Here is a 55,017-nt window from a genome sequence, read left to right as displayed (position 1 = left end):
ATCGGCGGCGTGGTCAACTCGCTCGCGGTCTCCTTCCTGATCGCCTGGCGCATCCCGACCCCGCCTTTCATGCTGTGGTGCGCCTTCGAGCTGCTCTGCTGCAGCATCCGCCTGGTCGTGCTGATACAGGCCCGCCGCCGGGCCGCGCGCGGCGCCTCGACCCCGACCGATCTCTATCTGCTGCTCGGCGTCGCCTGGGCGGCCGGCATCGGGGCCGGCACCTTCCTCTGCCTGACGAGCGGTGACTGGGTCGCGGCGACGCTGGCCTGCCTCTCGGCCGCCGCGATGGTCGGCGGCATCTGCTTCCGCAACTTCGCCGCGCCGCGCATGGCCGGCGTGATGATCGGGCTGACGCTGGGGCCCTGCGTGCTCGCGACGCCCTTCCTGTCCGAGCCGATGCTGCTGATCACCTTCATGCAGATCCCGCTCTACCTCTTCAGCATGACGGTCGCCGCCTACAAGCTGAACGCCATGCTGATCTCGACGATGCGGGCCGAGCGCGAGAATGCCTTTCACGCCCGGCATGACATGCTCACCGGCCTGTCGAACCGCACGGGCCTCGCCACGGCCTTCGCCACCCGCTTCGAGAACGAGGCCGCGCCGCGCGGTGTGGCGCTGGTCTATCTCGATCTCGACGGCTTCAAGGCGGTCAACGACAATTACGGGCATATGGCCGGCGATGCCCTGCTCCAGCTCGTCGCCGAACGCTTGCGCGGCCTCGTCCGCAGCACCGATATCGCGGCGCGCATCGGCGGAGACGAGTTCGTCGTCCTCTCCGAGCAGACCGAGCGGGTGCAGCTCCAGCGCTTCGGTGAGCGCATCGTCCGCGAGATCTCTGAGCCCTACGAACTCGACAGCGGCCACCAGCTCAATATCGGCGCCTCCGTCGGGATCGCGTTGGCGCCAGAGCATGGCCGCGACATGACCAGCCTGATGGCCGCAGCCGATGCGGCGCTCTATCAGGCGAAGTCGCGCGGCAAGTCGCTCTGCGTCATCGCCGGCCAGCGTTCCGTGCTGGACGCGCGTGCCGCCGGCGGGCGCCACCCGCGATTGCAGTAAGACCTACTCGATCTCGCAAGGCTCCGTGGCAGGCATCAGCCGCCAGAGCCCGTCATCGGGCTTGGCGGGGATCTTCACTGCGTTGTCGGCGATCTCCTCGGCGTCATAGGGGTTGGGATTGGCGGTGATCCCGCCATTGCGGATATCGAGCGCGCCTTGCGGCCCGCTCTCCAATCGCCAGTTGCCGGCATCCCATTCCGGCACACAACGCAGGCCCTTGCCCTGCGGCTTGCAAAAACCGCTGAGCTGGTAGTCGAAGCGGCCGGTGGTCGTGCGCTGGCGCAGGTTGAAATAAACAGCGACATAGAGCGCCGCATGCGGCTCGGCCTGCCAGTTTCCGGGCTTGTGGACGAGGCGGATCTTGGTGACCTTCTGCTGCGGATGCGCCTTGAGATGGGCCTCGTCGTAAGCGCGCTCCCAGCAGGCATCCCGCTTCGGGGGCAACTCGCTTTCGAGCGGGCGGGCCATGACGGGAGCGGCGAAAATCAGGGCGGAAACGACGGCAGCGCGGTGCATTCTGGTAGCCTCCGGCTTCGGAACATCAGATCAGCGCAGTTTCGCCCGCGCCGCAACGGCTTCGTTCCGTGCTTGACCACAGGTGCGCGCTAGGGCTTGGCTGTCGCGCCGGGACGGAACAGCCGGGGCGGGAAGCGTGACGGATATCGGGCGGCTGGTCCGCGACATCACCGACGAGATGCGCGGCGCGCAGGAGCGCGGCGAGGTCGCGACCTATATTCCGCCGCTCGCCCGCATCGATCCTCGCCAGTTCGGACTCTGCGTCGTGATGGCCGATGGCGAGATCCATGCCTCCGGCGACAGCGAGGAGCCCTTCTCGATCCAGAGCGTCTCGAAGGTGTTTGCGCTGACGCAGGCGCTCGGCAAGGTCGGCGACACGCTCTGGCGCCGGGTCGGGCGCGAGCCTTCGGGCACGCCCTTCAACTCGATCGTCCAGCTCGAGCGCGAGCAGGGCGTGCCGCGCAATCCCTTCATCAATGCCGGCGCCCTCGTTGTCGCCGATATCAACCTCGCCGGCCATGAGCCGCGCGTCGCCATCGGTGAGTTGCTGCGCTTCATGCGCTATCTCGCCGATGACGATACGATCATCATCGACGAAGCGGTGGCGCGGGCCGAGCAGGTGACCGGCTTCCGCAACATCGCGCTCGCGAACTACATGAAGGCCTTCGGCAACATCACCCATGCGCCCGAACTGACGCTCGGCGTCTATTTCCATCAATGCGCCATCGCGATGACCTGTCGCCAGCTCGCCATGGCCGGGCGCTTCCTGATGCATGGCGGCTATTACGAGCCCGGCGGGCCGCGCGTCGTCTCAGGTCAGCGGGCGCGGCGCATCAACGCGCTGATGCTGACCTGCGGCCATTACGATGCTTCGGGCGATTTCGCCTTCCGCGTCGGCCTGCCCGGCAAGTCCGGCGTCGGCGGCGGCATTTTGGCGATCGCGCCGGGCAAGGCCGCGATTGCGGTCTGGTCGCCCGGCCTCAACGCCAACGGCAATTCCCTGCTCGGCACGCTGGCGCTGGAACGTTTGACCGAAGCGACGGGCTGGTCGGTCTTCGCACGGTAGAGGGAGGGCTCGTCATGCTCGGGCTTGACCCGAGCATCTCGTGCCGAGAAGGGCGCCTCTTCCTGCCGAAGATTCTCGGGTCTGCGCTTCGCTTCGCCCGAGAATGACGGGGAGGTTTAGCTGCGCAATCCCGGCGCTTCCTGCCCGGTGCGGGCGACATACTCGGTATAGCCGCCGCCATAGGCATGGACGCCGTCCGGTGTCAGCTCCAGCAGGCGGTTCGACAACGCGGCGAGGAAATGCCGGTCGTGGCTGACGAAGAGCATCGTGCCCTCGTAGTTCGAGAGCGCGGTGATCAGCATTTCCTTGGTGGCGATGTCGAGATGGTTGGTCGGCTCGTCCAGCACCAGGAAATTCGGCGGGTCGTAGAGCATCATCGCCATGACCAGCCGTGCCTTCTCGCCGCCCGAGAGCACGCGGCAACGCTTCTCGACATCGTCGCCCGAGAAGCCGAAGCAGCCCGCCAGCGACCGGAGCGAACCCTGCCCGGCCTGCGGAAAGCGATCTTCCAGCGCCTCGAACACGGTGCGCTCGCCGTCGAGCACCTCCATGGCGTGCTGGGCGAAATAGCCGAGCTTGACGCTGGCGCCGATATTGACCGTGCCGGTATCCGGCTCGGTCGTGCCGGTGACGAGCTTCAGCAGCGTCGATTTGCCGGCGCCGTTGACGCCGAGCACGCACCAGCGCTCCTTGCGCTGGATCTGGAAATTCAGCCCGTCATAGATGCTGCGGCTGCCATAGGCCTTGTTCACGTTCTTGATGCTGACGACGTCGTCGCCGGAGCGCGGCGCCGGCTGGAACTCGAAGGCGACGCTCTGGCGCCGCCGCGGCGGCTCGACGCGGTCGATCTTCTCCAGCTTCTTCACACGGCTCTGCACCTGCGCGGCATGCGAGGCGCGCGCCTTGAAGCGCTCGATGAAGGCGATCTCCTTGGCGAGCATCGCCTGCTGACGCTCGAACTGCGCCTGCATCTGCTTCTCGGCCAGCGCGCGCTGCTGCTGGTAGAACTCGTAATCGCCGGAATAGCTCGTCAGCGCGCCGCCATCGATCTCGATGATCTTGCCGACGATGCGGTTCATGAACTCGCGGTCATGCGAGGTCATCAGCACGGCGCCGTCATAGTTCTTCAGGAAGGATTCCAGCCAGATCAGGCTTTCGAGATCGAGATGGTTCGACGGCTCGTCGAGCAGCATCGCATCCGGGCGCATCAGGAGGATGCGGGCGAGCGCGACGCGCATCTTCCAGCCGCCGGAGAGACCGCCGACATCGCCCTCCATCATCTCCTCGCTGAAGCCGAGCCCTGCGAGCACCTCCCGCGCCCGGCCGTCGAGCGCATAGCCGTCGAGTTCCTCGAACCGGCCCTGCACCTCGCCATAGCGGGTGATGATCGCCTCCATCTCGTCGGCCCTGTCGGGATCGACCATGGCGGCTTCGAGTTCGGCAAGCTCGGCCGCGACCGTGCTGACGGGGCCGGCCCCGTCCATCACCTCGGCAACGGCGCTGCGCCCGGCCATCTCGCCGACATCCTGGCTGAAATAGCCGATGGTGATGCCGCGATCGGTCGAGACCACGCCTTCGTCGGGCGCTTCCTCGCCGGTGATCATCCGGAACAAGGTGGTCTTGCCGGCGCCGTTCGGCCCGACAAGCCCGACCTTCTCGCCCTTCAGAAGCCCGGCCGAGGCCTCGATGAAGACGATCTGCTTTCCGTTCTGCTTGCTGATGTTCTCGAGGCGGATCATGGAAATGGGGAACCTTGGCAGGAGCGGCGCCTATTGCCGCCGTGGGGCGGCGATTGGCGGAACCGCGCCGTCATCCCGGGCTTGTCCCGGGATCCATCGAAGGGCGCCGGAGCTCTACGATGGATCCCGGATCGGCGCCGCTTCGCGGCTTGTCCGGGATGACGGGGGTGGATGAATTGATTGGAGAGCGCTCTACGCGATGAAGGCGGTCAGGGGAAGGCTATTGGCCGCTATCAGGCCGAGATGACGGCGCTGCGGGCATTGGCTGCGCTCAGGAGATCGGCGGGGGCGAGCGCGATCTGCAGGCCGCGCTGACCGCCATTGACATAGACCAGCACCTCGGCAGAGGCCGGTTCGTCCACGATCGTCGGCAATTTGCGCTTCTGGCCGAAGGGGCTGACCCCGCCGACCTTGTAGCCGGTCAGGCGCTCGGCATCGGGCACCGGCATCATTGCCGCAGCCTTCCCGCCGAAGGCCGCCGCGACCTTCTTCATGCTGGCCTCGCGGTCGGAGGCGAGCACGATGCAGACCGGCTTGCCGTCGACCTGCGCGATCAATGTCTTGAGCACGCGGTGGGGCGGCTCGCCCAGCGCCTCCGCCGCCTGCAACCCGACGCGCTCGGCATTCGGGTCATAGGCATAGCTGTGCAGCTCGAAACGGATTCCGAGCTGCTTCAGCGCCAGCGTGGCGGGGGTCGTCTGGGCCATCGTCGCGTCTTGGTGGCGATCAGATATCGACCGTCGCGTTCAGCGCGTTGGTCTGGATGAACTCGCGCCGCGGCTCGACGACATCGCCCATCAGCTTGACGAAGAGATCGTCGGCCTCGTCGTTCTGGTCGTTCTTCACGCGCAGCAGCGAGCGCACGTCGCGGTCGAGTGTCGTCTCCCAGAGCTGGTCTGGGTTCATCTCGCCCAGGCCTTTGTAGCGCTGCAGCGAGACGCCCTTCTTGCCGATGGTCGAGACCGCGTCGAACAGGTCGCTCGGGCCGTTGACGGTGAAGGTATCGCCCTTGCGGCTGAGCACGCCCGGCTTGGCATAGGCTTCCTGCAGCGAGGTCGCGGCCGCGTCGAGTTTGCGGGCTTCGGCGCTGGCCAGCAGTCCCGCATCGATCGTCGCTGCCTGCTTCACGCCACGGATCATCCGCGAGAAGACGAAGCCGCCCTCGCTGACCTTGCCTTCCCAGCCGCGCTCCAGCTCGTCCGAGATCGCATCGAGCCGGCGCGCGACATAGGCCGCGGCTTCGTTCGCCTTGGCCTCGTCGTCTTCGCTGACCGGATGCAGCACGCCGGCGATCGCCATCTGCTCGACGACCCGGCGGTCATAGCGCGAATGCAGTTGCGCCAGCGCGTTGCGGACGTTGCGGGCTTCCTCGATCAGGACGCGCAGGTCCTCGCCGCCGCGCTCGACACCCTCGCTGGTGCGGAAGGTCGCGCCGTCGAGCGTCGAGTCGACCAGATACTGCTCCAGAGCCCGCTCGTCCTTGAGATAGACATGGCTCTTGCCGCGCGCCGCCTTGTAGAGCGGCGGCTGGGCGATGAAGAGATGGCCGGCATCGATCAGCTCCGGCATCTGCCGGTAGAAGAAGGTCAGCAGCAAGGTGCGGATATGGGCGCCGTCGACGTCGGCGTCGGTCATGATGATGATCTTGTGGTAGCGCAGCTTCGCCAGGTTGAAGCCGCCCTGGTCGGCCTCGGCGCGACCGATGCCGGCGCCGAGCGCCGTGATCAGCGTGCCGACCTGATCGGACGAGAGCATCTTGTCGAAGCGCGCCCGCTCGACGTTCAGGATCTTGCCGCGCAGCGGCAGCACGGCCTGGTATTCGCGGGCACGGCCCTGCTTGGCGGAGCCGCCGGCCGAGTCACCCTCGACGATGAAGAGTTCGGACTTGGCGGGATCGCGCTCCTGGCAATCCGCGAGCTTGCCGGGAAGCGAGGCGATATCGAGCGCGCCCTTGCGGCGGGTGAGGTCGCGCGCCTTGCGGGCGGCCTCGCGGGCGGCGGCGGCTTCCGCCACCTTGCCGACGATGGTCTTGGCCTCGCCAGGATGCTCCTCCAGCCATTCCGACAGCGCCTGGTTGACGACGTTCTCGACGACCGGGCGGACTTCGGACGAAACCAGCTTGTCCTTGGTCTGCGAGGAGAATTTCGGGTCGGGAACCTTGACCGAGACGATCGCGGTCAGGCCTTCGCGGCAATCGTCGCCGGTGAGCGAGACCTTCTCCTTCTTGGAGATGCCGGAGCTTTCGGCATAGCCGGTGATCTGGCGCGTCAGCGCGGCGCGGAAGCCGGCGAGATGGGTGCCGCCGTCGCGCTGCGGGATGTTGTTGGTGAAGCAGAGCACGTTCTCGTGGTAGCTGTCGTTCCACCACAGCGCGACATCGACGGTGATGCCGTCCTTCTCCGAGGTCAGCATGATCGGCTTGTCGATCACTGAGGACTTGGCGCGGTCGAGATAGCGCACGAAGGCCTCGACGCCGCCGTCGTACATCAGCTCCTCGCGGACGACTTCGGCATGGCGCGCATCGGTCAGGACGATGCGCACGCCCGAGTTCAGGAAGGCGAGCTCGCGCAGGCGGTGCTCCAGCGTCTTGTAGTCGAACTCCACCATGGTGAAGGTCTCCTGCGAGGGCAGGAAGGTCACCTCGGTGCCGCGCCTGTCGCCCTGCGGGCCGACGACCGCGAGCGGGGCGACGGCGTCGCCATGGCGGAATTCCATGTAGTGCTCGTTACCGCCGCGCCAGATGCGCAGCTTGAGCGAAACCGAGAGCGCATTGACGACGGAGACGCCGACGCCGTGCAGGCCGCCCGAGACCTTGTAGGAGTTCTGGTCGAATTTACCGCCGGCATGGAGCTGGGTCATGATGACCTCGGCCGCCGAGATGCCTTCCTCGCTGTGGATATCGGTCGGGATGCCGCGCCCGTTATCGCTGACGGTGACCGATCCGTCGGCATTCAGCGTCACCGTGACGAGGTCGGCATGGCCGGCGAGCGCCTCGTCGATCGCGTTGTCGACGACCTCGTAGACCATGTGATGCAGGCCGGAGCCGTCATCGGTATCGCCGATATACATGCCGGGCCGCTTGCGCACCGCGTCCAGGCCCTTGAGAACCTTGATGGAATCGGCGCCGTAGTCGTCGGGCTGGGCGCTGAGGGCGGCATCGGTCATGAAGTGGTTCCTGAGCGGGCGAGCACGCGCCCGCGATGATCCTGATTCGAAACGACAATATAGGCTGAGACGATGGCTTTTTCACGCGCCTACGCGTGCGTGCGCGTGGAGGCGCGTTTTCGTTGACGCCAGGGCCAAGCCGTCATGCACGGGCTTGACCCGAGCATCTCATGCCGATGGAGGCTCCAGAGTCCTTTCCGGAAAGAGATTCTCGGGTCTGCGCTTCGCTCCGCCCGAGAATGACGGCTGCAGCGGACGGAGGGCCTACCCTCGAAACTCCGAGATCGCTTCGACGAAGGCCTCGCCATACTGCGCGAGCTTGCGCTCGCCGACGCCCTCGATCGCCCGCATCTCGTCGAGGCCGAGCGGCCGTTCGCGGGCCATGGCGATCAATGTCCGGTCGGTGAAGATGATATAGGCCGCGACGCCCTCCTCGCGGGCGATCTGGAGCCTGAGCTTGCGCAGGTGCTCGAACAGGCCGGCCGTGCCCTCGTCGAGCCCGTCGGCCCGCGCCGCATCGCGCTCAGAACGGCGGGAGCGCCGCTCCGTGAAGGGATCGGCCCGCAGCGCGATGCTTTCGCGGCCGAACAGGATGTCCTCGCCCTTCGGCGTCAGGCAGAAGCCGCCATGCTCGACGCTGGCCTCGGCGAGCGCACCGGCGGCGAAGAGCTTGCGCGTCAGCCCCATCCAGGCGGCCTTGGGCTTGTCCGAGCCGACGCCGAAGGTCTTCAGGCCATCGTGGTTCTGGCGGCGGACGACCTCGGTCGTCGTTCCCGTCAGGATATCGGCGAGATGGCCGGCGCCGAAGCGTTCGCCGGAACGGATAACCGCCGAGAGCAATTTGCGGGCGTCGAGCGTCGCGTCCTGCAGGGCCGGCGCCTCCGCGCCGCAGAGATCGCAGCGGAACGGCGCATTGCCATGCCGGCAGGGCGGCGTCTCCTCGCCGAAATAGGCCAGCAAGGCGCTGCGCCGGCAGAGCGCGTTCTCGCAGAGGTCGATCATCGCGTTGAGGCGCTTGTGCTCGATGCGTCGGCGCTCGTCGTCGATCTGTTTCTCGTCGATCTGGCGGCGCCTCAGCGACATGTCATCGACGCCGTAGAGCGTCAGCGTATCCGCCGGCAGGCCATCGCGACCGGCGCGGCCGATCTCCTGGTAATAGCCCTCGATCGAGCCCGGCATATCCGCATGGACGACGAAGCGGACATCGGGCTTGTTGATGCCCATGCCGAAGGCGATGGTCGCGCAGACGACGACGCCGTCCTCCTGCAGGAAGATATCCTGGTTGCGGTTGCGCTGCGTCTGCTCCAGCCCGGCATGATAGGGCAGGGCGTTCCAGCCCTTCTCACTGAGCGCCGTGGCGAGGCGCTCGGTCTTGCTGCGCGAGGAGCAATAGACGATGCCGGAGCCGTTGCGGTGCCGGCGCAGGAAATCGTCGATCTGGCGGCGCGGCTGCTCCTTCGGCGCGAAGGCGAGCTTCAGGTTCGGCCGGTCGAAGGAATGCACCACCATGTGCGGCGGCTGCGGAAACAATTGCTGGGCGATATCGGCCTGGGTCTGCCGGTCGGCGGTCGCGGTCAGCGCCGTCACCGGCACGCCGCCCAAAGCCTCGCGCGTCTTGGCGAGCAGGCGGTACTCTGGGCGGAAATCATGCCCCCATTGCGAGACGCAATGCGCCTCGTCGATGGCGAGCCGGTTCACGCCGAGTCGTTTCAGGCGCGAAACCAGTCCCTCGCCGGCCAGTCGCTCGGGCGAGACGAAGAGCAGCCTAAGATCGCCGGAGTTCAGCCTGTCCCAGGCCTGCGCCGCCTCGTCCTCCGTATTCATCGAGTTGAGCGAGGCGGCCGATACGCCGGCCCGGACGAGCTGTCCGACCTGATCGCGCATCAGCGCGATCAGCGGCGAGACGACCAGCGTCAGCCCGCCTGCGACCAGTGCCGGGAGCTGGTAGCACATCGACTTGCCGGAGCCGGTCGGCATCACCGCGAAGACATCCTCGCCGGCAAGGGCGGCTGCGATCACCTCCCACTGGCCGGGGCGGAAATCATCGTAGCCCCACACCGATTTGAGGATCGCGCGGGCGTCTGATTCGCGGGATGGCGACATGAAGAAGGGATGTGCCGCAGCCGGGCACGCTTGGCCAGCCTTTCGGCCTCCAAAGCTGTGTCGATCATGCGCGGAACCACACCGTCATCCCGGGCTTGCCCCGGGATCCATCGAAAGGCGCTGTGCTCTACGATGGATCCCGGATCTCCGCTTCGCTCCGTCCGGGATGACGCGTGGAGGTTGGCGAGCTTCAGATTTTGATGGCCAGCAAATGGATCACGACCGCTAGGGCGAAAACCGCCGTGATCAGCTTCGAGGGCCAGGGCTTGAGGTCGAACCAGATGAATTGCAGCGTGAGCCGCAGGCCCCAGAAGGCGGCGCCCACCAGCGGCAGCACGGGATGCACGCTGCCTTGCCCGGATAGCCAGATCAAGGCCGCGCCATAAGCCAGGAAGACGAAGATCAGCATCGCGTTGAGCGTCTGCGTGATCGCGGTGTTCAGGCTGCCGGAAGGCGCGAGCCGTTCCGGCCAGCCGAACAGACGCCGAAACGCGGCGTGGAACAGCGCGAAGCCGAGATCGAGCAGGCCCGCCGCCAAAGCCAAGGCCATTCAGCTCCGCGTCGCGATCGCGGCAGCAGCGCCCGCCATCACGCCGCCGGTCGTCCGGTTGATCCAGCGCATCGCGCGCGGGCTGGCGACGAGCCGCCGCGCCCGGTCGGCGGCATAGGCATAGGCCATCAGCGTTCCCGTGATGATCGGGGCGATCAAGGCGGCGACCTCGACGAAGGCGAGCGTCGTCATCGCGTTGAGATCGATGACCAGCGGCAGGATCGACAGGAAGAAGACCATGACCTTGGGGTTGCCGAGCGTCAGCGCGATGCCCCCGAGGAACAGACGGGCGCCCTCGCCGCGCGCGGCGGCGGAGGGCTTCGGCGCTTCGGCAGGGGCCGTCCAAGCCTTGTAGGCGAGATAGAGCAGATAGGCGCAGCCGGCATATTTGATCGCGACGAAGATGCCGTGGAAGCTCTGCATGAGCACACTCAAACCCAGCGCGGTGAGCGTGAACCAGACGAGATCGCCCGCGACGATGCCGGCAAGGAAGGGCAAAGAGCGCCGGAAGCCCGAGGACAGCGAGCGCGCGACCAGGGCCGCGATGGCCGGGCCGGGCGAGGCGACGGCGAGGAAATAGACGCCAGCGAACAGGGCAAGGCTGGAAATGTCCATGGAAAGCCTCCGAAACTGCTCACGAGACTAGCAGGAACGTCGGCAGGCGTCCCATCGCAAGCCGTGGCCTGACCGATCAATCGAGCGGATCGATCCGTCCCGGCGTGACCGAAAAGCGCTGCGCCCCGGCCGGCAGGTCGCCGAACAGCGCGGCGTCGGCGCCGGTCATCCAGACCTGGCAGCCGAGCCCCGTCAGCCCCTCATAGAGCGCGGCCCGCCGACGCGGATCGAGATGGGCGGCGATCTCGTCGAGCAGGACCAGCGGCGCGATGCCGCTCATCGCGGCGACCAGCCTGGCATGGGCAAGCACGAGCCCGATCAGCAAGGCCTTCTGCTCGCCAGTCGAGCCCTGCCCGGCCGGAATATCCTTCGGCCCGTGCCGGACTTCGAGATCGGAGGCCTGCGGTCCCGCGAGCGTGCGCCCGGCCGCCCGGTCGCGATGGCGGCTCTGGCGCAGCAGGTCGCGATAGGCGTCCTCGGCATCGACGGCCGGCAGGCGGGCGACGAGCGCGTCGATCTCGCCGGAGAGCGCGATATCCGCGAAGGGGAAGGGCGAGGCCTCGTCGCGCGTCTCGGCGATGATGGCGGAGAGCCGCGCCACGGTCTCGGCCCGCGCAGCAGCAACCGCGACGCCGAGTTCGGCGACCTCGCGCTCGACGGCATCAAGCCATTGCCCCTGATTGGGGCTTTCCTCAAGGATGCGATTGCGCGAGCGCAGCGCCCGCTCCAGCGCGTTCGAGCGCGTCGCGTGGCTCGGATCGATCGCCAGCACCAGCCGGTCGAGGAAGCGGCGCCTGTCGCCGGCCGCACCTCGGAACAGGCCGTCGAGATCGGGCGTCAGCCAGACCACGCGCAGATAGTCGCTGAAGGCTAGCGCCGAGCCGACATTGGCGCCGTCGATCCGGGCCAGCCGCGGCCGGCGGCCCTCCGCATCGAGTGGTCCCAGTCCGATGCCGAGCCGGCCCGCCTCATCATCAAGGGTTATCGAGGCGGCGAAGGAGCCGTCGCCGCCTTGCCGCGCCATCGCAGTGATCTCGGCGCGGCGTAGACCCCGCCCCGGCGTGAACAGCGAGAGCGCTTCGAGAATATTGGTCTTGCCGGCTCCGTTCTCGCCTGCGAGCGCAACGATTTGGCCCTCGACCGGGAGATCGAGGGCCTCGTAGGAACGGAAATCCTGCAGGATCAGGCGCGCGACGGCGGCCATGAGCCAGCTGCTAGACGCGCATCGGCATCAGCACATAGAGCGCGGAGGCGCCTTCGCGATCCTGGATCACGGTCGGCGAACCGGGATCGGCGAGCTTCAGCAAGGCGGTGTCGCCGTCGAGCTGGGCCGCGATATCCATGAGATAGCGGGCGTTGAAGCCGATATCGAGCGGGCTCGCCTCGTAATCGACCTCGATCTCCTCGGTCGCCGAACCGGAATCCGGATTGGTGACGGAGAGCGTCATGCGCCCCTCGGCCATGGAGAGCTTCACCGCGCGGCCGCGCTCCGACGAGATCGTCGAGACGCGGTCGACCGACGCGGCGAAATCGCCCTTGTCGACGGTCAGGCGCTTGTCATTGCCGCTCGGGATGACGCGCTGGTAGTCCGGGAAGGTGCCGTCGATCAGCTTCGAGGTCAGCACGACGCTGGCCGTGGCGACGCGGATCTTCGAGCCGGAGAGCTCGACTGCGACCTCGCTCTCGCCGTCTTCGAGCAGCTTCTGGATCTCGGAGACGGCCTTGCGCGGCACGATCACGCCGGGCATGCCGACCGAGCCCTGCGGGGCGGCGGTATCGACGCGCGCGAGGCGGTGACCATCGGTCGCAACCGCACGCAGCACCGGGCGGCCATCGACATCGATCGTGTGGAGATAGATGCCGTTGAGATAATAGCGCGTCTCCTCGGTGGAGATCGCGAACTGGGTCTTGTCGATCAGGCGCTTCAGTTCGCCGGCCGGCAGCACGAAGCGATGCGCCATCTCGCCGGCAGTGATATCCGGGAAATCGCTCTCCGGCAGGGTCTGGAGCTGGAAGCGCGAACGGCCGGAGCGCAGCACGAGGCCGCTGTCGCCGGTCGTCTCCAGCGAGACCTGCGCGCCGTCAGGCAATTTGCGGACGATATCGTAGAGGGTATGGGCCGGAACGGTCGTGGCGCCGGGCTCGGCCGCGTCCGCGGGGATCGTCTCCACCACCTCGATATCGAGATCGGTCGCCTTCAGCCGCAGGCCGTTTTCGGAGGCCGAGAGCAGCAGGTTCGACAGGATCGGGATCGTATTGCGGCGCTCCACCACGCGATGCACGTGGCCAAGCGACTTGAGCAGCGTGGAACGTTCGACCGTGACCTTCATGATTGTCTAGTCTTCTGGCGCTGGCCGCCCGCGCGCGAACGCACGGGCCGAATGAATGGCCAGCGACATTGCCGGACGCCGGGCGGGGGCGCAAGGCCTGCCCGCTCCGGCAACCACAACCATTTGGCAGGGGTGGTGAATCCCCGCAGGCCTCACTCCTGCAGCATGCGCTTCAGCAGATCGACCTCGTCATGCAGCGAGCGGTCCTCGCTGATGGCCTTCTCGATCTTGCGCACGGCGTGCAGCACGGTCGTGTGGTCGCGCCCGCCGAAGCGGCGGCCGATCTCGGGCAGCGAGCGCGGGGTCAGCGCCTTCGAGAGGTACATCGCGATCTGGCGCGGCTTCACCACGGCTGCGGTGCGGCGCTCCGAGAGGATGTCGGCGCGGCTGACATTGTAGCGCGTCGCGACCAGCTTCTGGATGTCCTCGATCTTGACCCGGCGCGGCTCGCGCGTCCGGACGAGGTCGCGGATCGCCGCTTCCGCCGTCTCCAGCGTCACGAGCTGGCCGGACAGCGTCGCATGGGCGAGCAGGCGGTTGGCGGCGCCGTCGAGGTCGCGGCCATTGGTCGCGACGACGCGCGAGACATAGGCGACGACATCGGGGCTGACCTGGAAATTCGGATGGGCGGTCTGCAGCGCGTCCAGTCGGCTGGAGAGGATCGTGGCGCGCAAGGTCTCGTCGAGTTCTCCCACTTCGACCACCAGGCCGCCGCCGAGCCGCGAGCGGATGCGCTCGTCGAGCGCTTCCAGTTCCCCGGCGAGGCGGTCGCCGGCGACGACGATCTGCTTGCCGGCATCGAGCAGCGCGTTGATCGTATGGCCGAATTCCTGCTGGATCGACTTGCCCTGGATGAACTGAACGTCGTCGACGACGAGCAGGTCGATGCCGCGCAGCTTCTCCTTGAAGGCGAGCGCCGTCTGCGACTTCAGCGCGGCGACGAAGCCGTACATGAAGCGATCGGCGGTGAAATAGGCGACGCGCTTGCCCTGGCGGCGCGCTTCCTGGGCGATCGCCTGCAGCAGATGCGTCTTGCCGAGGCCGACGCCGGCATGGAGATAGAGCGGGTTATAGGGGCTCTGGCCCGCCGGAGCACCGGCGATGCGCTCGGCCGCCGCGAAGGCGAGCTGGTTCGACTTGCCGACGACGAAGCTCTGGAAGTTCATGCGCCGGTCGAGCGCGGTGCCGCAGGCATCGACGAGGTCGTTCTCGCAGGGCTGCGGGCTGCCGGCGACGGCCTGGCGGCCAGCCTCGGCCGGAGCGGGGGCGGCGACAGTCGCGGGGCGGCTGCGCAGGGCCTCGATCTGCGGCTGGGCGGCGGGATCGCGCGAGACGGTGCGCACCGAGAGCATCACGCCGTTCGGCGCCGGCAATTCGGCCATGCAGTTCACCCGCAGGCGCTCGGTATAATGCGCCTCCAGCCAGCTCTTCAGGAAGCGGGTCGGCACGGTGAGATAGGCCACGCCCTCGACGATGCCGGCGATCTCCAGCCGGCCGAACCAGCTCGAGAAGACGTCTTCGCCGAGCTCCGCACGCAGGCGACGGCGCACGCGCTCCCATGCGTCCTGAATCGAAACCTCCTCGACGTGAACCGGTGCAGTCTCTTCAGCAGCGATCGTCACCACCACGGGCGTCTCGACCATGTCCCCGAAATTCTGCCGCTCGAACATCAATGGCCCCGTTCTTTGAAAATGTCCGCACTAAGGGTTCGGCGGCCGCTTCCTGACCGTCGTCCCGGTGCTTATGTCTGGTCAAAATGGTTCCGGTCCCGACAGGCGCATCGCGCCGCGGCGGGGTTCGGTTCCGGTTCTGTTGATTACGCTTGGAAGGCTCGCCGAGGGACGACGCCACCCTTCATCTCGATCAAGAAAGACAAAGGGTCACATCCTCCAACCTCCATGGTCGCGAGCCAAAACGCTGATCATCTCTGGAAATCCCGCGGCGGTCATTGCTGTCCGCCCGGCGATGAGGGGGACCTTACAAGGCGCTCTCGACGGGCTGCAACACCCCTGTCAGCCGGCTTCCGAGAGTCGCTGTCCGCAGGGCGTCGCGCCGGCTGGGGATGTCTGCCGCAATTGGTTGGGGAACTTAAGATTTTCTTCATGTCCCCCCTTCCAGGCGCCCCCGAATCTTTTTTTGCGGCGCCTCGAAAAGCCTGCCGCAGAGTCGCCGCGATTCCGTCTTCCAAAATCCTTTGCCTGCTAAGATGATGAAAAATCACATCTTTTTATGAGCGGCAGAGTCCGCTCCGGAGGGCGATTTCGCGCCCTGAACGGCGCCCGAGAGTCAAGTCCGCAAGGCCGTGGAAAGCTTGCGAAAATCGCTTGAAAGCAGCTTTGTTTTGTTCCGTTGGAGCCTGTGGCGAGTGCGCCACAGAGGCCATGAAGCCAACGAAAAAGCCCGGCCTTTCGGCCGGGCTTTCCCGTCATCGAAATGATGCGAATTCAGGCTCAGGAAGCCAGGGTGCCGATCCGGTGCGCCAGGCGCGAGACCTTGCGCGAGGCGGTGTTCTTGTGAACCACGCCCTTCTGCGCGGCGCGCATGATTTCCGGCTGGGCGGCCTTCAGGGCTTCGGCGGCGCTGGCCTTGTCGCCGGAGGCGATCGCCTCCTCGACCTTGCGCAGGAAGGTGCGCATCCGCGAGCGGCGCGCCTTGTTGACCTCGGTGCGGCGAGCGATCTTGCGCGTAGCCTTCTTGGCCGACGTCGTATTGGCCATCGAAACGTCCTCGTCTCTTCATCGCGACCGGGCGCCTGGCGTCATTGCCGGCGGGGCTGGCCGCATCCTTGCTGGAAAAACGTGCGCGGCGGCCGAGCTTGCGCGGGCCGCCGCGAGTGGTGGGGCTATAGTCGCTTGCCGGCGCTACGTCAACGCCGGAATCGCCTGAAGGTCGCCGATCTCACGCGGAGGGCGCGATAAAGCGCGCGAAGCTCGCCAGATCGACATTGCCGCCGGAGAGGATGACGCCGACGCGCTTGCCCGCGACCGGCACGGCGCTGGTGAAGGCGGCCGCCGCCGCGAGGCAGCCGGTCGGCTCGACCACGAGCTTCATCCGCTCGGCGAAGAAGCGCATCGCGTCGACGAGGGCGTCGTCGCTGACGGTGACGATATCCTCGACCTCGCGCTGGATGATCGGGAAAGTCAGGTCGCCGAGGAAGGCGGTCTGCGCCCCGTCGGCGATGGTCTTGGGCACGCCGATCGCGACGATCTCGCCCTTGCGCAGGGATTGCTGTCCGTCATTGCCGGCCTCGGGCTCGACGCCGAAGACGCGGCAGCCCGGGTTCAGCGCCTTGGCGACAAGCGCCGCGCCGGCGAGCAACCCGCCGCCGCCGAGCGGCACGAGCAGGATGTCGAGCGGGCCGGCATCCTCGATCAGCTCCTTGGTCGCCGTGCCCTGCCCGGCGATGACGTCAGGATGGTCGTAAGGGGGAATGATCGTCAGCCCGCGCTCGGCCGAGAGGCGGTTGCCGATCTCGAGCCGGTTCTCGGTATAGCGGTCATAGCGGATGACCTGCCCGCCATAGCCCTCGGTCGCCGCGACCTTCGCGGCCGGGGCATCGTTCGGCATGATGATCGTGGTCGGCACGCCGAGCAGCTGGCCGGCATAGGCGATGGCCTGGGCATGGTTGCCGGAGGAATAGGTGACGACGCCGGCCTTCTTCTGCTCAGGGCTGAGCGAAGCGATCGCGTTATAGCCGCCGCGGAACTTGAAGGCGCCCATGCGCTGCAGGTTCTCGGGCTTGAAGACGAGGCTGGCTTGCGTGCGCCGGTTGGCGGTGGCCGAGCTCATCGCCGGCGTGTGATGGGCGATGCCCTTCAGCCTGATGGCCGCGGCCTCGACATCGGCATAGGTCGGGAGGGCGGGGCTGCTGGCGGTCATGATGCGGATCCTGCTCAGGGCGTCATGGTCGGGCTTGACCCGACCATCTCGTAAACCAGTGCCTTCTCGTGATGAGATTCTCGGGTCAAGCCCGAGAATGACGGAAAACCACGACGGCGAGGCTCAGGCGTTCTTGAAGTCGGGCTTCCGCTTCTCGGCGAAGGCGGACATGCCCTCCTTCTGGTCGAGCGTCGCGAAGAGCGAGGAGAAGACGCGGCGCTCGAAGCGCAGGCCTTCCTGCAGCGTCACCTCGAAGGCGCGCTCGACCGATTCCTTCGCCATCAGCACGGAGGGCAGCGACTTCGCCGCGATCTGCTCGGCCGCCTTCAGCGTCTCGGTGAGCAGGTCCGCGAGCGGCACGACGCGGGCGACGAGGCCGGAGCGCTCGGCTTCCTCGGCATTCATCATCCGGCCGGTCAGGATCAGGTCCATCGCCTTGGCCTTGCCGACCGCCTTGGTCAGGCGCTGCGTGCCGCCGGCACCGGGGATGACGCCGAGATTGATCTCGGGCTGGCCGAACTTGGCGTTGTCGGCGGCGATGATGAAGTCGCACATCATGGCGAGCTCGCAGCCGCCGCCGAGCGCGAAGCCGGCGACCGCCGCGACGATCGGCTTGCGGCGCTGGCCGATCCGGTCCCAGTCCGCGAACTTGTCGTCGAGATAGGTGCCGGGGAAGGTGCGGCTCTGCATCTCCTTGATGTCGGCGCCGGCGGCGAAGGCCTTCTCCGAGCCGGTGAGGACGACGCAGCCGATGCCGTCATCCTTCTCGAAGCCGTCGAGTGCCTGGTTGATCTCGCCGATGAGCTGGCCGTTCAGCGCGTTCAGCGCTTGCGGGCGGTTGAGCGTGATCAGCCCGACCTTGCCCTTCGTCTCGACGAGAATGGTCTCATAAGCCATGGCGGCCTCCCGGATGCTCCTGTGCTGCCAGCTTTAGCGGGCGGAAGCAGGCCAAGTCCACGGGCAGTAGCGTCAATGGGAAATGGGCAAAGATACTCATGTGCAAGATAGCGCAGGGATCCGGCGGATGGCCCCGCGCGTATTCTTCTGGAAGCGCCGCCAGATCGGCCGCTGGTCCAAGGGAGGCCGACATGAAATCGATCCTGCTCGCCGCGACGGCGGCCACCCTGCTCGCCGGCTGCGCCGAAACCACGCTCACGCGTACGGACAAGGCGCCTGAACCGCGCAAGCGGATCGACGCCGCGCGCTTCTATACCGGAACCTGGCGAGAGATCGCGCGCCGCCCCATGACGATCACGGATGGCTGCGTGGCCGGCGCGACCGAATACGAGCCGGACCGCAAGGGCGGCATCCAGGTGCTCGATTCCTGCCGCATGGGCACGCCGCAGGGCGAACTCAAGACGGTGGGCGGACCGGGCACGATCCTTGACCCCGGCTTCAACGCCAAGCTGCGTGTGGATTACAAACTTTATGGCTTCGTGCCCGTACAGCGCGACTACTGGGTGTTGGACCGCGCCGACGACTACAGCTGGTTCATCTCGGCCGATCCGACGTTGCGCGATCTCTACATTTTCACGCGCGATCCGCAGATCAATATCCCTCAGCGCAAGCAGCTGGTCGCGCGAGCTGCAGCACTCGGTTACGACGTCTCGAAGCTCGAGTTCCCCGAGCAGCCGCGTCGCTAGCGCCGTTTCGCCGGCTGACAACTCTCGCAATAAAACGTCGAGCGCCCCGACTGCACCAGCCGCTTCACCAACTGACCACAACCCGGCGTGACGCAGGTCTCGCCCTCGCGGTCATAGACCTTGAACCGGTGCTGGAAATAGCCGAGCGAGCCGTCGGCATGGGCGAAGTCGCGCAGCGTCGAGCCGCCGGCCGCGACCGCCTCCTCCAGCACCTCGCGGATGATGCGGGCGAGTTCGTGGGCCTTCTCGCGCGGCCGGCCGGTCGGCGTCGCGATCGTCCCGGCCTCCGCTTCCGGGTGGAGGCCGGCCCGGAACAAAGCCTCGCAGACATAGATATTGCCCAAGCCCGCCACGAGCCGCTGGTCGAGCAATGCGGCCTTCAGGGGCGCGAACTTCCCCGCGAACAGCCTCGCCAGCGTTTCGCCCGACAATTCGTTGCCGAGCGGCTCGATGCCCATCCCTGAGAAATGCTTCGAGGTCGCCAGTTCGGCGCGCGGCACGAGGTCCATGAAGCCGAAGCGGCGCACGTCATTATAAGTGACGCGTGCGCCGGTCCCCATCTCGAACACGACATGGTCGTGGATCAGGTGCCGGCCGATCTCATTATAATAGGAGCCGGGCTCGGTCGGCGGCGTGCCGGGCGCCTCGACGATGAAGCGTCCGCTCATGCCCAGATGCATCACGAGCGCCGCGCCGTCGTCGAGATCGGCGATCAGGTATTTCGCCCGCCGCGACAGGGCCTCGATCCGCCGCCCGGTCAGGCGCTCGGTGAAGCGTTCCGGCAGGGGAAAGCGCAGGTCCGGCCGGCGCTGCTCGATGCGCGCGAAGCGTTCGCCCAACATGGCGGGCTCCAGCCCGCGCCGGACGGTTTCGACCTCGGGTAGCTCAGGCATGTCAGCGACCTCAAATAAAGCCTGCGTCGAGAGGGCCCGCGACAAGCCCGCCGCCTTTGGCTATTGATCGGCTCAGGCGAATACAAGACAGATTTGCACAAGGCCGGCCGGACCGTGACAGCAGCTTCCGACACCACCCATTTCGGCTTCGAGACGGTGAAGCTCGCCGAGAAGCAGGCGAAGGTCGACGACGTCTTCCACAAGGTCGCCAACCGCTACGACCTGATGAACGACCTGATGTCGGGCGGCCTGCACCGGGCCTGGAAGAGCGCGCTCTTGACCGCGATCAACCCGGCCAGGGACCGGCCCTTCCACCATCTCGACGTGGCCGGCGGCACGGGTGATGTCGCCTTCTCGGTGCTGGAGGCCGGCGGCCCGCAGACCGATGTCACCGTGCTCGACATCAATGCCGACATGCTGCGCGTCGGGCGCGAGCGCGCCGACAAGCGTTTCCCGGACGATGATCGCATCCGCTTCGTCCAGGGCAATGCCGAGCAGCTCGGGCTACCCGACACTCATTTCGACTGCTACACCATCGCCTTCGGCATCCGGAACGTGCCGCAGATCGACAAGGCGCTGGCCGAGGCCTATCGCGTGCTGAAGCGCGGCGGGCGCTTCCTCTGCCTCGAATTCAGCCATGTCGACGTGCCCTTGCTCGACAAGATCTACGAGACCTATTCCTTCAAGGTCATCCCGCCGATGGGCCGCATGGTCACCGGCGAGGCCGAGCCCTATCAGTATCTCGTCGAATCGATCCGCAAGTTCCCGAAGCCGCAGGCCTTCGCGGGGATGATCGAGGATGCCGGCTTCCGCCGGGCGAAGTTCACGCCGATGACCGGCGGCGTCGTGGCGCTGCATTCCGGCTGGAAGCTGTGATGGGCTGTCTTGCGTCATGCCCGGGCTTGACCCGGGCATCTCGTGCCGGAAAAGGCTCCCTTCCTGAGATGCTCGGGTCAAGCCCGAGCATGACGGCTGGACCCGCATGATCTCCTCCTTCTTCCACATGCTGCGCGGCGCGCGCGTCGGCTTCGTGCTGGCGCGCGAGGGAGCGCTGGCGCTGGTCGACCCCTCCGTGCTGCCGCCGCTGGCGCGCGGGCTGATCCGCGTCGGCCGCCTGATCGAGCGCCGCGGCGCGGGCTCCTCCGCGACGCGGCTCGCGGCGGCGCTGACCCGGCTCGGCCCCTCCTACGTCAAGTTCGGCCAGTTCCTCGCGACGCGGCCCGATGTCGTCGGCATGAAGATCGCGCAGGATCTCTCCGCCTTGCAGGACCGGATGCCGGCCTTCCCGATGGCCGAGGCTCGCTCCATCGTCGAGGCCGCCCATGGCGTGAAGCTGGAGACGCTGTTCCCGGAATTCAGCGAACCGGTTGCCGCGGCCTCGATCGCCCAGGTCCATCGCGCCCGGCTGAAGGATGGCCGCGAGGTCGCGGTGAAGATCCTGCGTCCGGGCATCCGCGACCGCTTCAACCGCGATCTCGCCGCGATGCGTTTCGGCGCCGAGACGGCCGAGGCGCGCTCCGCCGAGGCGCGGCGCCTGCGCTTCACCGGCGTGGTCGAGACCCTTGCCCGCTCGGTCGCGATGGAGATGGACCTGCGGCTGGAGGCGGCCGCCCTCTCCGAATTCGCGGAGAATACCAAGGGCGACGCCGATTTCCGCGTGCCGGAACCGGATTGGCAGCTCACCGCCCGCGAGATGCTGGTCGATGAATGGATCGACGGTGTGCGTCTCTCGGACATCGAGGGCCTGCGCGCCGCCGGGCACGATCTGCCGGAACTGGCCCGCAACATCATCCAGTCCTTCCTGAAGCATGCGATCCGCGACGGCTTCTTCCATGCCGACATGCATCCCGGAAATCTTTTCGTCGATGCGGAGGGCCGGCTCGTCGCGGTCGATGGCGGCATCATGGGCCGGCTCGGCCTGAAGGAGCGGCGCTTCCTCGCCGAGATCCTGCTCGGTTTCATCACCCGCGACTACGCCCGTGTCGCGCAGGTGCATTTCGAGGCCGGCTATGTCCCGGCCCATCACGACGTCGCGGATTTCGCCCAGGCGATCCGCGCGGTCGGCGAGCCGATCCACGACAAGCGCGCCGACCAGATCTCGATGGCCAAGGTCCTGACCCTGCTCTTCGAGATCACCGGCATGTTCGACATGGCGACCCGGACCGAACTCGTCATGCTCCAGAAGACCATGGTGGTGGTCGAGGGCGTCGCCCGCTCGCTCGATCCGCATCTCGACATGTGGGGCACGGCCGATCCGGTGGTGCGCAGCTGGATCACCCATAATCTCGGTCCCGTAGGCCGTCTGGAGGAGGCCGGGCGTGGCGCCCGCTCCCTGCTCGGTTCGCTCGCGGCGCTGCCGGATACGGTGGTCCGCGCCGAGCGCGTGCTCGGCCAGCTCGAGGACGCCTCGCGCCACGGCTTCTCGCTGGACGAGCGCAGCGTCGAGGCGATCGGCCGCGCCGAAGCCCGGCGCAACCGCTGGGGCAATATCGCGCTCTGGGTGATCGCGGGGCTCTTGGCCTACGGCGTCTTCGGCTGAGGCGAGCCCTTAGCCGTCATTCTCGGGCGAAGCATAGCTTCGACCCGAGAATCTCATGCCGGATAAAGCGCCTTCTCGTCCTGAGATGCTCGGGTCAAGCCCGAGCATGACGTGCCCTGATTTACCGGAACGGCGGCTCGTCAAAACTCCGGAGCTTGCGCGAATGGATCGTCGCGCCGGCTTCCTTCAGCTTCTCCAGCGCATCGAGCCCGATGCGTAAGTGCTCGCCGACGGCGCGCTCATAGAAGGCGTTCGCCGCGCCCGGCAGCTTGATCTCGCCATGCAGGGGCTTGTCGGAGACGCAGAGCAAGGTGCCGTAGGGCACGCGCAGCCGGTAGCCCTGCGCCGCGATCGTGCCGGATTCCATGTCGACCGCGATGGCGCGCGACAGGTTGATGCGCCGCCGCTCCTTGGTCCATTGCAATTCCCAGTTGCGATCGTCCTGAGTCACGACCGTGCCGGTGCGCAGGCGCTGCTTCAGCCGGTCGCCCTTCTCGCCGGTGATGTCGGCCGCCGCCTGCTGGAGCGCGACCTGCACCTCCGCCAGCGCGGGAATCGGGATATCCGGCGGCACGAGATCGTCGAGGATGCGGTCCTGCCGGAGATAGGCATGGGCCAGCACGTAGTCGCCGATGATCTGGGTCTGGCGCAGGCCGCCGCAATGGCCGACCATCAGCCAGCAATTCGGCCGGAGCACGGCGAGATGGTCGGTGATGTTCTTCGCGTTGGAGGGGCCGACGCCGATATTGACCAGGGTCACGCCCTCGCCGCCGGTCCGGATCAGGTGGTAGGCCGGCATCTGGAAGCGGTGCCAGGGCGCCGACATCACCCGCTCGGCGGCCGAGACGTCGATGCCGTCCTTGTCGATGCGGATGCCGCCCGGCGCGATCAGCGCCTCGGCCGTGCCGGCTTCGATCTCGGCGAGGCCGAGCCGGACGAACTGGTCGACATAGCGGTGATAGTTGGTCAGCAGCACCCAGGGCTGCACCGCCCGCCAGTCGGTGCCGGTGTAATGCACCAGCCGGCGTAGCGAATAGTCGACCCGCACCGCGTCGAACAGCGAGAGCGGACGCGGCTCGCCCTCGATCAATTCATAGGTGCCGTCGGCGATCTCGTCGCCGACCAGCGCGAGCAGCGGCGTCGGGAAATAGCGCGCCAGTTCCGCCGCGGTGATCTTGCCGCGGCCCAGTTCGTCGCCGCCTTCAAGCGCGTAAGGGTAGGGGATTTCCTGCGTGCTGACGCCGGTCTCGATCGTCGCGCCATATTCGGCGACGAGCGGCTTGAGCTGGTCGAGCAGATAGGCGCGGAACTCGGCCGGCTGCGTCACCGTGGTCGAATAGATGCCGGGCACCGCGAACTTCGCATAGCCTCGCCGCGTCGCCGCCGGCAGCTTCGATGGCTCGTAGGTCACCCGCAGCATCGGGTAGCGATAGCGCTCCCGGTCATCGGGCGTCGGCGCCTCGCCGGTATCGAAGAAGCGCTGCAGGTCGCCGCGCAGGGCCGAACGCGCCTCGTCATAGAGCCGTTCGAGCCGGTCCACGGCGGCTTCCGGTGTCGCTGCGGTCTCGAAGCTCATGAACCCTCCTCGTTCTCTCTCCGGTTCTAGCCGCGTGTCCGCGCTCCTGACAACAACCGGCGGTGGCTCGCGCCAGCTTGCGGCCGAACCCGGTTGACAGGCAGGAGGAATGCGATTAGTAAACCGACTAGTTAATTAACTGATCGGTTTCATACGATGTCGACGGACCCGCTCAGCCTGACCTTCGCAGCCCTCGCCGACCCGACGCGCCGCGCCATCCTGGCCCGGCTGTCGCAAGGCGAGAGTTCGGTGAAGGAACTGGCCGAGCCCTTCGCGATGAGCCTGCCGGCGGTCTCCAAGCACCTGAAGGTGCTGGAGCGCGCCGGGCTGATCACGCGGGGGAAGGAAGCCCAGTGGCGACCTTGCCGGCTCGACCCCGGCCCGCTGCAGGACGTCTCGGAATGGCTGGAGCATTACAGCCGTTTCTGGGACCAAAGCCTGGGGCGGCTGGACGAGATGCTCCGCGAGATCAAGGCGAAACCGCCCGATAGCTCCGGCGTTTGACGCCAAAACCATTCCTTCCGCTCAATTTCAGGTGCTCGTCATGCTCAAGACCATTCTTCTCAGCCTGCTCGGTATCGTCGCGACCGGCATCGTCGTCGTGCTGATCCTGGCCGCCCGCAAGCCCGATACCTTCCAGGTCACCCGCTCCATCGCGATCAATGCCGCGCCGGATCGCATCTATCCGCTGATCGCCGATTTCCGGGCCTGGAACGCCTGGTCGCCCTGGGAGAAGAAGGACCCGGCGATGAAGCGCATCTTCGGCGGGCCGGAGACCGGCGTCGGCGCGACCTTTGCCTGGGCCGGCGACAAGAATGTCGGCGAGGGCAGCATGCGCATCACCGAGGCCCAAGTGCCGGGTAAGCTCGGGCTCAAGCTCGATTTCCTGAAGCCCTTCGAGGCGCATAACGACGTTGTCTTCGCGCTGACGCCGCAGGGCCAGCAGACGAACGTGACCTGGATCATGACCGGCCCGACCCCGTTCATCGGTAAGATCATCCATGTCTTCATGGACATGGACCGCATGGTCGGTGGCGATTTCGAGGCCGGACTGAAGGCCATGAAGGCCGCGGCCGAGCGCACCGCCTGAGGCGGCGCATAACCCGATCACCCAGAGAACGAAACCGGAGGAGAGAAACCATGATGGGCGAACCGCAGAAGGAGCATGAGTGGCTCCACCAGCTGATCGGTGACTGGACCGCCGAGATGAACTGCTCGATGGGGCCGGACCAGCCGAGCTCGACCTCGAAGGGCACGGAGAGCGTGCGCTCGCTCGGCGGGCTCTGGACCCTCGGCGAAGGGCAGGGCGATTCCCCCGAAGGCAAGCCGGTCACCAGCCTGATGACGCTCGGCTTCGACCCGGCCAAGGGACGTTTCGTCGGCAGCTTCGTCGCTTCGATGATGACGATGATGTGGACCTATGACGGTGCACTTTCGGCCGACGGCAAGTCGCTGGTCCTCGACACCGAGGGGCCGAGCATGACGGGCGACGGCGCGATGACGAAGTATCAGGACATCATCACCTTCCTGTCGCCGGACCACCGCACCCTGACCTCGCGCGCGCTTGGGCCGGATGGCCAGTGGAGCGAGTTCATGGCTGCCGATTACCACCGCAAGCGCTGAGCGCTTCCCGCTGAACCGAGGAGAGAACGCGATGAAACTGTCGACCTATCTTATCTTCGAAGGCAATTGCCGCGAGGCCTTCACCCATTACGAGAAGGTCCTGGGCGGCAAGATCCAGGCCATGATGGAGCACACGGGCACGCCGGCGGAGGAGCATGTCCCCGCGGAATGGCGCGACAAGATCCTGCATGCCTGCCTGGAGATCGAGGGCCAGCTGCTAATGGCCTCCGACGCCCCGCCCAACAACAGCGACGGCCCGATGCGCTCGGTCTCGGTCAGCGTTGGCGTGGCGACGCCGGAGGAGGCCGACCGCATCTTCGCCGGCCTGTCCGAGGGCGGCGCCAAGATCACCATGCCGATCGGCGAAACCTTCTGGTCGCCGCGCTTCGGCATGCTGATCGACCGCTTCGGCACGAACTGGATGGTCGGCGCCGAGATGCCGGCCGATCAGGCGAATTGCGGGTGAGATAAGGGTGGCGTCATTCTCGGGCTTGACCCGAGAATCACACGCAGAACAAGGCGCTGGAGCCTCCTTCGGGACGAGATGCTCGGGTCAAGCCCGAGCATGACGGCGCGCTCCAGCAGCCCCTACGACCGCCCGCCATCCACCGAGAGCACCTGCCCGCTGATCCAGCCGGCCTGCTCGCTCAGGAAGAACAGCGTGGCGTTGGCGATATCCTCGGGCGTGCCGAGCCGGCGGGTATGGATGCTCTCGACGAGGCGCTTCTGCCCCTCCGGCCCATAGCTCTGCCATTGCCGCTCGCTCGCGGGATTGGAGCGCACGAAGCCCGGCGCCACCGAATTCACCGTGATGCCGTGCGGTCCGAATTCCCAGGCGAGCTGCTTCGTCAATCCGACCAGCGCATGCTTGGCGCTGGCATAGGCCTGGATGCCGGTGAGACTTGGCCTCAACCCCGCACCCGACGAGATCGTCACGATCCGCCCATAGCCGGCCTGTTTCATCGCGGGCGCCGCCGCCTGCGCCAAGAAAAAGGCGGCATCGACATTGGCGGCGAAGATCACCCGCCAATCCCCCTCGGAAATCGCCTCGATCGCCCGGCCGACCTGTCCGCGCACCCCGCCGGCCGCATGGATGAGAAGGTCGAGCCGGCCATCGGCCGCCACGATCTCGCGCACCAGCGCCTGTGCAGCCTCGGGCGAGCCGAGATCGACGGCATGGCCGGTCGCGCCGATCTCTCTGGCGGCGGCCTGCACCCCCGCAGCATCGATATCGGCGAGATGGACGCGCGCGCCGGCCTCGCCCAGGGCGGCGGCAATCGCGCGCCCGATGCCCTGGGCTGCGCCGGTGACGAGGGCTACGCGGCCGTCGAAGCGGATCTGCATCGGTCGATCAATACCTTGAGCGTCTCGAAGGCCATCGGGCGGCGGCCGTCCTCGATATCGTGGATCAGCGAGACCAAGGTTTCGATCGCGGGCGTCGCGATGCCGACCTCGCGGCCGAGCGTGGCGATGACGCCGATCTGCGGAGTGACCTCGGTCTTGCGCTTGCGTACGGCGAGATCGCGCCAGATGCCGGAATGGGTCTTGGCCGTCTGCGCGGTGTAATGGGCGAGCCAGTTGATCGTCTCGATCTGCGGGCCTTCCGGCCTTCCGGGCGCGAACACCATCGGGTCGAAATCGCCGAAGCCGAGCGAGATGACGCCGCGCTTGGCCGCGACCGCGCCGACCTCGCGCCCGAGCGCGAGCCAGACCGGCAGCCGGTCCGGGTCCGAAAAATTCGCCGACATCGAATCGTCGGTCAGCGCCGTCCCGAACAGCATCGCGCCATAGGCGAGCTTGCCCCAGAGATAGCCGAAGATGTTGTCGGTCAGGATCGCGTCCGGCTCGAACAACTGCATAAGGCGATGTATCTCGACGACGCGTTCGCTCATCGACCCGTCGATCTCGCCGACGACGGTCGCGCCGCGATTGCCGTAGAGAATCTCGCCCGGCCCGAGCCAGTCGGCACCGAAATTGACGAAGCAGCCCATGGTGCGCCGCTCGCCGACAGCCCTGGCGATGGCGATTTCGTTCAGGCCGTTCTGGGCGGAGAGCACGAAGCCATTCTCGGCCAGATGCGGTTGAAGCGCCGCGAGCGCGGCCTCCGTCGCGCCGGCCTTCACGGCGAGCACGATGCGGCTGTAGCGGCCGGTCAGCTCAGCCGGCGTCGCGGCCGGGACGATCTGCGTGAACTCCTCGACCGGTCCGGCGATGGCGAGCCCTTTGGTCCGGCAGGCCTCGACATGCTCGGCGACGATATCGACGAGCAGAACCGGGATACCGGCCCGCGCCCAATAGGCCCCAAGCGTGCCGCCGATGGCGCCTGCGCCCCAGATCAGGATGGGCTCGCTCACGCCTGCCCCGCCAGTTCGACATGGTCATGCGTAGCGACATGGATCAGGCCGTCAGCCGTCACCCAGCCGCGGTACATGCCCTCGGTGTTGTAGGGCGCGACGATCCCGCCATCGGCCCCGACGGCGACGAGCCCGGCGCCGATCTTGTGCTCGGAAAGCTCCGCCAGGACGGCGTCCGTCGCCGCCTCCAGCGAGAGGCCCTTATAGGCGATCAGCGATGCGATCTCGTGGCCGACGCAGTAGCGGATGAAATATTCGCCCTTGCCGGTGCCGGAGACGGCGCAGCGCCCGTCGCGGGCATAGGTGCCGGCGCCGATGATCGGGGAATCGCCGACGCGGCCGACCGGCTTGTTGGTATAGCCGCCGGTCGAGGTCGCCGCCGCGAGATGGCCCTGTGCATCGCAGGCGACGGCGCCGACAGTGCCGTGCTTCTCGGCCTCGCTCGCCTCGGCGGCAGTGCCGACGATCTCGCGCAGCTTCATCGAGGCGAGGTTCTTGCGGCGCCGCTCGGTCGAGAAATGCGCGTTCTCGACGGTATCGACGCCTTCATGCTCGGCGAAATCATCGGCGGCAGGGCCGGCGAGCAGCAGCGGGTCGCCGCGCAGCATCAGGGCCTTGGCGGCGACGATCGGGTTGCGGATGCGCTTGGCGCCGCAGATCGCGCCGGCAGCCAGCGTCGCCCCGTCCATGATCGAGGCATCGAGTTCATGCTCGCCCTCGGTGTTGAAGGCGGAGCCGTGGCCGGCGTTGAAATGCGGGGAATCCTCCATCACCCGCACGGCCGCCTCGACGGCATCGACCGACGCGCCGCCCTTGCTCAGGATCGCCCAGCCGGCCCGCAAGGCGCTGGCGAGGTCGGACCGGGCCTGGGCCCATTCGGCCTCCGTCATCTCGGCCTTCGGCAAGGTGCCGCAGCCGCCATGGATGGCAAGCGCGAGGGTCATGTCGGTATCCTGTCGGGTCTTTGAAACGTACTGCGCCATGGCCGACAGGTGCCGGCCATGGCGTCGAAGGCGGCCCCGTTACTTCTTGGCGGGCTTGATGTCCATCGCCAGCGTGTCCTCGTCGACGCGCGGGCTGATCGTCACCTTGTCCTTCTGCATCGCCCAGGCCGAGCCGACGGCGGCGATCGGCAGGCGCGGCCGGTCCTTCGCGACGATCGCGGCGGCATCGGACAGCATCGCGTTGCGCTTGGCCTCGTCCATCTCGACGGCTGCGTCCTCGATCAGCTTGTCGACCTCGGCATTCTTGTAGCCGAGCACGTTGAAGGCCCCGAGCTTCTTGGCCGGGTCGTTGGAATGGACCACGGAGGAGAGCGTGTAGTTCGCCTCGCCCGTCAGCGTGCCCCAGCCGGACATGGACAGCGAGAAATCGCCGCGCAGGCGCGCCGGGAAGAACACCGCACCCGGCTGGGCATTGGCGTTCACCTCGATGCCGATGCGCGCCAGCATCTGCGCGATCGAGGTGCCGACCTGCCGGTCGCCGGGCAGGCGGTCATTGGTGAAGGAGAAGCCGACCTTGAAGCCGTTCGGGTAGCCGGCCTCCTCCATCAGCTTCTTCGCCTTGGCGAGGTCCGGCTTGAGCGCCGGCAGGCTCTTGTTGAAGCCCGCGATCGTCGGCGTCACCAGCTGGTTTGCCGGCGTGCCGAGCCCTTCCATCGCGATCTCCGCCAGAGCGGGCCGGTCGATGGCGAGGTCGATCGCCTCGCGCACCCGGACATCCTGCAGCGGGTTCTTCGGCAGGGCCGAGCCGTCTTTGGCGGTGACCTGCGGGGTCTTGTCCCGCATGTCGAGCTCCATGTTGAAGAGGTAGACGCTCTCGATCGTCGCGACGGTGAGCTTGGGATCGCGCTTCAGCGTCGGCACGTCGGAGGCCGGTGCGCGCACGATGATGTCGACTTGGCCGGCCTTGAGCTGGGCGACGCGGGCGGCGTCGTTCGGCAGCTCCTTGCGGACGACCTTGGCCCAATGCTCCTTCGCGCCCCAGTAGCCGTCGAAGCGGTCGAGAACCATCTGGTCCTTGGGCGTCCAGGAGACGAACTTGTAGGGCCCGGTGCCGACAGCCGCCTTGCCGGAGTTGAAGGCCTCGTTGGCGCTGTCCTTGGTCAGGCCGGCGGCAGCCTTGTGCGAGACGATGAACAAGCGGATGAAATCGTTCGGCAGGTTCGGCGCCGGCCCGTCGGTGACGATATGCACCGTCAGCGGATCGACGATCTTCACCTCCTTGACGCGCCGGACATAGATCGTCGTCGGGTTCGGCCCGGCGACGACCGGGATGCGCTCGATCGAGAACTTGACGTCCTCGGCGGTAAAGTCCGACCCGTCATGGAATTTGACGCCGGGACGCAGCTTGAACTCCCAGACGGTCGGTTCCAGCGTCTTCCAGCTCAGCGCCAGGCGCGGCTCGATCTGCAGTTTGTCGCCGGACCAGGTCAGCGTGTCGAAGACATGCTTCAGCGCCTCGGCATGGGTGCCGGTCGCGGTGAAATGCGGGTCTATCGATTCCGGCCCGGCGCGGACGCCGATGGTCAGCGTCTGCGCCAGGGCGCCGGTCGAGAAGGTGGCGCCGAGCAGGGCGGCGAAGGCGGCAAGGCGGAAGCTCTTCACGATTGTCATGACGGTATCCCCTGGTTTTCTATGATTATGACTGGAGTTCCTGAGGCCATGCCGGCGAGGCGAAGACGAGCTTGTCCATCAGCGCGCAGAGCTGCTGCTGCTCGTCCGCGCTGAGGCCGGCGAGCATCGTCGTCTGGTGCTCGACCATCGGCACCATGGTCTCGTCGAAGATCTTGCGGCCGGCCGGCGTGAGATGGAGCACATAGCTGCGCAGGTCGGCCGGATCGGTCTCGCGCTTGAGCAAACGCCGCTGCAGCAGCTTCTGCACCGCGCGCGACAGCGTGTTCTTCGGCAGGCCGGAGGAGGCGACGATGTTCTTGGCCGCGACGCCCTCCTTCAGTCCGACCGCATAGAGCGCGACGAATTCCGGCCGGACGAGGCCGTAGCGCGTCTCGATCCAGCGATAGACCGGGTCGTTGAAGCGGAAGGCGACGAAGTTCAGCCGGAAGGACAGCCAGCAGGGATTGTCCCAGAGCTTGGTCACGGTCAGCGGATCGAGTTCGGCCAACGCGGCCTCGCGCTCCGGATCGGCGCGGGAAGGAGAGGTCGGCGCGCGTCGCATCGGGAATATCTCTCGGCCGATTTAGTTCCAAATGGAACTTGACGCTACCAGAGGCCAGAGTCAAGGATGGCCCTGACGGGTGGTCCGCGCCGCCTGCCCGGATTGTCTACCGCTTGCGGAAGCTAAGCAAGGATCGCGCCGTGCGTGTCGCCGACTTGAACTGGATGCAGATCGAGGCCCAGGCGAAGCGGGACGATCGCTGTGTCCTGCCGCTCGGCAGCGTCGAGCAGCACGCTTACCTGAGCCTCGCGACCGACGTGATCCTCTCGGAACGCGTGGCGCAGGAGGCGGCCGAGCCGCTTGGCATTCCCGTCTTCCCGGTCCTGGCCTATGGCCTGACGCCGGGCTTCCTGAATTTCCCCGGAAGCATCTCGCTGAAGCTCAGCACTTATGCAGCCCTGCTCGGCGACATCTTCGACGGCTTCTATCGCTCGGGCTTTCGCCGCATCGTCCTCGTTAACGGCCATGGCGGCAATTCACCGGCCCTCAACTTCGCGACCGAATGGCTGGATGCGCATCCCGATGCCAGCATCCGCCTGCATAATTGGTGGGCGGCGCCGCAATTCCAGGCGGCGGTCCAGGCGGTCGATCCGGCGGCCTCGCACGCCTCCTGGATGGAGAATTTTCCCTGGACCCGGCTCGCCGGCGTCGCCATGCCGGAGACGCTGAAGCCGCCCTTCAATGCTGCCGAATACCAGGCCGCGAGCCCGGCCAAGCGCCGCGAAATCCTCGGCGACGGCAATTTCCACGGCCTCTACCAGCGCCCCGACGAGGAGATGCTCAGGCTCTGGCAGGTCGGCGTCGAGGAGACGCGGGCCGTGATGGTGGAGAACTGGCCGTGAGGCCGCGCCGGAAGCTTCACCGATGCTAGGCCACATCGCCGTCCGGCTGGCGCAGGCGCTCGTCGTCATGCTCGTCATGTCGGTGCTGGTCTTCGTCGGCGTCTATGCCATCGGCAACCCGATCGACGTGCTGATCGGCCCCGATGTCAGCCAGGAACTGCGCCTCCAGACCATCGCCCAATACGGGCTCGACCGGCCGCTCTGGGAGCAGTACCTGACCTTCCTTGGCCGGGTGCTCCATGGCGATTTCGGCCGCTCCTTCGTCTTCGGCATGCCGGTGATGGACCTGATCCTGTCGCGGCTGCCGGCGACGCTGGAACTGACGTTGCTGGCTGTCTGTGGCGCGGCGCTGATCGGCATTCCCGCTGGAATCTATGCCGGCTACCGGCCGGACAGCATGGCCTCGAAATTGATCATGACGGTCTCGATCCTCGGCTTCTCCGTGCCGACCTTCTGGATCGGCCTCGTGCTGATCATGGCTTTCGCCGTCGAATTGCAATGGCTCCCGGCCGGTGGGCGCGGCGAGACGGTCTCGATCTTCGGCGTCGCGTGGAGCTTCCTCACGCTGAACGGCCTGAGCCATCTTCTGCTGCCCGCGCTGAACCTTGCCTTCTTCAAGCTCGCCCTGATGACGCGCCTTGCCCGCGCCGGCACGCGCGAGACCATGCTGTCGGACACCGTGAAATTCGCCCGCGCCGCCGGCCTCTCCGAATGGACCGTGCTGCGCCGGCATGTGCTCAGGCTCATCGCGATCCCGCTGGTCACCGTCTTCGGCCTCGAATTCGCCTCGACGCTGGCTTTCGCGGTGGTCACCGAGACGATCTTCTCCTGGCCGGGCATCGGCAAATTGATCATCGATTCCATCCAGTCGCTCGACCGGCCGGTGATGGTCGCCTACCTGATGCTCGTCGCTTTCGTCTTCATCACCATCAATTTCCTCGTCGACCTCGCCTATGTCGGGCTCGATCCGCGGCTGCGGAAAGGGGGCGCGCGATGACGGACGCTTCCCCCGTAGCCCGCTTCTGGGCCGAGTTCCGCGAGAGCAAGACGGCGGTCATCGCGCTTGCCGTCGTCGTGCTGATCATCGGCATCGCCCTGCTCGCGCCGCTCGTCGCGCCGCAGAACCCCTACGACCTCGCCAATCTCTCGCTCTCCGATGCGCGCCGCCCGCCCGGTTTCGTCGGCGAGGGCGGCTACACCCATTGGCTCGGGACGGATGCACAGGGACGCGACCTACTCTCCGCGATCCTTTACGGCCTGCGCATCTCCCTGCAGATGGGGCTGGTGGCGGGTGCCATCGCCTTCACGCTCGGCGTTTCGCTCGGCATCGGCGCGGCCTATGCCGGCGGCCGCCGCGAGGCCTTCATCATGCGCGTCATCGACTTGCAGCTCGCCTTCCCGGCGATCCTGCTGGCGCTCGTGCTTTCGGCTTTACTCGGCCAGGGCAAGATGCAGCTCATCGCCGCGCTCGCCGCCGCGCAATACGCCTATTTCGCCCGCACGGCCCATGGCGCGGCTTCGGCCGAGCGCGGCAAGGATTATGTCGAGGCGGTGCTCTCGACGCCGTTGCCGGGCTGGCGCGTGGTGCTGCGCCATATCTTCCCGAACTGCCTGCCGCCGTTGATCGTGGTCGCGACCGTGCAGGTGGCCAATGCCATAGCGCTGGAGGCGACGCTCTCCTTCCTCGGCGTCGGCCTGCCGGTGACGGAGCCGTCGCTCGGCATGCTGATCGCCAACGGCTTCCAGTACATGCTCTCCGGCCGCTACTGGATCTCGATCTATCCCGGCCTCGCACTGATCGTGCTGATCGTCGCGATCAACCTCGTCGGCGACCGCATCCGCGATCAGGTCAATCCGAGGCTGAAGCGATGAGCGACGCGCCTCTCCTCGAAGTCACCGACCTTGCGACCTATTTCCACGCCCGCGCCGGCATGGTGAAGGCGGTCGACGGCGTCTCCTTCGCGCTGAAGCGCGGCGAGGTGATGGGCCTCGTCGGCGAATCCGGCTCGGGCAAGAGCATCACCGGCTTCTCGATCATCGGCTTGATCGATCCGCCCGGCCGCGTCGAAACAGGCTCCTCGGTCAAGCTGGAAGGGCGCGAACTCGTCGGTCTCTCCCCCGCCGAACTGCGAAAAATCCGCGGCAAGCAGATCTCGATGGTCTTCCAGGACCCGATGATGACGCTGAACCCGATGCTGACCATCGGCACGCAGATCAGGCTCGCCCTGGAAGCGCATGAGACGATCTCCGGTGCCGAGGCGCGCCGCCGCGCCGTCGCCGCCTTGGCGCAGGTCCGCATCCCCGATGCCGAAGCCAAGGTCGATTTCTATCCGCACCAGTTCTCCGGTGGCATGCGCCAGCGCGTCGCCATCGCGATCGCCCTGCTGCACCGGCCGAAATTGATCATCTGCGACGAGCCGACCACCGCGCTCGATGTCTCCGTGCAGGCCGAGATTCTGTCCGAGATGAAGGAGCTGGTCGCGGAGCTCGGCACGGCGCTGATCTGGATCAGCCACGACCTCGCCGTCGTCGCCTCGCTCGCAGACCATGTCTGCGTCATGCGCCATGGCAGGATCGTCGAGGCCGGGGAGACGCTTTCGGTGCTGACCCATCCGCAGCATCCCTATACGCAAGGACTGCTCGATGCGCTGCCTTCGCGTTCCGAGCCCGGCAAGCTGCTCGCCGGCGGCGTCGGTTCCGATGTCGCGCCGCCGCCGCGCGCCGCGAAACAGGCACCGCCCGTCGTCGCTGATGCCGTGCACTATGTCCGCATCGACCATGTCGCCAAGCGCTTCGCCGGGACGCCCGGCCTGTTCCGCAAGCTCGCGCAGAAGGCCGGTCTGTCGAAGGCGCCAGCAGCGGTGCAGGCAGTCGACGATGTCACGCTGGTGCTGAAGCGTGGCGAGGCGCTCGGCCTCGTCGGCGAATCCGGTTCCGGCAAGTCGACGCTCGGCCGCGTCGCCGCCGGCATCTATGCGCCCGATAGCGGCTCGGTCCGCATCGACGGCGCACCTGTGATGAGCGCGGGCGAACAGCCGCACAAGGTCACGACGCGCGTTCAGACCATCTTCCAGGACCCGTTCGCCTCGCTCAACCCGCGCATGACGGTCGGCGACAGCATCGCCGAAGGGCCATTGGCGCACGGGCTCGTCGAGCGTGCGCAGGCGAAGACCTATGTCCGGCAATGGCTGGCGGCGGTCGGGCTCAATCCCGATTTCACGGACCGCTATCCGCACCAGTTCTCGGGCGGCCAGCGCCAGCGCGTCGCCATCGCGCGAGCGCTCGCGATGCAGCCCGATGTCGTCGTCTGCGACGAGCCGGTCGCCTCGCTCGACGTTTCGATCCAGGCGCAGATCATCAACCTGCTGATCCGCCTGCGGCAGGAACTCGACCTGACGCTGATCTTCATCTCGCACGACCTCTCGGTCGTCCGTCATCTCTGCGACCGCGTCGCCATCATGTATCGCGGCAAGATCGTCGAGAGCGGCCCGGCCGGCGCGGTCTACGACCATCCGCAGCACGACTACACCAAGCGCCTGCTCGCCGCCGTGCCGGTGCTGCCGGTCGCTACGACGACCTGAGGAGAGCCGCCATGACGAGCCAGCCCGATGAACTCCTGCCCTGGCAATGGCCGGAAGAGGTCTGGCGCGGCAAGGTCGAGCAGGTCCGCGCCGGCCGCAACCTCAAGCCCGCGAAATGGAAGAACGGCGCGCGCTGTGCCGTGGCGCTCTCCTTCGACGTCGATCACGAGACCAACGAGTTGCGCGACGGCGGCAAGTCGGTCGGGCGCCTGTCCTGGGGTCAGTACGGCAACCGCGTCGGCGTGCCCAAGATCCTCGATCTCCTGAAGCGGCAGGATATCCCGGCGAGCTTCTTCGTGCCCGCCGTCACCGCCCTGCTCTATCCGGACGAGCAGCGCCGCATCATCGGCGCCGGCCATGAGATCGGCCTCCATGGCTGGATTCACGAGGTCAACACGGCGGTGCCGCCCGAAAACGAGCGTGAACTGCATCTGCGCTCGGCCGATACGCTGGAGAAGGTCACCGGCATCCGGCCCGTCGGCATGCGCACCCCGTCCTGGGATTTCTCCGATGTGACGCTCTCGATCGAGCGCGAGCTCGGCCTGCTCTACGATTCCTCGCTCTTCGCCGATGACGACCCCTACGAGATCGTCGAGAAGGGCGAGCCGACGGGCATCGTCGAACTGCCGGTGGAATGGATCCGCGACGACGCGCCCTATCTCAGCATGAACCGCTTCCAGGGACTCAGGCCGTATACCTCGCCGGAAGCGGTCTTCGACATTTTCCGCCGCGAGTTCGAGGGCGCCTATGCCGAAGGCGGGCTCTTCCTGCTGACCATGCACCCGCATGTCATCACCTATCGCTCGCGCTTCTGGATCCTCGAGGAGTTGGTCCGCCTCGCCAAGGCGAAGGGCGATTGCTGGTTCGCGACCCATGCCGAGATCGCGGCTTATGTGAAGGCCGAGGCCGGCCTCTAAAACGCCGCAGCACGGGAACCCTTGCCCGATTCCCGCCGTTTTCGCTTCATCGGGGGTTCAGGCCGGAAGCGGCCTGATACCCGCACGTTGAAACATAACGACGGGAATAAAGATGCGCACGAAACGTTGGTTGCTGGTCGGGACTGTCCTGCCGGCCCTCGTCCTTTCGCAAGCCGGGCAGGCCTTCGCCGAGGCCGGATACCGGGTCGCACAGGCCCCCGCCGCCGGAGATGACGATCCACGCGGGCCACGGCGCCCGCAGCCGCCAGGAGGAGCACAGCCCGGCCAGCAGCGTGGGCCGGAACGGCCTGCCGCGCCCGCTGCACCCGCCCAGCCGCAGGCCCCGCGCCCGCCACAGATGCAGCCCGCGCCGTCCGTGCCCCGGGCGCAACCGCCCGCCATGCCTGCACCGCAGCCGCGTGCCGAGCCGCCCGCGATGCGCCAGCAGCTCGAGCGCCCGGCCACGCCGCGTGAGGCGCCTGCCGTGCCGCGCGCTGCGCCGACCCCCAGTGAAGCCCCGGCAGCCCGCCCGACACCGCCGCGTCCGCCGGCGGAGCCGACCGTTCCGCGTGCGGCGCCTCAGCCGGTAGCGCCGCCGGCCGCAGCTCCCCAACCGGGTGCGGGCGCGCCGCCCTCGGCGGTTCCGCGCGGTGGTCCGGCCGTTCCGCCCTCGGCTGCACCGACCCAGCCTCGCCCGCCGGCCGCGCCGCCCGCCGCGGCTCCGAGTGCGCCCGCCCAGCCGGGCGCTGGTGCCCCGCCATCAGCCGTTCCGCGTGGCGGCCCGGCCGTTCCCCCCTCGGCGGCACCGGGGCAGCCTCGTCCGCCGGGAACGCCACCTGCGACGGCGCCCGCCGCTCCGTCCCAGCCAGGAGCTCCCGCTCAGCCTGGCGCTGGCGCTCCGCCCTCCGCCGTTCCGCGCGGCGGTCCTGCTGTTCCGCCTTCGGCGCAGCCATCCCAGCCGCGCCCGCCGGCTGCGACCCCGCAGCCCGGCGCTCCCGCACAGCCCGGAACGGCCGCTCCGACTCCGCCTCCGCCCGCGGGCACTGCCCCGGCCCAGCCTGCGCAGCCCGCTCCCGGAACGCCTCCGGCCGGTGCGCCCGGCGCTCCCGCTCCGGCCCAGCCCGGCGCAACAGCTCCGACGCCGACGCCGCCCGCCGGCGCAGCGCCCGGCCAGCCCGGCCGCCCAGCTCCCGGCATGCCCTCCGGCGGAGCGCCCGGCACGGCCGCGCCGGTTCCTCCCCAGTCCGGAGCCGCTCCGGGGCAGCCGCCGGCCGGGCCTCCCGGCCAGCCGCCCCAGCGTGAGGGCCGCCGCGGCGGCATCTCGCCGGGCGTGGCCGGCGCGATCGGCCTCGGCGCCGGTGTCCTCGGCGGCATCATGGCGACGCAAGGGGCGCAGCGCTTCGAGGATATCCGCAGCCGCCGCGAGGAACGGCGCGAGGGCGACGTCACCATCATCCGCGAGCCCGGCCGCACCATCATCCGCGACGATGACGGCCGCGCCATCATCCGCCGCGACGAGGATCAGCGCTTCCGCGATCTCGGCTGGCAGGGCCGCTCCGAGCGCCGCGATGGCGAGAATCGCACGATCTTCGAGCGGCCGGACGGCACGCGCATCGTCACCGTCACGGACGAGGAGGGCCGGCTGATCCGCCGCACCCGCATCGACCGCGACAACCGCGAGGTGATCATCATCGACAACACGCTGCGGGATCGTCCGGGGCGCTTTGCCGACGATGTCGTCGTGCTGCCGCCGCCGCCGCTGCCGATCCCGCGCGAGCGCTATATCGTCGATGCGGACCAGGCCGACGAGGACTTGATCTACGAGACGATCACCGCGCCGCCGATCGCCGCGATCCCGCGCCGCTACACGCTGGACGAGGTCCGCTACTCGCCGGACCTGCGTGCCCGCATGCGCAGCGTCGACATCGACACGATCAATTTCGACTCCGGCTCGTGGCAGGTCGGAGGCGATCAGGGTCGCCGTCTGGCGGTGATCGCGGATTCAGTGAAGCGCGCCTTGCAGCGCTCGCCCAACGAGGTCTTCCTCGTCGAGGGGCACACCGACGCCGTCGGCGCCGATGTCGACAATCTCTCGCTCTCCGATCGCCGCGCGCAGTCGGTCGCGGAGATTCTGACGCGCGACTTCCAGATCCCGCCGGAGAACCTGACGACCCAGGGCTATGGCGAGCAGTACCTGAAGGTGAACACGCAGGAGGCCGCGCGCGAGAACCGGCGCGTCACGCTCCGGCGCATCACCCCGCTGCTCAGCGGCCAGAACCAGTAACGATCGGGTCGGGCCGCTTTTCAGGCAGCCCCACTCTTCGGCAGGCGCAGGGAACACCCGTTCCCTGCGCCTGTTTCGTTTCCGGAGGATGACCGAAGGAAGATGCCGCCATGAGGAAATTTGTTCTGGTTCTCGCGGGAGTGCTCGTTGCGGGCATACCCATCGCAGCCTCGGTGCAGGCGCAGACCAGCCCGCCTCCGCCCACGCAGCGGGCTCCCGGCGTTCCGCCGGCTCCACGATCCAGCGAAGCCGCTCGTCCTCCGGCGCCCGACACCCTCGCACCTCGCGACGAGAAGCGCGGCAGCGGCGGGGAGAGGGCGCAGGTCCGGCCCGAGCGCGATCCGCCGATGCCGAAGCCGGTGCCCTCGATCATCGCACCTCGAACGACCGGGTTGAGGATTTGGTAGGGTTGCCGGGATAGCGTGCCCGCCATGAGCGACGCCATCTCCCTCGCCACCAGCATCGTCACGATGCAGGCCGCCTCGACGCAGCAGGCGCTGTCTGTCGAGATGCTCAAGCAGAATGCGCAGGCCGAGCAGGGTCTCGTCGCCATGCTTCAGCAGAGCGTCGAGCAGACGCAAGCCGCGCTGCCGGCCGGACAGGGCACGCTGGTCGACCGCACCGCCTGAGGTTGCTGATTTCCAACGGAGCCGCCGCGTCATCCCGGACAAGCTGCGGAGCAGCGCCGATCCGGGATCCATCATAAGGCGCTGCGTTCTACGATGGATCCCGGGGCAAGCCCGGGATGACGTCGCGGTTTCGAGGAAGCCAGAGCCTTCTTCACGACCCGATCGCTTATTTGCACAGCCCGTTGCCAAGCGGCGGCGCTGCGCCTAACCTCGTCTGCGTTCCGAGGGGTGCCCGCAAGGGCTGAGACGGCTTTCGAAGCTGAACCCATCGAACCTGATCCGGGTCATACCGGCGGAGGGACTGGAACGCGGTGCAGCCTTGGCCTGCACCCGCATCACAGCGCTTGAACCGCTTCGACGCCGGATCTCCTGACCTGTACCAAGGAGGAGATCCCCCATGAATGCCCACACCAAACCTCAGAAGAACACTATCAAGACTGCGCCGCAGAGCGTGACGACGGGGCCGATCATCGGCTCGCGCAAGATCTATGTCGCGGCGCCCGAGCATCCCGAGATGCGCGTGCCCTTCCGCGAGGTCGTGCTGACGACCGATGCCGAGCCGCCGGTGCGCCTCTACGACCCCTCCGGCCCCTTCACCGAGACCGATGCGAAGATCGATCTCAATGCCGGCCTTATCCAGCCGCGCCGCGCCTGGCTCGACGCGCGCGGCTTCGAGCAGGTCGTGGGGCGCGCCGTTACCGCAGCCGATAACGGCAACATCTCGGCCGAGCAGCTCGTGCCCGCCTGCCCGGCGCAGCGCCCGATCCTGCAAGCCAAGCCCGGCCAGCTGACGACGCAGTACGAGTTCGCCAGGGCCGGCATCGTCACGCCCGAGATGATCTATGTCGCGCATCGCGAGAATCTCGGCCGTGCCGCCATGCTGGAAGGGGCGCGGGAGCGCCATGCCGATGGCGAGAGCTTCGGGGCGAGCGTGCCGGAATTCGTCACGCCGGAATTCGTCCGCGACGAGATCGCGCGCGGCCGCGCCATCATCCCCGCCAATATCAACCATCCCGAGCTGGAGCCGATGGCGATCGGCCGCAATTTCCTGGTCAAGATCAACGCCAATATCGGCAATTCGGCCGTCACCTCCGGCGCTGCCGAGGAGGTCGAGAAGCTGGTCTGGGCGATCCGCTGGGGCGCCGACACGGTGATGGACCTCTCCACCGGCCGCAACATCCACAATATCCGCTCCTGGATCCTCAGAAATTCGCCCGTGCCGATCGGCACCGTGCCGATCTATCAGGCGCTGGAGAAGGTCGGCGGCGATCCGATCAAGCTCGACTGGGAGGTGTTCAAGGACACGCTGATCGAGCAGGCCGAGCAGGGCGTCGACTATTTCACCATCCATGCCGGCGTGAGGCTGCCCTATGTTCCGCTGACGGCATCGCGCGTCACCGGCATCGTCTCGCGTGGCGGCTCGATCATGGCGCGCTGGTGCCTTGCGCATCACCGCGAGAGCTTCCTCTACGAGCGCTTCGACGAGATCTGCGAGATCATGCGCCGCTACGACGTCTCGTTCTCGCTGGGCGACGGCCTGCGCCCGGGCTCGATCGCCGACGCCAATGACCGGGCCCAGTTCGCCGAGCTGGAGACGCTGGGGGAACTCACCAACATCGCCTGGGAAAAAGGCTGTCAGGTCATGATCGAGGGCCCCGGCCATGTGCCGATGCACAAGATCAAGGAGAACATGGACAAGCAATTGCATGAATGCGGCGAGGCGCCCTTCTATACGCTCGGACCGCTGACCACCGACATCGCGCCGGGCTATGACCACATCACCTCCGGCATCGGGGCCGCGATGATCGGCTGGTATGGCTGCGCCATGCTCTGCTACGTCACGCCGAAGGAGCACCTGGGCCTCCCCAACCGCGACGACGTCAAGACCGGCGTCATCACCTACCGCATCGCCGCCCACGCCGCCGATCTCGCCAAGGGCCATCCGGCCGCGAAGATCCGTGACGATGCGCTCTCGCGCGCCCGTTTCGACTTCCGCTGGGAGGACCAGTTCAACCTGGCGCTCGATCCCGATACGGCGCGGGAGTTCCATGACGAGACCCTGCCGAAGGACGCCCACAAGGTCGCGCATTTCTGCTCGATGTGCGGGCCGAAATTCTGCTCGATGAAGATCACGCAGGATCTGCGCGCCGAGGTTCTGGCGATGAGCGACAACGAGCGTGCCAGCCTTGAAGCCATGGCGGCGGAGGGAATGGCCGCAAAATCGAAGGAATTCCTCGACAAGGGCGGGAGCATCTATCTACCTGCTGCTGAATGAGCGGTTTCAACGAGAAGCTTGACGCGGAAAGCGTCGCATCGATCCTCGCGCGGGTGGCCAGACGCCGCCCGCGCGTCCACTGCCTGACCAATACGGTGGCGCAGAACGTCACGGCCAACATGCTGCTGGCCGTTGGGGCCGTGCCCTCGATGGCTGTTCATCCCGACGAGGTCGAGGCCGTTGCGGCGGGAGCAGGCGCGATCCTGATCAATCTCGGCACGCTCAGCCTCGAAGGCGAGCGTGCCATTCCCAAGCTCGTCGCGCTCGCGCGGGAGCGCCACATCCCGCTGGTGCTCGATCCGGTCTTCGTCGAGTTGTCGCCCTTGCGTTTGCGGCTGGTCGGCGACGTGCTGGCGCTGTTCGACGTGCTGGTGCGCGGCAATGCCACGGAAATGGCGGTGTTGGAGCCGCTTTTCGCGCTCCGGCGCGACATCGTGCGCGTCACCACCGGCGCGGTCGACCGCATCGAGACGGAGGACCGCAGCCTGTCGGTCGCGCATGGCCATGAGCTGATGAGCCAAGTGACCGGGCTCGGCTGCGCATCGAGCGCGCTCGTCGCCGCCTGCCGGGCGGTTGAGCCCGATCCGGTGATCGCGGCGGCGGCGGCGCTGACCGCCTATGGCATCGCCGGAGAGATCGCGGCTGAACGTTCTGCCGGGCCCGGCAGCTTCGCGATGCATCTGGTCGATGCGCTCGCGGGGCTCGACGCGGCGGCGCTCGCGGCGCGGATGAGCTGAAGCCACTAGCCACCGCTGTCATCCCGCACGCGCAGCGGCATTTCATGCCGCAGCGCGCACGGGATGACAGCGCTCTGGTCTGCTATTGCGTCGGTGCCAGCTGCAGCGGCGCGGGCTTCGGGCGCGGCTTGGGCTTGGCGGCGGCGGGCTTGGGTTCGGTGTTAAGTCCGAGGCGGGCGCGCAGCGAGGCGGCCCGCGCCTCCGTGATCCGGGCGCCGCAGAAGCCGAACTGGCCCTCGCGCTGGAAGTCCCGGCAGATCATCTCGCGCTCGGCCGAGAAACCGGCCTGCTCGCGGGCCACCACGCGCTGCTCGACCGCGTCGGATTTCGCGGTCAGCGTGCGATAACCCTCGCGCACGGCCCGCTCGGCGCTGCCGCGCGCCTTCTCGATCTCCTTGGCCTGCCCGGCAACCACGCGCGCATCGGGCCCCCACAGCCCGCGCGGGTCGATCCGGCATTGCGCGGCCTGGACGATGCAGGGCTCCGTCGGCTCGACCACGAGGAAGGCGCCGTCGAGCACGTCGAAGACGATCGGGCAGATCGGCGCTTCCAGCTTGTAGCGGGGAACGCCGGCCGGGCGCCCGAGCGGAGTGACCGGGAGCGGCGCGTCGCCGAAGGAAACGGCGCAGGGATCGACCAGGTTGGTGCTCTGGAAGCCGTCGAGATTGAGCTTCAGGCCGTAACCCGTCGCCGTCTTCGAGAACACGGCCTCGCCATGGTGTCCATGGCGGTGCAGGGCCTTGCCGAGGATGGCGTCCTCGCCGGCGACCTTGATGGCGGGCATGCTCGGCGGCTTCGGTCCGGCCGGGGTGCCGGGCTGGGAGGGGGCGGCCTGCTGGGTTCCCGGCGCGTTGAACGGCTGGGCGCCCGGCAATTGCAGAGGCTGGGCGAGCGCCGCCGTCGAGGCCGCAGCGAGGGCCAGCGAGGCGAGGATGAGGCGCGTCGGTCGTGTCATGGCGGCCCAGTGAAACCGGAACGGCCTTTCTGCATGCAGGCGCATGCGGGCTGACGCAAGGACGGGAAGGCCACACCCCGGGCAGAAAGCGTGTCGTGGCGGCTGTCCCGTCGAAACTCCCGATTCTTAATCGGCTCGCCTGTCTTGCAAGGGGTGGAACACCCTCACTATATACGCCGCCAAGGGGCGGTTTAACCACCGTCAAACGTGGAATGCCGGTTTCGTTCGCCGCTGAAGCGGGGGCGATCCGGTCCATGGGCCGGCAGGCGGCGCATAAACGTCGCAGGTCGGCGATCTGCTCAATCGAAAGGGATCCCATCCATGGGTAAAGTCATTGGTATCGACCTCGGCACGACCAACAGCTGCGTTGCAGTGATGGAAGGCTCGACGCCCAAGGTCATCGAGAATTCGGAAGGCGCGCGCACCACGCCTTCCATCGTCGCCATCACGGATGACGGCGAGCGTCTGGTCGGCCAGCCTGCGAAGCGCCAGGCCGTCACCAACCCGGAGCGCACCTTCTTCGCGATCAAGCGCCTCATCGGCCGGACCTTCGAGGACCCGATGACGCAGAAGGACCTGAAGCTGGTCCCCTACAAGATCGCGAAGGCCCCGAACGGCGACGCCTGGGTTGCCGCCGACGGCAAGGACTATTCGCCGTCGCAGATCTCGGCCTTCACGCTGACCAAGATGAAGGAGACGGCGGAGGCCTATCTCGGCCAGCCCGTCACCCAGGCCGTCATCACGGTTCCCGCCTATTTCAACGACGCCCAGCGTCAGGCCACCAAGGATGCCGGCAAGATCGCCGGCCTTGAGGTGCTGCGCATCATCAACGAGCCGACGGCGGCCGCGCTGGCCTATGGCCTCGAGAAGAAGTCCGCCGGCACCATCGCGGTCTATGACCTCGGCGGCGGCACCTTCGACGTCTCGATCCTCGAGATCGGCGACGGCGTCTTCGAGGTGAAGTCGACCAACGGCGACACCTTCCTCGGCGGCGAGGATTTCGACATGCGCCTCGTCGAGTATCTCGCCGATGAGTTCAAGCGCGAGCAGGGCATCGACCTCAAGAAGGACAAGCTCGCGCTCCAGCGCCTGAAGGAAGCGGCGGAGAAGGCCAAGATCGAGCTCTCGACCACGGCCCAGACCGAGATCAACCTGCCCTACATCACGGCGGATGCCTCGGGCCCGAAGCACCTCGCCATCAAGCTCTCGCGCGCCAAGTTCGAGAGCCTGGTCGACGACCTGATTCAGCGCACCATCGAGCCCTGCAAGAAGGCGCTCAAGGATGCCGGCCTGTCGGCGGGCCAGATCGACGAGGTCGTCCTCGTCGGCGGCATGACCCGCATGCCGAAGGTGCAGGAGGTCGTGAAGCAGTTCTTCGGCAAGGAGCCGCACAAGGGCGTCAATCCTGACGAGGTCGTCGCCATCGGCGCCGCGATCCAGGCCGGCGTCCTCCAGGGCGACGTCAAGGACGTGCTGCTGCTCGACGTGACCCCGCTGTCGCTCGGCATCGAGACGCTAGGCGGCGTGTTCACGCGCCTGATCGACCGCAACACCACGATCCCGACCAAGAAGAGCCAGGTCTTCTCCACCGCTGAGGACAACCAGAATGCGGTGACGATCCGGGTCTTCCAGGGCGAGCGCGAGATGGCGGCCGACAACAAGCTGCTCGGCCAGTTCGACCTGATGGGTATTCCGCCGTCCCCGCGCGGCATGCCGCAGATCGAGGTGACCTTCGACATCGACGCCAACGGCATCGTCTCGGTGACGGCGAAGGACAAGGCCACCAACAAGGAGCAGCAGATCAAGATCCAGGCTTCGGGCGGTCTCTCTGAGGCCGATATCCAGAAGATGGTGAAGGATGCCGAGGCGAATGCCGCCGAGGACAAGAAGCGCCGCGAGGTGGTCGAGGCCAAGAACCAGGGCGAGAGCCTCGTGCACTCGACCGAGAAGTCGCTGAAGGACTATGGCGACAAGGTCTCCGAAGCCGACAAGGGCGCGATCGAGACCGCCGTCGAGGCGCTCAAGACCGCTTTGACCGGTGAAGACGCCGAGGCCATCCAGGCCCGCACCAACGAGCTGATGCAGGCTTCGATGAAGCTGGGCGAGGCGATGTATGCGGCGAGCCAGGCCGAGGGCGCGACCCCTGAGGGCGAGCAGCCTGAGGAAGCCAAGAAGGACGACGTCATCGACGCCGACTTCAAGGACGTCTCGGACGACAAGAAGAAGAGCGCGTGATCGCGCGCTCGTAACGCAACCGACGTCATGGCCGGGCTTGACCCGGCCATCTCGTTCGGGAATGGCCTGCTGGATGGATGGCCGGGCTCGCTGCCCGGCCATGCCGCGTCAAAGCTGCGGGGACAGACATTTCGATGTCGAAGCGCGATTACTACGAGATTCTCGGCGTCAGCCGGACCGTGACGGAGGTCGAGCTCAAGACCTCGTTCCGCAAGCTCGCGATGCAGCACCACCCCGACAAGAATCCCGGCAACAAGGAAGCCGAGATCAAGTTCAAGGAAATCAACGAGGCCTATCAGATTTTGTCTGACGGCCAGAAGCGCTCGGCCTATGACCGCTTCGGCCATCAGGCCTTCGAGAATGGCGGCGGCGGTGGCCCCGGCGGCAATGCCGATTTCTCCGACTTCATGTCGGATATCTTCGATTCCTTCTTCGGCGACGCCCGGCGCGGCGGCGCGCGTGGTGCCAATGGCCGCGAGCGCGGCGCCGATCTCCGCTACAATCTCGAGATCGGGCTGGAAGAGGCCTTCACCGGCAAGAACGAGTCGATCCGGGTGCCGACCTCGGTCTCCTGCGAATCCTGCTCGGGTACCGGCGCCAAGCCCGGCTCGAAATCGCGCCAGTGCCCGACCTGCGGCGGCCATGGCCGCGTCCGTGCCAACCAGGGCTTCTTCTCGGTCGAGCGCACCTGCCCGACCTGCTCGGGCCGCGGCGAGGTCATCGACGACCCCTGCAAGAACTGCCAGGGCGCCGGCCGCGTCACGCGCGAGCGCACGCTTTCGGTCAACATCCCGGCCGGTGTCGAGGACGGCACGCGCATCCGCCTGGCCGGCGAGGGCGAGGCGGGTCTGCGCGGCGGGCCTGCCGGCGATCTCTACATCTTCCTCTCGATCAAGCCGCACGCGATCTTCCAGCGCGACGGCGCCGACCTCTTCTGCCGCGTGCCGATCGGACTGGTCTCGGCGGCGCTCGGCGGCGAGATCGAGGTGCCGACGCTCTCCGGCGAGCAGGCGCGGGTGAAAATCCCCGAGGGCACCCAGACCGGCAAGCAGTTCCGCCTCAAGGCCAAGGGCATGAGCGTGCTGCGGTCGCGCGAAGTCGGCGACCTCTACATCCAGGTCGTGGTCGAGACGCCGCAGAAGCTCACCGCACGCCAGCGTGAGTTGCTGGAGGAGTTCGAGCGCGAGAGCTCGCACAACAACCACCCGGAAACCGCGGGCTTCTTCGGCCGGGTCAAGGATTTCCTCGGCGGCTTCGGCGGCACGGCCTGAGGCCTCCAAGGCGTCATTCTCGGGCTTGACCCGAGAATCTCGGGCAAGTGAGGCGAACGAGCCTCCTCCGATATGAGATGCTCGGGTCAAGCCCGAGCATGACAGCAAGGACCCGACCATGAAAAAAGGGCCGCCCGATGGGCGGCCCTTTCCGTTGCGGTGGAGATCGATCGTCAGACCTTGTCGACGGCCTTCTTGACCGCGTCCTTGCCCTTGCCGATCGCCTGCTGGGCTTCGCCCTTCAGCTCCTGGGCCGCGCCCTCGGCCTCCAGCTCCGGCTTGTTGAACGCCTTGCCGGCGGCCTGCTTGACGTTGCCAGCGGCCTCGTTGGCCAGGCCCTTGATCTTGTCGGTCGTGCTGCCCATTGCGCTTAACTCCTGAAAGGTCGGCCCCCAGCCGTTTTCCGTAGAAAGAACCGGCACGGTGGGGAAAGGTTCCGGACGTCAGGCTGCGTCTTCTGCCGGCGAGGCGAGCGCCCGCAAAGCTTCGGCGGTGGCGGCATCGGCCGGGAAGAACGTCTCCAGCGCGAGCTCCGACAAGGTGACGTCGACCGGCGTGCCGAACACGGTGGTCGTCGAGATCAGCGACAGCGTGACCTCGCCGAGCCGCAACTGCATGGGCACGACGATGGCCGCTTCGGCCTCGGTTTCATGGCGCGCGCCCGTGCCGGGATGGGGATAGCTCATCAACTCGCCCAGCAATTCGCCGAGCCTGGCATCCGCCGTCGCCCGGACTTGCTGGCGTAGCCGTGCCAGCAGATGGGCGCGCCATTCCGCGAGATTGAGGATGAAGGGCGCGAGCCCCTGCGGATGCAGCGACAGGCGCAGCACATTGACGGGGGGCTTCAGCAGCTCCGCATCCGCGACGAGCCCGAGCAACCGCGTCACGGCGCTGTTATAGGCCAGCAGCGTCCAGTGCCGGTCGACGGCGACGGCCGGATAGGGTTCGTGCCCCCTGAGGATCAGGTCGATCGCGCTGCGGGCGGCGTCGAGCGAGGGGTCTTCCAGCGATCGCTCCGGATAGATCGGGGCGTAGCCGGCCGCCAGCAGCAGCGCGTTGCGCTCGCGAAGCGGCACGCCGAGATGCTCGGCGAGCAGCAGCACCATCTCGCGGCTCGGGCGCGAGCGGCCGCTTTCGATGAAGCTGAGATGCTTCTGCGAGATCTCGGCTTCGAGCGCGAGGTCGAGCTGGCTGAAGCGGCGGAGCTGGCGCCAGTCCCGCAGGAGCGCGCCGATCGGGGGAGGCTGATGAGTGTTCATGGCGGAGAAGCTAGCGATCCCGGCGGTGGGTTCCAATTACCTCCCGCTTAATCGACGGGCCGACGCGGTTCCGTCAGCATTCCCCTCATCGAAACGGGCTTGAGGCCCAAAACCCCGGGAGAATGTCATGTCGCTCATCCAGTCCTCGCCCCTGCTGCGCAATGCCCTGGCCCTCGATGCCGCGGCCTGCGCCGGCATGGGCCTGATGCTCGCCGCTGCCGCCGGGCCGCTCGCCGCCCCGCTCGGCCTGCCCGCAGAGTTCCTGCGCGGCGCCGGTCTCATGCTGTTGCCTTGCGCGGCGCTGCTCGGCTGGTTCGCCAGCCGCAAGACCCTGCCGCGCCTTGCCATCTACGCCGTGATCGGCGTCAACCTGCTCTGGATCGCCGACAGCATCGCGATCCTGCTGATGGGCTGGTTCGCGCCGACCGGGCTCGGCATCGCCTTCGTCCTGGCCCAGGCCGCTGCGGTCGCCATCGTGACCGAACTGGAAGCCATCGGCTTCAAGCGCTCGGGCGCGGCCCTGCCTGCGGGCGACGCTGCCGCCCATCGGTGAAAACCGTCATCTGACTGTCGCATGGGCTGACTAGCCGACGGGTCTCTGTTTCCGTCAGCGGTGAGATCCCATGCGCCAGCCCTTCGTCCTCGCGGCTCTCGCCGCTGTCCTGCTCAGCGGCACGGCCATGGCCGAGCCGCTCTTCAACCGGATCGCCACCTTCTCCGTGCCGCAGAACCTGCCGGCCGATCGCGATCCCGCCAAGAAGACCGTCTCCGAGATCATCGCGGCGAATGGCGACGGTACGCTGCTCGCCTATACCGATGCGGAGCAAAAGGCGCTGGGGATCATCGACATCGCCGATCCCGCCAATCCCAAGCCCGCCGGCTTCGTGCCGCTCGAAGGCGAATCCACCTCGGTCACGATCCTCGGCGACAAGGCCTTCGTCGCCGTCGTCACCTCCGGCGACAATTTCAAGGAGCCGGCCGGCCATCTCGCCACCGTCGACCTCAAGACCAAGCAGGTCGTGGCGAAATGCGATCTCGGTGGTCAGCCGGATTCGGTCACGCTGACCAAGGACAAGGGCAAGATCGTCATCGCCATCGAGAACGAGCGTGACGAGAAGCTCAACAAGGGCGCCTTGCCGCAGCTCCCCGCCGGCAACCTCACCCTGATCGGCATCAAGGACGGCGCCATCGACTGCACCACCCGTCAGGTCGTCGACATGACCGGCATCGCCGCCGTCGAGCCGACCGATCCGGAGCCGGAATTCGTCGACGTCAACCAGGACGGGCTCGTCGTGGTGACGCTGCAGGAGAACAACCACCTCGCCATCGTCGATTCGAAGACCGGCAAGGTCGTGACGCATTTTTCCGCGGGCTTGGTCGATCTCAAGAACATCGACAAGACCCGCGACGGCAAGATCAGCCCGACCGAGGAGCTGAAGGGCGTCGCCCGCGAGCCCGACGCCGTGCGTTGGCTCGACAATGACCGCTTCGTCACCGCCAACGAGGGTGATTGGAAGGGCGGCTCACGCGGCTTCACCATCTTCCGCAAGGACGGCACCGTCGAGTTCGATTCCGGCTCCGATGTCGATCACATCGCCATGCGTCTCGGCCATTATCCCGAGCGCCGCTCGGCCGCGAAGGGCAGCGAGCCCGAGGGCATCGAGGTCGCGAGCTATGGCCAAGACCGGCTGATCTTCGTCGGGCTGGAGCGCGCCTCGCTGGTGCTGGTCTACAAGGATGAGGGGGCCGGCAAGGCGCCGCGCTTCCTGCAGGCGCTGCCGACCGGCATCGGCCCGGAAGGCCTGCTCGCCATCCCGCAGCGTGATCTCTTCGTCTCGGCCTCCGAGACCGATGTCGGCGAGAAGGGCGGCGCGCGCTCCGTCGTGATGATCTATCGCCGCGCCGAGCAGACCGCTTCCTATCCGACGATCCAGTCCGCCGACGAGAACGGCCTGCCGATCGGCTGGGGCGCGCTCTCCGGCCTCGCCGCCGATCGCACGGCTCCGGGCAAGCTCTTCGCGATCACCGACAGCGCCTATACGCCCTCGCGCCTCCTTGAGATCGACGCGACCCAGAAGCCCGCGAAGATCACCGGCGCGCTCACCGTCACCAAGGACGGCAAGCCCGCTTCCTACGATCTTGAGGGTATCGCCACCCGCGAGGGCGGCGGCTTCTGGCTGGCCTCCGAGGGCAATCCCGAGAAGAAGGACGCGGTGCTCGACGATATCCTGCTGCGCGTCTCGGCCAAGGGCGAGGTCGAGGAGGAGATTCGCTTGCCGGAAGCGCTCGCCAAGCATGCGGTCCGCTTCGGCTTCGAGGGCGTGGCGGTGACGGGTACGGGTGCCGATGAGACGGTCTGGCTCGCCGTCCAGCGCGAGTGGAAGGACGACCCCAAGGGCAAGGCCAAGCTCCTCTCCTATAAGCCGGCGACCAAGGAATGGGGCGTGCTGCATTATCCGCTGTCGCAACCGGCCGCGGGCTTCTGGATGGGCCTGTCGGAGCTGGTCGCGCTGGGTGACGACCGCTTCGCCGTGATCGAGCGCGACAACGGTTTCGGTGCCAAGGCGGTGAAGACGCTCCAGACCTTCTCGGTCAAGGGCCTAAAGCCGGCGGCGATCGGTGCGGCGGAAATCCCGACCGTGACCAAGACCCTGCTGCGCGATCTGACGCCCGACCTGATGAAGGCCGGCGGCTACGGCCTCGACAAGGTCGAGGGCATGACGGTCGACAAGGCCGGCAATCTCTTCGTCGTCACCGACAATGACGGCGTAGACGATTCCTCCGGCGAGACCCAGTTCTTCGCCTTCGGCCAAGTCGGCAACTGAGACCACAAGCGTCATTCTCGGGCTTGCCCCGAGAATCTCAGGCCGGAAAGGGCGCCTTCTTGTCCGGGGATGGTCGGGTCAAGCCCGACCATGACGAGCACGTAAAAAGCCCCGGATGCGATCCGCATCCGGGGCAAGGCGCCTGGCTGTTTTGACTGGAGAGCCAGGTGGGAGGAGCGGTTACCAGCCGGCGAGGACGGCGCCCTTGAAGCGCTCGGCGACGAAGGCCTTGATCTCGGGCGTGTGGTAGCTTTCGACCAGCGTCTTGACCCAGGGCTTGTCCTTGTCGACGCTGCGCACGGCGATCAGGTTGACATAGGGGCCCTTGGCGTCCTCGCGCAGGATCGCGGAAGCCGGATCGATCTTGGCATCGACGGCATAGTTGGTGTTGATCGCGGCGGCCGCGACGTCGGCCAGCGAGCGCGGGGTCTGGGCGGCCTCGATCTCGATGATCTTCAGCTTCTTCGGGTTGCCGACGATATCGGCCGGGCTCGGCTTGAAGCCGACGCCGTCCTTCAGCTTGATCACGCCCTTGTCCTGCAGCAGCAGCAGCGAGCGGCCGCCATTGGTCGGGTCGTTCTGGATCGCGACGGTCGAACCATCCGGCACCTGCGACCAGTCCTTGTACTTGGCCGAGTAGATGCCGAGCGGGAAGTTCACGGTGAGGCCGACGCTCTCGATCTTGAAGCCGCGATCCTTCACCTGATTGTCGAGATAGGGCTGGTTCTGGAAGGAATTGGCTTCCAGCTCGCCGGCATCGAGCGCCTGGTTCGGCACGACATAGTCGGAGAACTCGATGATCTTGAGATCGATGCCCTTCTTGGCGAGGACGGGCTTCACCTTCTCCAGGATCTCGGCATGCGGGCCGGGCGAGACGCCGATGCGGATTACCTGGTTCTGCTGGGCAGGCGCGGGGCCGGCAGCGAGCGTCAGGGCAAGGCCGGCAAGGAGCGCGGCGCGGCGATTGAGGAGGGTGGTCATGATGTCGTTTCCTTCAGTCGGATGCGGATGAACGGGCAAGCGTCAGGCGTGGCGCAGGCGCTTGTTGAGATGGCGGGCGAGCCGGTCGCCGATGCTCTGGACGAGCTGGACGAGGACGATGAGCACGGCGACGACCGCCGCCATCACGTCCGGCATGAAGCGCTGGTAGCCGTAGCGGATGCCGAGATCGCCGAGCCCGCCGCCGCCGACCGCGCCGACCATGGCCGAGAAGCCGATCAGGCTGACCAGCGCCAGCGTCAGGCCGAGCACGATCGCGGGCAGGGCCTCGGGCACCAGCACCTTGCGGACGATCTGCACGGGCGTGGCGCCCATCGCACGCGCGGCCTCGACCAGCCCCTGGTCGACCTCGCGCACCGCGCCCTCGATCAGGCGGGCGATGAACGGCGTCGCCGCGACGGTGAGCGGCACGATCGCGGCACCGGTGCCGATCGAGGTGCCGGCGATCAGGCGCGTGAACGGGATGATCGCGACGACGAGGATGATGAAGGGCGTCGAGCGCGTGGCATTGACCAACGTGCCCAGGAGCAGGTTGGCGGCCGGCGCCGCGAAGAGTTCGCCGCGCTTGCTGGTGGCGAGGAAGACGCCGAGCGGCAGGCCGAAGACCGTGCCGAGACCGGCCGCGACCGCGACCATGGCCAGCGTGTCGAGCGTCGACTGCGCGATCAGGCGGATGATGTCAGGAGACATGGCCGATGACCTCCGCCTTGAGCCCGAGGCTCCTGAGAGCGCCGAGCACGGCGTCGCTCTCCGGCGCCCGCGAGGGCACAGTGACGAGCAGGCTGCCGAAGGGCTGGCCGGCGATGGCGTCGATCCGCCCAGCCAGGATGTTGACGTCGACGCCGACGATGGCGCTGAGCCGGCTGATCACCGGCGCCGTCGCGTTCTCGCCGAGGAAGGTGATGCGCAGCACGATATTGTCGCTGGGGCGCGCGTCCTTGCGGATGCGATGGGCGAGATGCTCGGGCAGTTCGACGCCGGTGACCGTCTCGACGAAGCTCGCCGTCGTCGGATGCTGCGGATTGGTGAAGACGGAGAAAGTCTCGCCCTGCTCGACGATGCGCCCGCCCTCGATCACGGCGACGCGGTCGCAGATCTCCTTGATGACGGGGATCTCGTGGGTGATCAGCAGGATGGTGATGCCGAGCTCGCGATTGACCTGCTTGAGGAGGGCGAGGATTGAGCGCGTCGTCTCGGGGTCGAGCGCCGAGGTCGCCTCGTCGCAGAGCAGCACCTTCGGATCGGTGGCGAGCGCCCGGGCAATGCCGACGCGCTGCTTCTGCCCACCGGAAAGCTCGGCCGGATAGCGCGCGCTCTTGTCGGACAGACCGACGAGCGCGAGCAGGCGCTCGACCTTCGCGGCGATCTCGGCCTTGCTCGCGCCGGCGATCTCCAGCGGCAGCGCGACATTGTCGAAGACCGTGCGCGACGAGAGCAGGTTGAAATGCTGGAAGATCATGCCGATCTGCCGGCGCCGCTGGCGCCAGCCGGATTCGGTGAGGCCCGTGACGTCCTGGCCCTCGATCAGGATGCGGCCTTCGGTGGCGCGCTCCAGCCCGTTGACCAGGCGGATCAGCGTCGACTTGCCGGCACCCGAGCGGCCGATCACGCCGAGGATGGTGCCGGCGGGCACGTCGAGATCGATCCCGGCGAGCGCGCTCACCGGTTGCTGGCCGCGGCGGCCCGGATAGGTCTTGCCGGCACGCTCGAAGCGGATGGCCGGCTCGGGCAATGCCAAAGGCAAGGAAACAGAGGTCGCGCCGGCACCGAGCGTGCCGGGTCTGACGGGGGCGTTCATCATGTCCTCAGAAATGCGTGTGGCAGGACCAGTGGGCGATGCCGAGCTGCTCGATGGTCACGTCATGGACCGAACGGCGCTGGTCGTCCGCGGTCGCGGCGTCGAGCGGGTCGAAGGTCAAGGGAACGGCCTGGGCGAACCAGCTCGCGAGACCGTTCCAGAGGGTGGAAAGAAGCTGCATCGCCGCCTCACGAAGCCAGCAGCAGCGGCGCGCGCCGCTGCGAGCGGGAGAGCCGGCGCGCGGCGGTCTCGGCGGCGCCGGGCGTCGCGAAACGCTGTCCGTCGAGTGCCCGGAAGGCGGCGGAGGCCGAGACGAAGGTGAAGTCGCGCTCGTCGGCGCGGCGGCTCACGAGCCCGATCTGGGCCTCGCCGAGCTCGATGACATAGGCTTGCTGCGCCGGGCGGGCCCGGGCGGAAAGAGAATGAAGCTGGGACATGGAACTGCCTTCTGCCGCCTATGCGGCATGTGTCGGAACGATTGGATGGGAAGGGCCTCTCGGCCTCGCGATCTCAGCGTCGACAGCGGCAGGTCATTGGGCGGAAGCGGGTCAGGCTTCGGCTCGTTTTCGCAATGGTCATGTCAGTCTCCTCGAACTGGAGCCCACGACCCAGTCGTGGCGCTTTAGCGTTTGGTGACGCGGCGCAAGCTGCTGCTCAAATCTCCGCGGCTCCCCGATTGCTCCGGGAACACCTGCAATCTGATGGGGATCGTCCTCTTTGTCAACCGGATCGTTCTTTTGAAGAAACGATACGGCGGAGAAGAATATTCTTCACGCGCTCCTTGCGCGCCGCCAAGGATGCGGCACTGCGCGGCTTGACGAAGCCGGAGAAGCGGCGCCATTTGCGGCCATGCAGGCTCGCGCCGCCCTTCTCGACCGTCTTCGCCGCTCCGGGCTCGGAGCCTGGCTGGCGACGGCCTATACGCTCTGCGTTCTGGCTCTGGCGCTCGCGCCGGCTCCCGCGATGGCGGCGTTCGGCGGTTCGGACGGCGTCGTGCTTTGCTCGGGTGCGCCGATCCCGGACGAAGGTCAGCCGGCGCCGCTCGGCGATCTCGCCCATTGCAAGGGCTGCCCGCTCAATCCCGTTCTCGCTGGCCCGCCGGTCGGGATCGTGCCGGCGCCGGGTCGGCTTGCCACGCGTCTGGTGCCGCCTGCGCCCTTGGCCGAGGGACTGCGGCATCGTTTCGCGGCCGGGTTGGCGCAATCGCGTGCGCCGCCGCTGGCCTGAAGTCTCCGCCTGCCGATCCCTACCTATTCCAGACCGTCCGCTCCCGCGGAGTGACGGCAATCTTTCACGAGGCCTGCGTCAGCGGCCTGACCCGTTCGGGATATCCATCATGAAGTTTTCGTACTCGCTCGCTGCCGCGACGCTCCTGCTCTCGGCCGGCATCGCCTCGGCCCATGACTTCAACGCCGGCTCGCTCAAGATCGGCCATCCCTGGTCGCGCGCCACGCCGGCCGGCGCCAAGGTCGGCGGCGGCTATCTCTCGATCGAGAACACCGGCCCGGTCGCCGACCGGCTGGTTGCGGTCTCCGTTCCCTTCGCGGCTCGTTCCGAAATCCACGAGATGGCGGTGAAGGACG

At 67.3% G+C, this 55,017-nt stretch carries 52 protein-coding genes and 1 riboswitch (2 of these 53 cut by a window edge); of the genes, 24 read left to right on the top strand and 28 right to left on the bottom strand.

Features of this window, described 5'->3' with window-relative positions:
- Positions 1-1,059, top strand: the 3' portion of a protein-coding gene (locus AC3WMA_RS19080; protein ID WP_492286927.1) for a GGDEF domain-containing protein. Its footprint begins 135 nt before the window's first position; the window shows 1,059 of its 1,194 coding nt (coding positions 136-1,194); the start codon falls outside the window, past its left edge; the stop codon is at positions 1,057-1,059.
- A 3-nt stretch (positions 1,060-1,062) separates the two neighbouring features.
- Here the strand turns inward: AC3WMA_RS19080 and AC3WMA_RS19075 are convergent, their stop codons facing one another.
- Entirely contained in the window at positions 1,063-1,575 is a 513-nt protein-coding gene (locus AC3WMA_RS19075) for a hypothetical protein (protein ID WP_492286926.1), read from the bottom strand.
- A gap of 136 nt (positions 1,576-1,711) precedes the next feature.
- Between AC3WMA_RS19075 and AC3WMA_RS19070 the strand changes: the two genes are divergently transcribed.
- Positions 1,712-2,641 (top strand): glutaminase, encoded by a 930-nt coding sequence (locus AC3WMA_RS19070; protein WP_492286925.1) that lies wholly within the window; start codon positions 1,712-1,714, stop codon positions 2,639-2,641.
- A gap of 116 nt (positions 2,642-2,757) precedes the next feature.
- On the opposite strand, the gene AC3WMA_RS19065 is transcribed toward AC3WMA_RS19070, so the two are convergent.
- From AC3WMA_RS19065 to AC3WMA_RS19010, 12 genes are all read right to left on the bottom strand, one after another.
- A complete protein-coding gene (locus AC3WMA_RS19065; protein WP_492286924.1) occupies positions 2,758-4,380 on the bottom strand; it encodes an ABC-F family ATP-binding cassette domain-containing protein in 1,623 nt (540 codons plus the stop codon).
- Positions 4,381-4,613: 233 nt separating this feature from the next.
- A complete protein-coding gene (gene ybaK, locus AC3WMA_RS19060) occupies positions 4,614-5,087 on the bottom strand; it encodes a Cys-tRNA(Pro) deacylase (RefSeq protein WP_492286923.1) in 474 nt (157 codons plus the stop codon).
- 19 nt (positions 5,088-5,106) lie between these two features.
- Positions 5,107-7,545: a DNA topoisomerase (ATP-hydrolyzing) subunit B gene (gene gyrB, locus AC3WMA_RS19055; RefSeq protein ID WP_492286922.1), complete on the bottom strand. Its 2,439-nt coding sequence runs from the start codon at positions 7,543-7,545 to the stop codon at positions 5,107-5,109.
- A gap of 264 nt (positions 7,546-7,809) precedes the next feature.
- On the bottom strand, positions 7,810-9,648 hold the full coding sequence (recQ, locus tag AC3WMA_RS19050) for a DNA helicase RecQ (protein WP_492286921.1): 1,839 nt from the start codon (positions 9,646-9,648) through the stop codon (positions 7,810-7,812).
- A gap of 190 nt (positions 9,649-9,838) precedes the next feature.
- Positions 9,839-10,198, bottom strand: a complete 360-nt coding sequence (locus tag AC3WMA_RS19045; RefSeq protein ID WP_492286920.1) for a hypothetical protein — start codon at positions 10,196-10,198, stop codon at positions 9,839-9,841.
- The gene (locus AC3WMA_RS19040; RefSeq protein ID WP_492286919.1) at positions 10,199-10,813 is read right to left on the bottom strand and encodes a LysE family translocator; all 615 of its coding nucleotides are present in this window, start codon (positions 10,811-10,813) and stop codon (positions 10,199-10,201) included. It abuts the gene before it with no gap.
- A gap of 76 nt (positions 10,814-10,889) precedes the next feature.
- A complete protein-coding gene (gene recF, locus AC3WMA_RS19035) occupies positions 10,890-12,017 on the bottom strand; it encodes a DNA replication/repair protein RecF (protein WP_492286918.1) in 1,128 nt (375 codons plus the stop codon).
- A 10-nt stretch (positions 12,018-12,027) separates the two neighbouring features.
- Positions 12,028-13,143, bottom strand: a complete 1,116-nt coding sequence (gene dnaN / locus AC3WMA_RS19030; protein WP_454654030.1) for a DNA polymerase III subunit beta — start codon at positions 13,141-13,143, stop codon at positions 12,028-12,030.
- Between the two features lie 152 nt (positions 13,144-13,295).
- The gene (gene dnaA, locus AC3WMA_RS19025; RefSeq protein ID WP_492286917.1) at positions 13,296-14,813 is read right to left on the bottom strand and encodes a chromosomal replication initiator protein DnaA; all 1,518 of its coding nucleotides are present in this window, start codon (positions 14,811-14,813) and stop codon (positions 13,296-13,298) included.
- Between the two features lie 780 nt (positions 14,814-15,593).
- Positions 15,594-15,860, bottom strand: a complete 267-nt coding sequence (gene rpsT / locus AC3WMA_RS19020) for a 30S ribosomal protein S20 (protein ID WP_492286916.1) — start codon at positions 15,858-15,860, stop codon at positions 15,594-15,596.
- Between the two features lie 181 nt (positions 15,861-16,041).
- Positions 16,042-17,022, bottom strand: coding sequence for a threo-3-hydroxy-L-aspartate ammonia-lyase (locus AC3WMA_RS19015; protein ID WP_492286915.1), 981 nt, complete (start codon positions 17,020-17,022; stop codon positions 16,042-16,044).
- A gap of 123 nt (positions 17,023-17,145) precedes the next feature.
- Positions 17,146-17,919: an enoyl-CoA hydratase gene (locus AC3WMA_RS19010; RefSeq protein WP_492286914.1), complete on the bottom strand. Its 774-nt coding sequence runs from the start codon at positions 17,917-17,919 to the stop codon at positions 17,146-17,148.
- Between the two features lie 191 nt (positions 17,920-18,110).
- On the opposite strand from AC3WMA_RS19010, the gene AC3WMA_RS19005 reads away from it, so the two are divergent.
- On the top strand, positions 18,111-18,665 hold the full coding sequence (locus AC3WMA_RS19005) for a lipocalin family protein (protein ID WP_492286913.1): 555 nt from the start codon (positions 18,111-18,113) through the stop codon (positions 18,663-18,665).
- On the opposite strand, the gene mutM is transcribed toward AC3WMA_RS19005, so the two are convergent.
- Complete coding sequence (gene mutM / locus AC3WMA_RS19000; protein ID WP_492286912.1) at positions 18,662-19,558, bottom strand: bifunctional DNA-formamidopyrimidine glycosylase/DNA-(apurinic or apyrimidinic site) lyase; 897 nt, start codon at positions 19,556-19,558, stop codon at positions 18,662-18,664. The two genes, AC3WMA_RS19005 and mutM, sit on opposite strands and share 4 nt — an antisense overlap.
- A gap of 114 nt (positions 19,559-19,672) precedes the next feature.
- On the opposite strand from mutM, the gene ubiE reads away from it, so the two are divergent.
- On the top strand, positions 19,673-20,434 hold the full coding sequence (ubiE, locus tag AC3WMA_RS18995) for a bifunctional demethylmenaquinone methyltransferase/2-methoxy-6-polyprenyl-1,4-benzoquinol methylase UbiE (RefSeq protein WP_492286911.1): 762 nt from the start codon (positions 19,673-19,675) through the stop codon (positions 20,432-20,434).
- Between the two features lie 106 nt (positions 20,435-20,540).
- Entirely contained in the window at positions 20,541-22,097 is a 1,557-nt protein-coding gene (gene ubiB, locus AC3WMA_RS18990; RefSeq protein WP_492286910.1) for a 2-polyprenylphenol 6-hydroxylase, read from the top strand.
- A 121-nt stretch (positions 22,098-22,218) separates the two neighbouring features.
- Here the strand turns inward: ubiB and AC3WMA_RS18985 are convergent, their stop codons facing one another.
- A complete protein-coding gene (locus AC3WMA_RS18985; RefSeq protein ID WP_492286909.1) occupies positions 22,219-23,673 on the bottom strand; it encodes an AMP nucleosidase in 1,455 nt (484 codons plus the stop codon).
- 156 nt (positions 23,674-23,829) lie between these two features.
- On the opposite strand from AC3WMA_RS18985, the gene AC3WMA_RS18980 reads away from it, so the two are divergent.
- The 4 genes from AC3WMA_RS18980 to AC3WMA_RS18965 are packed head-to-tail and all read left to right on the top strand — an operon-like array spanning position 23,830 to position 25,762.
- Complete coding sequence (locus AC3WMA_RS18980; RefSeq protein WP_492286908.1) at positions 23,830-24,177, top strand: ArsR/SmtB family transcription factor; 348 nt, start codon at positions 23,830-23,832, stop codon at positions 24,175-24,177.
- Between the two features lie 40 nt (positions 24,178-24,217).
- Positions 24,218-24,763 (top strand): SRPBCC family protein, encoded by a 546-nt coding sequence (locus AC3WMA_RS18975; protein ID WP_492286907.1) that lies wholly within the window; start codon positions 24,218-24,220, stop codon positions 24,761-24,763.
- Positions 24,764-24,813: 50 nt separating this feature from the next.
- Positions 24,814-25,296 carry a DUF1579 domain-containing protein gene (locus AC3WMA_RS18970; protein WP_492286906.1) on the top strand — a complete coding sequence of 161 codons (483 nt, stop codon included), beginning with the start codon at positions 24,814-24,816 and terminating at the stop codon, positions 25,294-25,296.
- Positions 25,297-25,327: 31 nt separating this feature from the next.
- Complete coding sequence (locus AC3WMA_RS18965; RefSeq protein WP_492286905.1) at positions 25,328-25,762, top strand: VOC family protein; 435 nt, start codon at positions 25,328-25,330, stop codon at positions 25,760-25,762.
- Between the two features lie 122 nt (positions 25,763-25,884).
- On the opposite strand, the gene AC3WMA_RS18960 is transcribed toward AC3WMA_RS18965, so the two are convergent.
- The 5 genes from AC3WMA_RS18960 to AC3WMA_RS18940 form a co-directional block, all read right to left on the bottom strand.
- A complete protein-coding gene (locus AC3WMA_RS18960) occupies positions 25,885-26,640 on the bottom strand; it encodes an SDR family NAD(P)-dependent oxidoreductase (protein WP_492286904.1) in 756 nt (251 codons plus the stop codon).
- The gene (locus tag AC3WMA_RS18955; RefSeq protein WP_492286903.1) at positions 26,613-27,650 is read right to left on the bottom strand and encodes a ketopantoate reductase family protein; all 1,038 of its coding nucleotides are present in this window, start codon (positions 27,648-27,650) and stop codon (positions 26,613-26,615) included. The genes AC3WMA_RS18960 and AC3WMA_RS18955 overlap by 28 nt, the downstream gene beginning before the upstream one ends.
- Complete coding sequence (locus AC3WMA_RS18950) at positions 27,647-28,594, bottom strand: isoaspartyl peptidase/L-asparaginase family protein (RefSeq protein WP_492286902.1); 948 nt, start codon at positions 28,592-28,594, stop codon at positions 27,647-27,649. The genes AC3WMA_RS18955 and AC3WMA_RS18950 overlap by 4 nt, the downstream gene beginning before the upstream one ends.
- Before the next feature lie 78 nt (positions 28,595-28,672).
- Positions 28,673-30,265 (bottom strand): ABC transporter substrate-binding protein, encoded by a 1,593-nt coding sequence (locus tag AC3WMA_RS18945; protein WP_492286901.1) that lies wholly within the window; start codon positions 30,263-30,265, stop codon positions 28,673-28,675.
- 25 nt (positions 30,266-30,290) lie between these two features.
- Entirely contained in the window at positions 30,291-30,827 is a 537-nt protein-coding gene (locus AC3WMA_RS18940) for a MarR family winged helix-turn-helix transcriptional regulator (protein WP_492286900.1), read from the bottom strand.
- 140 nt (positions 30,828-30,967) lie between these two features.
- Here AC3WMA_RS18940 and AC3WMA_RS18935 point away from each other — a divergent pair, with 140 nt between their 5' ends.
- From AC3WMA_RS18935 to AC3WMA_RS18895, 9 genes are all read left to right on the top strand, one after another.
- Entirely contained in the window at positions 30,968-31,669 is a 702-nt protein-coding gene (locus AC3WMA_RS18935; protein ID WP_492286899.1) for a creatininase family protein, read from the top strand.
- Positions 31,670-31,691: 22 nt separating this feature from the next.
- The gene (locus AC3WMA_RS18930) at positions 31,692-32,666 is read left to right on the top strand and encodes an ABC transporter permease (protein WP_492286898.1); all 975 of its coding nucleotides are present in this window, start codon (positions 31,692-31,694) and stop codon (positions 32,664-32,666) included.
- The gene (locus AC3WMA_RS18925) at positions 32,663-33,541 is read left to right on the top strand and encodes an ABC transporter permease (RefSeq protein ID WP_492286897.1); all 879 of its coding nucleotides are present in this window, start codon (positions 32,663-32,665) and stop codon (positions 33,539-33,541) included. Before AC3WMA_RS18930 ends, AC3WMA_RS18925 begins: the two co-directional genes overlap by 4 nt.
- Positions 33,538-35,250: a dipeptide ABC transporter ATP-binding protein gene (locus tag AC3WMA_RS18920; RefSeq protein ID WP_492286896.1), complete on the top strand. Its 1,713-nt coding sequence runs from the start codon at positions 33,538-33,540 to the stop codon at positions 35,248-35,250. Before AC3WMA_RS18925 ends, AC3WMA_RS18920 begins: the two co-directional genes overlap by 4 nt.
- A gap of 11 nt (positions 35,251-35,261) precedes the next feature.
- The gene (locus AC3WMA_RS18915; protein ID WP_492286895.1) at positions 35,262-36,167 is read left to right on the top strand and encodes a polysaccharide deacetylase family protein; all 906 of its coding nucleotides are present in this window, start codon (positions 35,262-35,264) and stop codon (positions 36,165-36,167) included.
- A 112-nt stretch (positions 36,168-36,279) separates the two neighbouring features.
- The gene (locus AC3WMA_RS18910) at positions 36,280-38,451 is read left to right on the top strand and encodes an OmpA family protein (RefSeq protein WP_492286894.1); all 2,172 of its coding nucleotides are present in this window, start codon (positions 36,280-36,282) and stop codon (positions 38,449-38,451) included.
- A 431-nt stretch (positions 38,452-38,882) separates the two neighbouring features.
- A complete protein-coding gene (locus AC3WMA_RS18905; RefSeq protein WP_492286893.1) occupies positions 38,883-39,080 on the top strand; it encodes a hypothetical protein in 198 nt (65 codons plus the stop codon).
- Positions 39,081-39,294: 214 nt separating this feature from the next.
- Positions 39,295-39,399, top strand: a riboswitch (TPP riboswitch).
- A gap of 78 nt (positions 39,400-39,477) precedes the next feature.
- On the top strand, positions 39,478-41,355 hold the full coding sequence (gene thiC, locus AC3WMA_RS18900; RefSeq protein WP_492286892.1) for a phosphomethylpyrimidine synthase ThiC: 1,878 nt from the start codon (positions 39,478-39,480) through the stop codon (positions 41,353-41,355).
- A complete protein-coding gene (locus AC3WMA_RS18895; protein ID WP_492286891.1) occupies positions 41,352-42,092 on the top strand; it encodes a hydroxyethylthiazole kinase in 741 nt (246 codons plus the stop codon). The genes thiC and AC3WMA_RS18895 overlap by 4 nt, the downstream gene beginning before the upstream one ends.
- Before the next feature lie 82 nt (positions 42,093-42,174).
- On the opposite strand, the gene AC3WMA_RS18890 is transcribed toward AC3WMA_RS18895, so the two are convergent.
- Complete coding sequence (locus tag AC3WMA_RS18890; protein ID WP_492286890.1) at positions 42,175-43,047, bottom strand: hypothetical protein; 873 nt, start codon at positions 43,045-43,047, stop codon at positions 42,175-42,177.
- Positions 43,048-43,368: 321 nt separating this feature from the next.
- On the opposite strand from AC3WMA_RS18890, the gene dnaK reads away from it, so the two are divergent.
- Together dnaK and dnaJ are read left to right on the top strand one after the other, a co-directional pair.
- Positions 43,369-45,282 carry a molecular chaperone DnaK gene (gene dnaK / locus AC3WMA_RS18885; protein WP_492286889.1) on the top strand — a complete coding sequence of 638 codons (1,914 nt, stop codon included), beginning with the start codon at positions 43,369-43,371 and terminating at the stop codon, positions 45,280-45,282.
- Positions 45,283-45,416: 134 nt separating this feature from the next.
- Positions 45,417-46,553, top strand: a complete 1,137-nt coding sequence (gene dnaJ / locus AC3WMA_RS18880; RefSeq protein ID WP_492286888.1) for a molecular chaperone DnaJ — start codon at positions 45,417-45,419, stop codon at positions 46,551-46,553.
- 173 nt (positions 46,554-46,726) lie between these two features.
- Here dnaJ and AC3WMA_RS18875 read toward each other — a convergent pair whose 3' ends face one another.
- Positions 46,727-46,918, bottom strand: a complete 192-nt coding sequence (locus tag AC3WMA_RS18875) for a CsbD family protein (protein ID WP_492286887.1) — start codon at positions 46,916-46,918, stop codon at positions 46,727-46,729.
- 78 nt (positions 46,919-46,996) lie between these two features.
- Positions 46,997-47,812, bottom strand: a complete 816-nt coding sequence (locus AC3WMA_RS18870; protein WP_492286886.1) for a helix-turn-helix domain-containing protein — start codon at positions 47,810-47,812, stop codon at positions 46,997-46,999.
- A gap of 127 nt (positions 47,813-47,939) precedes the next feature.
- On the opposite strand from AC3WMA_RS18870, the gene AC3WMA_RS18865 reads away from it, so the two are divergent.
- Together AC3WMA_RS18865 and AC3WMA_RS18860 are read left to right on the top strand one after the other, a co-directional pair.
- A complete protein-coding gene (locus AC3WMA_RS18865; RefSeq protein ID WP_492286885.1) occupies positions 47,940-48,365 on the top strand; it encodes a hypothetical protein in 426 nt (141 codons plus the stop codon).
- Between the two features lie 70 nt (positions 48,366-48,435).
- Complete coding sequence (locus AC3WMA_RS18860) at positions 48,436-50,637, top strand: esterase-like activity of phytase family protein (RefSeq protein WP_492286884.1); 2,202 nt, start codon at positions 48,436-48,438, stop codon at positions 50,635-50,637.
- Between the two features lie 180 nt (positions 50,638-50,817).
- Here the strand turns inward: AC3WMA_RS18860 and AC3WMA_RS18855 are convergent, their stop codons facing one another.
- The 5 genes from AC3WMA_RS18855 to AC3WMA_RS18835 are packed head-to-tail and all read right to left on the bottom strand — an operon-like array spanning position 50,818 to position 53,871.
- Positions 50,818-51,618: a MetQ/NlpA family ABC transporter substrate-binding protein gene (locus tag AC3WMA_RS18855; protein ID WP_492286883.1), complete on the bottom strand. Its 801-nt coding sequence runs from the start codon at positions 51,616-51,618 to the stop codon at positions 50,818-50,820.
- Between the two features lie 42 nt (positions 51,619-51,660).
- Entirely contained in the window at positions 51,661-52,326 is a 666-nt protein-coding gene (locus AC3WMA_RS18850; RefSeq protein WP_492286882.1) for a methionine ABC transporter permease, read from the bottom strand.
- On the bottom strand, positions 52,316-53,434 hold the full coding sequence (locus AC3WMA_RS18845) for a methionine ABC transporter ATP-binding protein (RefSeq protein WP_492286881.1): 1,119 nt from the start codon (positions 53,432-53,434) through the stop codon (positions 52,316-52,318). Before AC3WMA_RS18845 ends, AC3WMA_RS18850 begins: the two co-directional genes overlap by 11 nt.
- A 7-nt stretch (positions 53,435-53,441) precedes the next feature.
- Positions 53,442-53,615: a hypothetical protein gene (locus AC3WMA_RS18840; RefSeq protein WP_492286880.1), complete on the bottom strand. Its 174-nt coding sequence runs from the start codon at positions 53,613-53,615 to the stop codon at positions 53,442-53,444.
- A gap of 7 nt (positions 53,616-53,622) precedes the next feature.
- Positions 53,623-53,871, bottom strand: a complete 249-nt coding sequence (locus AC3WMA_RS18835; protein ID WP_492286879.1) for a hypothetical protein — start codon at positions 53,869-53,871, stop codon at positions 53,623-53,625.
- Positions 53,872-54,283: 412 nt separating this feature from the next.
- Here AC3WMA_RS18835 and AC3WMA_RS18830 point away from each other — a divergent pair, with 412 nt between their 5' ends.
- Both AC3WMA_RS18830 and AC3WMA_RS18825 read left to right on the top strand, forming a co-directional pair.
- Positions 54,284-54,661 carry a hypothetical protein gene (locus AC3WMA_RS18830; protein WP_492286878.1) on the top strand — a complete coding sequence of 126 codons (378 nt, stop codon included), beginning with the start codon at positions 54,284-54,286 and terminating at the stop codon, positions 54,659-54,661.
- 109 nt (positions 54,662-54,770) lie between these two features.
- On the top strand, positions 54,771-55,017 hold the 5' portion of the coding sequence (locus AC3WMA_RS18825; RefSeq protein WP_492286877.1) for a copper chaperone PCu(A)C. It continues 233 nt past the right edge of the window; 247 of the gene's 480 nt are visible here — the first part of the coding sequence; the start codon lies at positions 54,771-54,773; its stop codon lies off the right edge, out of view.

Source organism: Allobosea sp. FW305-C-101 (genome assembly GCF_058783685.1).
Note: the sequence above shows the minus strand (reverse complement) of the source record. Positions and strands in the feature narration are given on the sequence as shown.

Bases quoted from the DNA above. Each gene is read 5' to 3' on its own strand.
- AC3WMA_RS19075 (WP_492286926.1), bottom strand. From the start codon at position 1,575: ATGCACCGCGCTGCCGTCGTTTCCGCCCTGATTTTCGCCGCTCCCGTC.
- AC3WMA_RS19065 (WP_492286924.1), bottom strand. From the start codon at position 4,380: ATGATCCGCCTCGAGAACATCAGCAAGCAGAACGGAAAGCAGATCGTC.
- ybaK (WP_492286923.1), bottom strand. From the start codon at position 5,087: ATGGCCCAGACGACCCCCGCCACGCTGGCGCTGAAGCAGCTCGGAATC.
- gyrB (WP_492286922.1), bottom strand. From the start codon at position 7,545: ATGACCGATGCCGCCCTCAGCGCCCAGCCCGACGACTACGGCGCCGAT.
- recQ (WP_492286921.1), bottom strand. From the start codon at position 9,648: ATGTCGCCATCCCGCGAATCAGACGCCCGCGCGATCCTCAAATCGGTG.
- AC3WMA_RS19045 (WP_492286920.1), bottom strand. From the start codon at position 10,198: ATGGCCTTGGCTTTGGCGGCGGGCCTGCTCGATCTCGGCTTCGCGCTG.
- AC3WMA_RS19040 (WP_492286919.1), bottom strand. From the start codon at position 10,813: ATGGACATTTCCAGCCTTGCCCTGTTCGCTGGCGTCTATTTCCTCGCC.
- recF (WP_492286918.1), bottom strand. From the start codon at position 12,017: ATGGCCGCCGTCGCGCGCCTGATCCTGCAGGATTTCCGTTCCTACGAG.
- dnaN (WP_454654030.1), bottom strand. From the start codon at position 13,143: ATGAAGGTCACGGTCGAACGTTCCACGCTGCTCAAGTCGCTTGGCCAC.
- dnaA (WP_492286917.1), bottom strand. From the start codon at position 14,813: ATGTTCGAGCGGCAGAATTTCGGGGACATGGTCGAGACGCCCGTGGTG.
- rpsT (WP_492286916.1), bottom strand. From the start codon at position 15,860: ATGGCCAATACGACGTCGGCCAAGAAGGCTACGCGCAAGATCGCTCGC.
- AC3WMA_RS19015 (WP_492286915.1), bottom strand. From the start codon at position 17,022: ATGACCGCCAGCAGCCCCGCCCTCCCGACCTATGCCGATGTCGAGGCC.
- AC3WMA_RS19010 (WP_492286914.1), bottom strand. From the start codon at position 17,919: ATGGCTTATGAGACCATTCTCGTCGAGACGAAGGGCAAGGTCGGGCTG.
- AC3WMA_RS19005 (WP_492286913.1), top strand. From the start codon at position 18,111: ATGAAATCGATCCTGCTCGCCGCGACGGCGGCCACCCTGCTCGCCGGC.
- mutM (WP_492286912.1), bottom strand. From the start codon at position 19,558: ATGCCTGAGCTACCCGAGGTCGAAACCGTCCGGCGCGGGCTGGAGCCC.
- ubiB (WP_492286910.1), top strand. From the start codon at position 20,541: ATGATCTCCTCCTTCTTCCACATGCTGCGCGGCGCGCGCGTCGGCTTC.
- AC3WMA_RS18985 (WP_492286909.1), bottom strand. From the start codon at position 23,673: ATGAGCTTCGAGACCGCAGCGACACCGGAAGCCGCCGTGGACCGGCTC.
- AC3WMA_RS18980 (WP_492286908.1), top strand. From the start codon at position 23,830: ATGTCGACGGACCCGCTCAGCCTGACCTTCGCAGCCCTCGCCGACCCG.
- AC3WMA_RS18975 (WP_492286907.1), top strand. From the start codon at position 24,218: ATGCTCAAGACCATTCTTCTCAGCCTGCTCGGTATCGTCGCGACCGGC.
- AC3WMA_RS18970 (WP_492286906.1), top strand. From the start codon at position 24,814: ATGATGGGCGAACCGCAGAAGGAGCATGAGTGGCTCCACCAGCTGATC.
- AC3WMA_RS18965 (WP_492286905.1), top strand. From the start codon at position 25,328: ATGAAACTGTCGACCTATCTTATCTTCGAAGGCAATTGCCGCGAGGCC.
- AC3WMA_RS18960 (WP_492286904.1), bottom strand. From the start codon at position 26,640: ATGCAGATCCGCTTCGACGGCCGCGTAGCCCTCGTCACCGGCGCAGCC.
- AC3WMA_RS18950 (WP_492286902.1), bottom strand. From the start codon at position 28,594: ATGACCCTCGCGCTTGCCATCCATGGCGGCTGCGGCACCTTGCCGAAG.
- AC3WMA_RS18945 (WP_492286901.1), bottom strand. From the start codon at position 30,265: ATGACAATCGTGAAGAGCTTCCGCCTTGCCGCCTTCGCCGCCCTGCTC.
- AC3WMA_RS18940 (WP_492286900.1), bottom strand. From the start codon at position 30,827: ATGCGACGCGCGCCGACCTCTCCTTCCCGCGCCGATCCGGAGCGCGAG.
- AC3WMA_RS18930 (WP_492286898.1), top strand. From the start codon at position 31,692: ATGCTAGGCCACATCGCCGTCCGGCTGGCGCAGGCGCTCGTCGTCATG.
- AC3WMA_RS18925 (WP_492286897.1), top strand. From the start codon at position 32,663: ATGACGGACGCTTCCCCCGTAGCCCGCTTCTGGGCCGAGTTCCGCGAG.
- AC3WMA_RS18920 (WP_492286896.1), top strand. From the start codon at position 33,538: ATGAGCGACGCGCCTCTCCTCGAAGTCACCGACCTTGCGACCTATTTC.
- AC3WMA_RS18915 (WP_492286895.1), top strand. From the start codon at position 35,262: ATGACGAGCCAGCCCGATGAACTCCTGCCCTGGCAATGGCCGGAAGAG.
- AC3WMA_RS18910 (WP_492286894.1), top strand. From the start codon at position 36,280: ATGCGCACGAAACGTTGGTTGCTGGTCGGGACTGTCCTGCCGGCCCTC.
- AC3WMA_RS18905 (WP_492286893.1), top strand. From the start codon at position 38,883: ATGAGCGACGCCATCTCCCTCGCCACCAGCATCGTCACGATGCAGGCC.
- thiC (WP_492286892.1), top strand. From the start codon at position 39,478: ATGAATGCCCACACCAAACCTCAGAAGAACACTATCAAGACTGCGCCG.
- AC3WMA_RS18895 (WP_492286891.1), top strand. From the start codon at position 41,352: ATGAGCGGTTTCAACGAGAAGCTTGACGCGGAAAGCGTCGCATCGATC.
- AC3WMA_RS18890 (WP_492286890.1), bottom strand. From the start codon at position 43,047: ATGACACGACCGACGCGCCTCATCCTCGCCTCGCTGGCCCTCGCTGCG.
- dnaK (WP_492286889.1), top strand. From the start codon at position 43,369: ATGGGTAAAGTCATTGGTATCGACCTCGGCACGACCAACAGCTGCGTT.
- dnaJ (WP_492286888.1), top strand. From the start codon at position 45,417: ATGTCGAAGCGCGATTACTACGAGATTCTCGGCGTCAGCCGGACCGTG.
- AC3WMA_RS18875 (WP_492286887.1), bottom strand. From the start codon at position 46,918: ATGGGCAGCACGACCGACAAGATCAAGGGCCTGGCCAACGAGGCCGCT.
- AC3WMA_RS18870 (WP_492286886.1), bottom strand. From the start codon at position 47,812: ATGAACACTCATCAGCCTCCCCCGATCGGCGCGCTCCTGCGGGACTGG.
- AC3WMA_RS18865 (WP_492286885.1), top strand. From the start codon at position 47,940: ATGTCGCTCATCCAGTCCTCGCCCCTGCTGCGCAATGCCCTGGCCCTC.
- AC3WMA_RS18860 (WP_492286884.1), top strand. From the start codon at position 48,436: ATGCGCCAGCCCTTCGTCCTCGCGGCTCTCGCCGCTGTCCTGCTCAGC.
- AC3WMA_RS18855 (WP_492286883.1), bottom strand. From the start codon at position 51,618: ATGACCACCCTCCTCAATCGCCGCGCCGCGCTCCTTGCCGGCCTTGCC.
- AC3WMA_RS18850 (WP_492286882.1), bottom strand. From the start codon at position 52,326: ATGTCTCCTGACATCATCCGCCTGATCGCGCAGTCGACGCTCGACACG.
- AC3WMA_RS18845 (WP_492286881.1), bottom strand. From the start codon at position 53,434: ATGAACGCCCCCGTCAGACCCGGCACGCTCGGTGCCGGCGCGACCTCT.
- AC3WMA_RS18840 (WP_492286880.1), bottom strand. From the start codon at position 53,615: ATGCAGCTTCTTTCCACCCTCTGGAACGGTCTCGCGAGCTGGTTCGCC.
- AC3WMA_RS18835 (WP_492286879.1), bottom strand. From the start codon at position 53,871: ATGTCCCAGCTTCATTCTCTTTCCGCCCGGGCCCGCCCGGCGCAGCAA.
- AC3WMA_RS18830 (WP_492286878.1), top strand. From the start codon at position 54,284: ATGCAGGCTCGCGCCGCCCTTCTCGACCGTCTTCGCCGCTCCGGGCTC.